Below are 56612 nucleotides of genomic sequence, written 5' to 3' on the forward strand. Positions count from 1 at the left end.
GCGTCGGCCGTGAAACCCACAAGATGATGCTCGATCACTATCAGCAGACCAAAAACCTGCTGGTGAGCTACGACATCAATCCGCTGGGCTTCTTCTGATCCGGCGCGATATCGCGTAACGGCTATCGCGGGCCAGCCTTGCGCCTACGGGATTGCGCACTACCTGTAGAGCAAGGCTTGCCCGCGATGGCGTCTTCAATACCCTCCGACGCCCATGGATGAGTTGCCCGCACATACGGATATCCGTATATTTGACTTCCCGTATATGTCGGTACGACCTCAAAGTGCTGACACTTGCGATTCTGTTGATTACCCTCTCGGCGCGGACACGGCGCTTGAGTCTTCGATATCCGCAAATGCGGAGGGAGCAATCCATGCGAGTTCTGTTCATGTGCACGGCCAACAGCTGTCGCAGCATCCTTTCAGAAGCCATGTTCAATCACCTGGCACCGCAGGGTTTCGAAGCGGTAAGTTCCGGCAGCTTTCCCAAAGGCAAAGTACTGCCGCGTAGCCTGACCACGCTACAACAGTCCGCCATTTCCATCGAAGGATTGAGCAGCAAGGGCAATGATGCCTTTGAGGATAACCCACCGGATATCGTCATTACCGTTTGCGACAAGGCAGCAGGCGAAAGTTGCCCGGTGTATTTCGGCCCGGCGCTGAAGGCCCATTGGGGCCTGGAAGATCCTTCCGACGTAGTGGGTGACGAAGCGGCGGTGGACGCGGCTTTCCGCGCCACGCTTGTGCACATCGAGCAACGCTGCAGGGCGTTCCTCGCCCTGCCCTTCAATGAACTCAGCCGCGATCAACTCAAACGCGAACTGGACCGAATCGGCGCTCTCTGAGCAGGAAGAAACATGTCTGAGCAACTGCCTAACCTTGACCTCTCCCTGTTCGACGACGCAGGCATCACTTTTCGTCCGGGCGAACCCAAGCCACGCATCCTGTTGTTGTACGGGTCGACCCGCGAGCGCTCGTTCAGCCGTCTGCTGGTCGAAGAGGCCGCACGCCTGCTGGAACACTTTGGTGCAGAAACCCGCATCTTCAATCCCTCCGGTTTGCCGCTTCCCGACGATGCACCTGTGGATCATCCCAAGGTGCAGGAGTTGCGCGATCTGGTGTTGTGGTCGCAAGGTCAGGTCTGGTGTTCGCCGGAGCGGCATGGCGCGATGTCGGCTGTATTCAAGGCACAGATTGACTGGATTCCCCTTGCCCTCGGTGCCATTCGCCCGACTCAGGGCAAGACACTGGCGGTGATGCAAGTCTGCGGTGGTTCGCAGTCCTTCAACGCAGTCAACCAGCTGCGTGTGCTGGGACGCTGGATGCGCATGTTCACCATTCCCAATCAATCCTCGGTGCCGAAGGCTTTTATGGAATTCGACGAAGCCGGCCGAATGAAGCCCTCGGCGTTCTACGACCGCGTGGTCGACGTGATGGAAGAACTGGTGAAATTCACCCTGCTGCTACGTGACCATCAGGGGTTTCTGGTGGATCGCTACTCCGAACGCAAGGAAAGCGCCGAACAGCTCATGGCCCGCGTGAACCAGCGTTCAATCTGAGGTCGTCAAGTTTATCGGTATCAGAGGCGCGCGCTTCGAACAGATAGGCGGCAATCGGCCGAAGCCGCCCGTGGATGGAGCGATCGTAAATGACGGCTAAGCTACCTTCTAGCGTCGGGTTTACAACTCGGAGGGGAGCCAATGAAACGCTGTGCAATGCTCATCGCGATCTGTTTGCTGGCCACGGCTTGTCAGAGCACAAATAATGGCGTCACCCGACTCGACAATTGTGTCTGCTACAAATCGTCCGAGGCACAACATCTGAAAGCATCGCAAATAGCCTGGAACGACCCAGAAACGCTGCAGGAACAGTTCTCGCACTGCATTTGTCGAGCGTTGATTGACCTGAAGGAGGTCGATGATCCCGGTAAGCTCTTCGTGCCTGGAACCGAAATAAAATGAATGTCGCTCGCCGGTAAGAGGCACCAGGGGCGTTGAGAGACGGGCAAGGCATCGACAGGCAAACACCAGGCAATTGCTTCCACCGCTCGTCTTCGCCCTCCTCTGTCTGGCAATCGTCGTGCAGCTCTCCCTCTCGCCCGTTGCCTGCCCCTTCACACTCACGCCTGATCCATTGCCTCGACCACGCCCTTGTCCTCACCCAGGAACCCGCCACTCTGATGCTGCCAAAGCCGCGCATAGATGCCGTTCTTCGCGAGTAACTCGGTGTGGGTGCCCTGCTCGATGATGCGTCCGTCATCCATGACGATCAGGCGGTCCATGGCTGCAATGGTGGACAGCCGATGGGCGATGGCGATCACGGTTTTGCCCTGCATCATTTCATCGAGGCTTTCCTGAATGGCCACTTCGACTTCCGAGTCCAGCGCGCTGGTGGCCTCGTCAAGCAGCAGGATCGGGGCGTTCTTGAGCATCACCCGGGCAATCGCGACGCGTTGACGCTGGCCGCCGGACAGCTTGATGCCGCGCTCACCCACCAGGGTGTCGTAGCCGGTATGGCCCTGCCGGTCGCTCAGTTGGCTGATGAACTCATCGGCCTGGGCATTGGCCGCGGCGGCACGGATTTGCGCGTCGGTCGCATCGGGACGACCGTATGCAATGTTGTCGCGAATGGAACGGTGCAGCAGCGAAGTGTCCTGGGTGACCATGCCGATGGAGCTGCGCAGGCTGTCTTGCGTCACGTGTGCAATGTTCTGGCCGTCGATGCGAATCTCCCCGCTGTCGACGTCATAGAAGCGCAGCAGCAAGTTGATAAGCGTGGATTTGCCGGCGCCAGAGCGGCCGACCAGGCCGATTTTTTCACCCGGACGAATGTTCAGGCTCAGGCCATCGAGCACCTGGCGCTCGCCATTGTAGTTGAAGCTCACTTTATCGAAGGTTACCGCGCCGCCTGAGGTCACCAGCACACCCGCATCCGGTGCATCCTTGACCTTGGGACCGCGGGTCAGCGTCGCCATGCCGTCCTGTACCGTGCCGATGCTCTCGAACAGCGAGGTCATTTGCCACATGATCCAGTTCGACATGCCATTGATCCGCAACGCCATTGCAGTGATTGCCGCCACGGCACCTGCGCCGACGTCACCCTGGTGCCACAGCCACAGGGCATAACCGCCGGCGGCCATGATCAGCCCCACCACCAATGCCTGGTTGACGATCTCGAACTGGCTGACCAGGCGCATCTGGCGAAAGCCGGTTTGCTTGAAATCCTCCATTGCCGCTCGCGCGAAGTGCGCTTCACGATTGGAATGGGAGAACAGTTTCACCGTAGTGATGTTCGTGTACGCATCCGAGATACGCCCGGTCATCATTGACCGCGCATTCGCCTGTTCCTGCCCGACTTTCCCCAGGCGAGGCACGAAGTACCACATGGCCAGGCCGAACAGCAGAGCCCAGGCAACGAATGGCAGCATGAGTTTCAGCGCGAAGCCACCGGCCAGTGCGATGATCGCAATGAAATACACCCCGATACCCGGGACGATTTCGATCAGGGTGAAGAGCACGTCTCGTACCGCTAGCGCGGTCTGCATCACCTTGGTGGTGACGCGGCCGGAAAACTCATCGGAAAAAAACGACAGGCTTTGCCGCAACATCAGGCGATGGAAGTCCCAGCGCAGCCGCAACGGCAAGTTAATTGCCAATATCTGGTGCTGCACCATGGTGCGCAACGCCACCAGCCCGACACTGGTTACCATGACAATACCCATGCCCCACAACACCCGACTTTCCTGCGCAGCCGCCTCACCGCCTGCCTGCCAGGTCGAGAGCAGGTCCACGACCTGGCCGAGAAAGGAAAACAGCCATGCTTCGTAAATCGATACACCGGCACCGAGCAGCGCCAGCGCGAGGATGTAACCACGCGCTCCCCGCGTACAGGCCCACAGGAAACGAGCCAGGCCGTCCGGTGGCGGTGGCACCTCGTCAGGCGGAAAGGGATCGAGCCTTCGTTCAAACACACGAAGCATGGTGTTCTCCAAAACAGTCAAGTTAAGGAGATTCTGCCATTGAACGGGCGCCTTGAGGGTTTGCAACGTCAAGGTATGGCGTTGTCGGCAGGTTGCCGCCGATGGCGAAAGGTGGAAATCGCGCGCCGGCACCCCGCCGCTGCCAGCCTCATTCGTCCACGCTGATGCCTGATCCTCCCAATTCACCTGGGACATCCTTAAGCTTCGGCACCCCATCCCTGATACGCAGCGCGGCCTCTTGGTAGTGGACGTGAACACCTGGCGAAAACGCGAGATCCGGGATGACCGCGGCATACACATCGATGAGGCCCATCCCGGGGTGTTCGGTGAAGAGGTGTCCGCCGCAACGCCTGCACCATTTGCGATAACTCTGCGGTGTCTTGTTGAAGGTGCCAATGTCGTCAGCCCCCCGAGTGACTTGCACCGCCTCGGGTTTCCACAGCGTGAAGGCATTGACCGGCGCGGCTGACCACTGTCGACACGACTCGCAATGGCAATAGCCCATTGCCGCCGGCTCACCGCTGACGGTGAATTCGACAGCGCCGCAAAAACAACTGCCTTTGTAAGACCTTTGAATGCTCATGGAATGACTCCTTCATCAGTTAACGCACGTACAGCCGAAGTCGGGACGGATTGCCTGAGGGTTAGCCAGCTTCACTCGTCGACGAAGCGCACCGCCGTCGTCGGCGTGCGTCGCACTTGCAGATCGAAAATGTCGGGGCGCGCATAGTGCCCGCTGACGTCGAGCGCCCGCCGCGCTGGCGCCACGAGTGAGGTGTCGATGTCCGCATACAGAATGCCCGCCTCCCGGTGCAACGGACCGGCTGTGATCCGGCCTTGAGGGTTGACCACCACCGAGTCACCGTCGTTGATCCACTCATCCGGATCGGGAAACAGTTGCAGGCGACCTGGAAAGTCATCGGGAATGTCGTTGCCGCGCAGCAAGCTGCCACTGCCAAGCACCCAGCAACGGCCTTCGAGTGCAATGTGCCGCATCGTGCTGATCCAGCCCTCGCCAGTGTCGTAGGTTGGCGCAACGTAGATTTCCACGCCCTGGGAATACAATGAATAGCGCGCCAGGGGCATGTAGTTTTCCCAGCAGATGAGCGTACCGATGCGACCGACGGGTGTATCGACGGTACGCAACCCTGACGCATCGCCGAAACCATGGACCATGCGCTCGGGGTTCGTTGGCATCAACTTGCGATGACGGTTGAGCACTTCGCCATGGGTTCCGATAACGACTACGCTGTTGTAAAGCGTGCCGCCTCCATTACGGCGTTCGCGTTCATTGATGCCGCATACGATTGTCACGGCGTGAGCAACAGCGGCCTCGCACAGTTCGTTCAGGTCGCCGCTCGCGATATCAATCGCGTTGGCCAACAGGCGAGTATGCAACTGCCCCATTAGAGCCCCGTCTTTTCCCGCCGCCAGCCGCCAGATCCACGACGGGTAACCTGGAATGAATGATTCGGGCAAAACAATCAACGAGGCTCCCGACGCTGCAGCTTCGCGGACCGATTGCACGGCCTGGGCGATCGTCGCGCTACGATCGAGCAGCACCGGCGGCCGCTGAATGATGGCTATCTTGGTCATGACGTACTCCTGAAACCGTGGCTTTGGCAGGTTTCAGCGTGCACGTCGGGAAACCGCCCGGCTAGTTCAGAATCTGAAGCGTTGAAGTAGCGGAGGGACAGGCGATGGATGAAAGCTATGGTCAGTTCTGTACGGTCGCACGCGGTGCCGAGGCACTGTGCGAACGCTGGACGCCTTTGGTCGTGCGCGAGTTGCTATGCGGCAGCAAGCGTTTCAATGAACTGCACCGCGGCGTGCCACGCATGTCCACCAGCTTGCTGGCACAGCGGCTGCGCCACCTGGAAGATATCGGTGTCGTGCATCGCACGGCCGCAGGCAACGTCTGGGAATACAGCCTGACCGAGGCCGGCGAGGATTTGCGCCCCATCATCATGGCACTGGGCCATTGGGGGGCGCGCTGGATAGGCAGTCGCCTTCGCGATAACGAACTCGACGCGGGCTTGCTGATGTGGGACATACGTCGGTTTGCGCGCATCGAAATGTTCCCGCCCCGGTCGGTGGTCATTCACTTCCGGTTCCGCGACGCGCGGTCCGGTGAGCAAGCGTGGTGGCTGGTGGTTGAACAGGGTGTGGCAGATCTGTGTCGCGACGATCCGGGACGCGAACTCACGCTCGTCGTGGACTCCAGCGTACGAGCATTGACTGAGGTGTGGACCGGCGACCGCACGCCAAAAGAGGTTCTGCGGTCACAGGAATTGCGGGTAGACGGCGCCGTGCAAGACGCAGAAAACTTGTGGCGCTGGCTTGGCACGAGTGCGTTCGCAGGCACCCGGCGCGCTGCAATCCAGCCTTTGCAACAGCCGTAGAGAAAGCACGCGTTTGCAGTTCGCTCCTGGCCGTTCTCAGCCGGACACCACCGGCAGAAAACGGCCCAGAAGCTGCTCTCTTTAACGCAAATGCCCGTTCGGTCGATCAACCAGCGGTGACGGTCATGCCGCCATCCGCCATGACCACCGAGCCAACAATGAAGCTTGCGCGGTCCGAGGCGAGAAATGCCACGACTTCGGCAATTTCTTCCGGCTGCGCGGCACGTCCGATGGGAGCGGCTTCACCGTGCTTGGCCAGGAAGCCAGGACCGTCCTCTACCACGTCGTTAAGAATGTTGGTGACAACGTCGCCGACGCCGATGGCATTGACGCGAATGCCATGCTCGATAGCCTCTAGCGCCAGCGTGCGGGTCAATTGGGCCAATGCGCCTTTGGACGCGGTGTAAGCGGCAATGGTCGGGAAGGCGAAATAGGAGGCATAAGAGGCGATATTGACTATCGCTCCCGATTTGTTGGGCATCATCGCCTTGACCGCTTCGCGGCAATGCAAAAAGGCCGCGGTTGCGTTGACTGCCTGGATGCGCTCCCAGTCTTCGCGGGTCATGTCGATGACCAGCTTGTTGATGATGATCCCGGCGTTGTTGACCAGAATGTCCAGTCGCCCGAACGTCTCGACGGCCAATCCGACGGCGCGCTCGGCAACCCCGTCTTTGCTGATGTCGGCTACCAGCGGCACCAATCCGGGACGAGCGAGTGCTTCGACGGCGGGATTGATGTCTTCAGCAATGACCTTGGCGCCACGCGCATGCAGCATCAGTGCGATAGCCTTGCCGATGCCACTGGCGGCGCCGGTGACCAGCGCGACTTTGCCTTCGACTTCGTTGGGAATACGGTGATTGATCTGAGTCATGGTGCTCTCCTGCTTGCAAGCCGGCGAGATATTCGGCGGCCTGGCGCCCGTGAGGCGCTGTAGTTATCGACGGCCTCACTGTCGCGCAATCGGGAGAATCGGGCTTTCGCAGGCTTGCCGTGGCTGTTGGAGTTTTGCGCCAACATCTGAATTTCTGAGGTAGCTTGCGCAATTGCCGATGGGTACCGAGGTTGCGTTACCCTGTTGATGCCAGCCCCTCAGCGCTTTTTTCAATGGAGCCTCGTGTGCGCCAGCCTGAACATGACGACGTGCCACCGATTGATACCCTTCGCATCGCGGCCGAATCGATGCCGCAGCATCTGCCGGGAACGCCGCAGGTGTTGCCGTTGCTCCCGCAGATGCAGGATGTGATGGTGCAGTTGTTCAGCCATCACAGCACCGTAGAGCCAATACTCGTGCCCGCCGTGGTCGAGCCCCTGCTGGTATTGGTCCTGACAGGCTCGGCCAAGGTCGAGGAGCGATCCCTCGGTGGGGCCTGGAAAGCCGTCGAGGTGCAGGCTGGCGACTTTTTTCTTACCAATACAAATGAACCCTATGAGATGCGCTGGCAGACCCTGGGCTGCGACACCTTCGAAGTGATGCATCTTTATCTCGGCCTGCCCATGATTGAACAGGCGGCCCGTGATGTTCTGGGTGAGCACAGCGTTGCAGTGACGTTCCTGGATATCTCCGGTGCCCGGGATGAACGGATAAGTTTCATGCTCAATCAGTTACGCCTCGAGTTGATCGAGCAACGCAAACCCAGCCCGCTGTTCGTACACAGCCTGGCTCAGGCGCTGACCGTTCACCTGATACGGCGTTATCTCAATCCGCACAGTACGACCCGACGCAGCAATGCTCTGCAAGCGTACAAGCTGCGTCGCGTTATCGACGCAATGAACGAGCACCTGGCCGATGACTTCAGTCTTGCGCAATTGGCACGAATCGCTGACTTGAGCGACTACCACTTCAGCCGGATGTTCAAGCGTGCCACGGGGCTGTCGCCGTCGCAGTATTTCATCCGCCTGCGCATGAGTCGCGCGCGACATCTACTGCTCGAGACCGAGCGCAGCATCATTGATGTCGGGCTGGAAGTCGGTTATTCCAGCCCCAGCCATTTTTCCCAGGTTTTTCGTCGCGAAGTCGGCGTCACGCCCAGCGCCTACCGCCAAGCGTGAGGTGCCCTGGTCTTGTGCGATCAGTGGATTTTCAAGTTTGCCGCCAGAAAATCCATGAAGGCTCTGACACGTGTGGGCAACTTCCCTCCTTGCCCGACGTAAACCGCGTGCACTTCCGTCTTTGCGCTGGGCACGAAGTCCTCTAGCACCGAAAGAAGCCGGCCTTCCGCCAGATCTTGCTCGACCTGGCAAAACCCAACGCGCGCGAGGCCGAGCCCAAGAATTGCCAGATCGCGAACTGCATTGCCGTCACTGGCCCGTGCATTGCCGGCGACGGCCACCGGGATGGGTTGGCCGTCTGCGCTGACGAAGCCCCACTCCATCATCGGTGGACTGAAGGTGAACCCCAGACAGGTGTGGTCCGCAAGATCGGCTGGCGTTTTCGGTATGCCGCGAGCTGCAAGATAGGCCGGTGATGCCACGACAAGGGCTCTCGTCTCGCCCAAGCGCCTGGCCACGAGATTGGAGCTTTTCAGCGGGCCGCTGCGGATGGCCACGTCAGCCCGGGCGCTGATCAGGTCGACAACCTCGTCACTGAGAAAAACCTCCACCGAGACTCCAGGGTGGAGCCGCAAAAATGTCTGCAACAGGGGCAGCAGATACAAACGCCCGATATCGACGTTGCAGTTGACCCGCACGGTTCCCTGCGGTTCGGAGCTCGCCGCGGCCTCCTGCTCGGCCTCATCGAGCGCCGCCAGGATAGTCACGCTGCGTTCATAGAACGCGGCCCCTTCAGGCGTGAGCAATTGCCGTCTTGTCGAGCGATTGAGCAAACGCGTGCCCAAGCGGTTTTCCAGCCTCGAGACCAGCTTGCTGACCGCTGACGGGGTCATCGCACAATGCTTGGCGGCCGCCGTATAACCGCCATCTTCAACAACCCTGACGAACACGTTCATTTCGGCGAAGCAGTTTATGTCCAACCGTCTCATATGAATTCACGTCACAAATTGTATGCCCCAGTACCGGCTATATCTGCCGCGCTGCCACTCATACTCTAATCCAGAGCCTGAAAGGCGCAGGAGAAATTCAGCAAAGACGTGCGGATTTACGGTGGGAGGTTGAGATGAACAGCGAGATGAAACTGATCGTGATTCATGGCGCCAAGGATGAGGAAGGTCTGGACGCTGCGCTGCTGAAATGGGTTACTGATGTTTTGGCGCAACGTGCCGAGTTCGAGCCTTGGTTTATGGGACCTGCCGACCTCATGGCCAAACCTGACAAGTTGGCAGTGATACAGCGACAGGAAACTCTTCGCCATTTGGTCGATGCTGATGCATTTCTGTTCATCACATCGCAACTGTCCGATGTTTATCACTCCGGGCTTAAAGCATTCATTGATCAGGTGTCGGTTCGCTGGCACGCAAGGCCAGTGGCATTCATTGGCTACGGCGGGGCATCGGGTGGACTTTGTGCGATCGATCACCTTCGCCAGGTGCTGTCCGCGCAGCACGCGGTACCTATCAGCAATTACGTGTCCTTCACTGATCCCTGGTCGCTGATCGATGAGGCCGGGCATGTACGACAGACTGATCAAGCCCGGCTGCCCATGGCTCGAATGCTGGTTCAGCTGAACTGGTGGGCAAGCACCCTGAAGGCTGCGAGGGAACAGATGCCGTATGTACTGGTGAGCTAAGCCCCTAAAAAACCTGAAGAAACGTCACTCGATGAGTGACGTCGCTGGTGATGTGAGTGCCGTCAATGTCGGTGCCTTGACGAAGCGGGAACCTCTACAGCCTTTGATCGAATGTTTGATCCAGATCAAATACCAGGGCAGGCAGCGGCGTAGAAAGGAATGAAACAGGCTTTTGCCGTGCCCGCCCTATAAGAACAACGCTGGAGGATTAACCCCATGCTTACCGTCAAAGACCACAATGACCGCGCCGCAGCCGCTTACGCCGCGGTGGACAGCCAGTACTGGATCGAAGCGCTCAGGGATGGTCGCCACGTGCTGATCCGGCCACTGACGGAAAAGGACCGCGACCGCGAATATGCCTTCATCAAACGGCTGTCTCCGGAATCCCGGCACATGCGCTTTCTTGCGCAAATCAGTGAGCCCAGCGCCGCGATGCTCGATCAGTTGATGGACACCGACAACAAACAACGCGTGGCCTACATCGCCATGGTCCACGACAACGGTCGGCTGGTCGAGATCGGCATCAGCCGCTACGCCGCCACCAGCGAACAGGTGTGTGAATGCGCCGTCACGGTCGCCGATGAATGGACCCACCTGGGGCTGGGCACTTTACTGATGGAACACTTGATCAAGGCCGCACGCCATAACGGCTTTCAGCAGATGTATTCGGTAGACGCCGCCAGCAATGCGCCAATGCGCGACCTGGCCAAGGCGTTGGGATTCGAGACATCCAACGATCCCGACGACAGTCGTCAGGTGATCCACCGACTTTACCTGTAAGAACCTGGAGTCATTTCGGCACACCACTGTTCGATGACCTACCGGAGTACAGTCATGGCTGATCAATCGCGTTTCATGCTGGTCGTCCCACCTCTGATGCACAACAGTCCCGCCTTTGACCGGGCTGCAGCATTGGCCAAAGCGTCGCAAGCAGCATTGCACATCGTGGCGTTCGATTACCTCGAAGGGCTGGCGACTGCCGGGATGGTTAATGAACAAGCGCTGGATCAGATGCGGCTGGGTTATGTCGAGCGTCATCGCCAGTGGCTTGAAGACCAGGCACGCCCCATGCGCAAGATCGGTGTGCACGTCACCACGGAAGTGGTCTGGGTAGAGCGGCCGTTGCAAGAGATCCTGATTCATCTCAAAGAGCAGCCGATGGCCGCCTTGATCAAAGCCCTGGAGCACGAATCGCTGCTGTCGCGCCTGATGTTTACCCCACTGGATATTCACCTGCTGCGCGAATGCCCGGTCCCCCTGCATTTTGTCAGCCATATGCATCACGCATTGCCGCGCAAAATTGTCGCTGCCGTAGACCCTTTTCACAGTGATGACCAATACAAGGGTTTCAACGACAGGATCTTGTGTGAGGCGTCCAAACTGGCCATCACCTGCAATGCGCAACTCGACGTGGTTTACGCCCATGATCTTTCATCCATCAGTGCAGATGAATTCGGCTTCAGTAATGGCTCGGCGTTTTTTTCTTCGAGCAAAGCCAAGACATTGTTCGACTCACAAGCCGATGCCTTCCGCGAGCTTGCGCAGCGCAACGGTATTGAACCGGAATGTCAGCACATGATCCTGGGCGATCCGGCCAAGGTGCTTTGCAACTATGCGCAGGCCTATGAAACAGACGTGATCGTCATGGGACGCGCCGGTCACCGCGCCATGGAACGCTTGGTGGGCAGCACCATCGAACGCGTGCTGTACAAGATGCCGTGCAGCGTGTGGGTGGTTCAGGAATAAAATCCAGGTTGGATCAGCGGCCAATGCAGACGTCTCAATAACCCGGAAACTCGTCGCGATAGCACACCGGCGAGCTGGCCTCCTGGTATCGATCCAGCTCGTCCTCCAGCCATCGGGCGAGTACGACGGCGTGGTTTTCCAGCAGGTTTTGAGCGGCAAAAACCAGCGTGAGCGTGCCGGTTTGTGCATATCCCAGAAGCGCCCACCAGTGTTCCGGGCGAGCGATCAGTTGCTGGCGATAGGCCGCGCTGAATTGGCCGAAATCCACTTCACCGGCGGCAAATGCCTTGTGCAAATCAATCGAAGGCGCGACGTCGGGCAACCATTGGTCCAGCGGCAACGAATCCCTGGAGCAATGTCGCGGCCACTCTCGATCGACCAATATCCGTCGCCCGTCTTCGCCCCTGGCAGGTTCGCCCGCGCGTTTGCATTGGATCATGGCGTCTCCCCTCTCCATTCCCGGGGGCTGACACCGGTCTTGCGGCGAAACGCCCGGGCCAGTGCCGATGGGCTTTCGTAGCCAACCTCTTCGGCGATCAGGGCAATGGGCTTGCCCTCGCGCAAGCGTTTCTGCGCCAGGCTGATGCGCCAGCTCACCAGATAATCCACCGGAGCCTGGCCGACCACGCGCTTGAAATGTTCGGCGAAGCTGGCTCGCGACATGTTCGCCGCCACCGACAATTCGGCCACGCTCCAGGGCTTGCCCGGAAACTCATGCATAAGGTTCAGGGAGCGTGCCAGGCGTGGATCGGCAAGGCCGGCCATCATGCCCGGCTGTTGATTGCGACTGCTGAGGATGTGGCGCAACAACAGGATTACCACCAGTTCGAACAGTCGATCCATCACCGCTTCCCGACCGCAGGTGCCAGCAAAGGCTTCGTCGAACAACCATTGCAGGGTGCTGGCCAATGTGGGGATTTCATCGAGTTTCAGCACCAGGAAATCCGGCAGCGCGGCGGCCAGGGCATTGCCAGCCCCGCCATCGAAATCCAGGGATGCACACACCAACTGCGTGCCGAAGGAATCGGGGGCGAACAAGCGGTGACGATAAGGTCGCGGGAAAAAGATCAGCGTTGGCTCGCGCAGGTGCAGCTCTCGTTCGTCTGCCAGTTTGAGCGACAACTCGCCCGCCTGAAGCAGATGCACATGGCCGCACGCCTGGCTGCCATCGAACGCCGTCGTGCCGCAAAACGTGCCGCTGTGAAAGGTGCCGGCGTTGACGCCGAAATGGTTGAGCAACGTGGAAAGGCGATCCATGGGAAGCTCCCGAAGCTGTTCTGGACGATCTGTCGCATATCGTCGACGATTTGCAGCCAATTGACCAGCATGAATCACTAGCATGGACTCCGTACCCAGCGCATGTCGCGCTTCAATCCCGGAGAATCACCATGACTCGTATTGCCTCTGTCAGCCTCGAACAAGCTACCGACGCCACCCGCCCATTGCTGGAAGGCGTACAAAAGAAAATCGGCTTCCTGCCCAACGTCTTCAAGGTGCTGGCCCATGCGCCTGCCGTCCTTGCCTCGTACCTGCAAAACTCGGCGGCGCTGAGCAAAACCTCATTGAGCGCCACGGAAAAGGAAGCGATCTACCTCGCCACCTCGCAGGTCAACGGCTGTGATTATTGCCTGGCGGCGCACACCGTTTTTGCCGGCAAGGCCGGGCTCACCCAACAGGAGATCCGCAGTGCGCGAATCGGTCAGTTGGACGCTTACGCCCTGCTTGCCCAGCAGATTACCGAAAGCCGTGGCCAGCTCACCAGCGAACAGATCGCTTCTGCCAGAGCCGCAGGCATCAATGACGCGAAGATCATCGAAGTGGTCGCCCATGTGGCCTCGCAGACGCTGACCAACTACCTGAACAACGTCGCATTGACCGATATCGACTTTCCGGCCATCGACGCCTGATCAACCCATTGCGGAGATAACCAGCATGAACACCGTGACCCTTTACACCACCGACACCTGCCCATACTGCCGCAGCGCCAAATCACTGCTGGCCGGCAAAGGCGCGACGATGCAAGAGATCAATGTCCAGCGCGAACCGGGAAAGTTTGAAGAAATGCTCAGCCGAAGCGGCCGGCGCAGCGTGCCGCAGATTTTTATCGGCGACACGCACATCGGTGGTTTCGATGACCTGGCCAAGCTGGATCGCCAGGGAGGGTTGATGTCGATGCTGGCGTGATTCGTCAGGCGGCTTTGCCGTGCACCAAAACCGCAGACGAACGCACAACCTGTGGGAGCGTGGCTTGCCCGCGATTGCGTCGGCACATTCAGCACGTGTGTGACTGACACACCGCTTTCGCGGGCAAGCCAGCTTCCATATTGGCGGCATTTGACTCACAAATATTGTTGGAACCTTCAATCATCTTCATGCAACTTGATGCCTCGCTTGTGCAGCAGGTACGGCACCATCAGCACCAACAATGTCAGGGCCATGAAAAACGCCGAGATCGGCTGGGTGAAAAATATCGTCCAGTCGCCCTCGCTGATGGACAAGGCGTTGCGCAGTTGCTTTTCGGCCATTGGCCCCAGGAGCATGCCGACAATCACTGGCGCCACCGGGAAATCGAAGCGCCGCATCAGCACACCGGCCCAGCCGATAGCCAACATCAGCAGCAAGTCGAAAGACGAATGGCGCATGCCGTACACGCCGATGGTGGCGAAGACCAGAATCCCGGCGTTCAGGTACGGTCGGGGAATCTGCAGCAATTTGACCCACAGCCCCACCAGCGGCAGGTTCAGCACCAGCAGGATGACGTTGCCGATATACAGCGAAGCCACCAGGGTCCAGACCAGGTCGGCGGAGGTTTCAAACAGCATCGGCCCCGGTTGCAGGTTGTAGTTCTGGAAAGCCGCCAACAGGATTGCCGCCGTCGCCGACGTGGGAATGCCCAGGGTCAGCAACGGCACCAGCGAGCCCGTGGCACTGGCGTTGTTGGCCGCTTCCGGGCCGGCCACACCTTCGATGGCGCCCTGGCCTTTGTTGGCGGAAAACTCTTTCGGGTACTTGCTGAGTTTGCGTTCGGTGGAATAGGACAGGAACGTCGGAATCTCCGCGCCACCGGCCGGAATCGAGCCGAACGGGAAGCCGATAAACGTGCCTCGCAGCCAGGCAGGCACCGAGCGTTTCCAGTCGGCGCGGGTCATCCATAACGACGTCAGGCGATGCCGCCCTTCTGCCTGTTCCGATTGATAAAGCAGGCTGTACAGGGCCTCGCCGACGGCAAACAAACCGACTGCCACCAGCACCACTTCAATGCCGTCGACCAACTCGGGAACGCCCAGGGTGTAGCGGGCGATGCCCGAGGTTGAGTCGAGGCCGATCATGCCGATGGTCAATCCGATCCCTAGCGACGCAAAGCCGCGCAACATCGACGCGCCGAGCACCGCCGACACCGTGGTGAACGACAGCACCAGGATCGCGAAATACTCGGCCGGGCCAAAATTCAGCGCCAGCCTGGCCACCAGCGGTGCGAACAGCGTCAGCAGGATCGTCGCGATCGTACCCGCGACGAATGAGCCGATCGCCGCGGTGGCCAGGGCCGGTCCCGCACGGCCATTGCGCGCCATGAGGTTGCCCTCCAGCGCCGTGACCATGGACGACGACTCACCGGGGGTATTGAGCAGAATCGAGGTGGTTGACCCGCCGAATTGCGCGCCGTAGTAAATCCCGGCAAACATGATCAGCGCACCGGTCGGATCGACCTTGGCGGTGATCGGCAGCAGCAACGCCACGGTCAGTGCCGGCCCGATCCCCGGCAGAACGCCAATGGCAGTGCCGAGCAAACAACCGACAAACCCCCACATCAGATTGATCGGCGTCAGCGCTGCGGAAAATCCCATGGCCAGATTTGCAAGAATGTCCACGCGGTCGATCTCCTTTGGCCTGGATCAGATCCAGGCATTGACCAGCGGCGGCAGGGAAACCCCCAGCCCGGCGTTGAACAGCCAATAAATCGGTAGCGTCAGGGCGATGCCGATAGCCAGGTCGCGCAACGGATGGCGACTGCCAAAACCCCGGGCCGCGCAGGCAAACAGCAGCCCGGCAGCCAGCACGAAGCCGATGAGGTTGATCAGCAGCGCCACACCCAGGAGTCCTCCGGTCACCCAGGCCGCGCCAAGCTTGCCACCCGCTATGCCGGGATTGCTGCCGTCGAGCTCGCGGAAACCACCGCTGAGCGCCTGATAACTGAGCAAAACGCCCACCGCACACAGAAACCCCGCGACCGCGTAGGGATAGACGTACGCCGGCAGAATGACGAAGCCCATCTCGGGCGGAAACCGAAAGGCCCCCACCGCCAACACGGCGCTGAGGACGATCAGGGCGATGCCGATCGCCAATTGCGTCGGCACGACTGCACGGGGCGCGGCCATCTCAGAGCAGCCCGACCTTGACCAGCATCGCACGCAACCGAACGTGCTCTTCGTCGACGAATTTGCCGAAGTCATCACCGGTCAGGACGCTCTCGGTCCAGGCATTGGTGCGAATATTGTCTTGCCAGATTTTGCTTTTGCTGGCGGCCAGCACCGCGTCGGTAACCTCTTTACGCTGTTCGGGCGTGAGGTTCGCCGCGCCGTAGACACCGCGCCAGTTACCGATGACCACGTCGTAGCCACTTTCCTTGAGGGTGGGCGCATCGATCTCCGGAACACGCTCGGGCGCACCGATGGCGAGCACGCGGATCTGGCCATTCTTGATGTACTGACCCAATTCGGCATAGCCCCCGGTCAGCACCTTGATTTGGCCGCCCAGGGTCTGGGCGACGATTTCACCGCCGCCGCCAGTGGCGATGTAATTCACTTTATTGACCGGAACATCCAGTTTGCCGGCCAGTTCGGCAATGCCGATGTGGTCGATGGAGCCTTTTGAGCCGCCACCCCAGGTCACGCTGGAAGGCTTGGCCTTGAAGTCCTTGATCAGGTCATCCAGGGTCTTGTAAGGCGATTCCTTGCGCACGGCGATCACGTTGTATTCGGTAAACAGCCGGGCAATCGGCGTGACGTCCTTCAAGGTGATCTGCGGTTTGTTCTGTTCGATACCCGCGACCATGATCGCCCCGACCACCAGCAACGCATTCGGGTCGCCTTTGGTGCTGTTGGCAAACTGCGCCAACCCCAGCGTACCGCCCGCGCCACCCTTGTTCTCAAAGGTGACGGATTTGGCAGCGTTGGCCTCGATCAGGGCCTTGCCCAGCACTCGGGCCGTCTGGTCATAGCCGCCGCCTACCGAACCAGGGGCCATGAACTTGACGGTATCCAGCGCCAGTGCGGGCGTTGTGAGCGCTGCAGCCACAAGGCCCATAGCCAGGCGGTGACCGACGCGACGAAACAAAGCGGACATGGTGTCTCTCCCTTTAGCATTGTTGTTATGGGTGGTATCTGCGGATAAGCGTAGAACATGGTTCCGTCGAAGGCCTGCCGAGCCTGGCGAGCCCTGCGTCACAGCCTGAAACATTCTATTGGTCGGGGTATTCCAGCCACCGAAACAGGCCATCTATCCTGAAAAGCAGCTTCGCAAAACGATCTTCAACAGGAGAACCCTGTCATGCACATCATGCTCAAGGGCTTTGGCGCGTCTTTGCTGTTGGTGGCCACTGCGGCATTTGCCCATCACGGCTGGAGCGAATACGACTCCAGCAAACCCCTGCAAGTGAGCGGCACCATTGAAGCGTCCGGTTACTCACACCCCCACGGCTTCGTGAACCTGAAAACCGCAGACAAGACCTGGAACGTGGTGCTTGCGCCGCCCTCGCGCATGGAAAACCGCGGCCTGACGAAAGAAATGCTGGCGGAGGGGAATCAGGCAACGGTCGTCGGTTATCAAAACCGCAACAAGCCCGATGAATTGCGCGCAGAACGCATCACGATCGGCGACAAAACCACCGAGTTGCGCTGATGGAAAGCAACCAGGGCTGGATGGACTGGCTGAATGATTCGTCGCTCGGCTCAGCCATGCGCGGTGACCTGTGGCTGTATCCGCTGGTGGAGGTGGTGCACATCCTCGGCTTCGCAATACTGGTCGGTTCGGTGGTGATGTTCGACCTGCGGGTGCTCGGCGTATCGCGCAACATTCAGGTGACCGCTCTCGCCCGCCATCTGCTGCCATGGTCCGTGGCGGCCCTGCTGTTGATCGTACCGGCTGGTTTGATGATGTTTTCCGCCCACCCTCACGACTTCGCCTCCAATGATATTTTCATCCTCAAGCTGTGCCTGATCGCCACGGCGGGGCTCAACGCCGTGCTGTTCCATGTCGGCGTGTACCGTTCCGTCACGGCGTGGAATACCGTCAACCCTGCGCCGGGCGTGGCCAAACTGCAGGCACTGTTTTCCATCGTTCTTTGGGTCAGCGTGATTCTCTGCGGCCGATTGCTGGCCTACACCTGAACCATCCGCTGCGTTCCAGAGGTGTCTTCGAGCAAAAAAGCCTCGATATCGTGGCTCATGACCTAACCTCATAGGCTGAGTAACACAACCAGTCGAGCACGCCGATGCGCCATGCTGTGAGCTTCGTGATTCTCATCGCTTTATTGTTCGGGTCGAACGTCGGGATGCTGTCGGCGGCGCAACCGCTCGCGCCTCCTGTTGCCACTTCAACACCTGCGCTCGCCAGCGTCTCTGAAAGTGATCTGGACGCATTGATGGTCCAACTCGGCAACCTCAAACAGCAGGTATCCCTGGCCAGCAATTACAGTCAGCTGGAAGCTCCTCAGGATCTACTTCAGGCCCTTATCCGCGAGATTGATCGGCTCACGGCGCTGTTAATGCCCGAACAGGCCCAATTGCAGGCGCAACTGGGGGTGTTGGGGCCGACGCCCCTGCCCGGTGCCGGGCTCGAGAAATCCGAAATCGCCAGTCAGAGAGCCGCCCTCACCGAGCAGAAAAATCAGGTCGACGCTCGTCTGAAAACCCTGGAAACCTTAAAAGCCAGCGCCGCCGAACTGTTGACTCAGATCGCCGCCATCCGCCGCAGCTTGCTGGAAACCGAGGTGACCCAGCAGACCCGCAGCGTGCTCAACCCCTGGTTCTGGTCGACATTGCTCAATCCGCCAGCGGAAGATCGGCAAAAGTTCAGCGCGTTCATCCAGCAGATCCGCGCCACGCTTGGCGCCACCTGGCAGCCGGGCGAGCGCCTGTTGACCTGCCTGCTGCTCGCCCTGGCCCTGGTTTTCTGGATCTCCGGTCGTAGGGTCGCCGAACGCGGGCTGACCTGGTTGTGCATTCATCGAATGCCAGAAGGTCGCCTGCGACGAAGCTCGCTGGCGTTGGCCTCGGTAATCGCCACGATCCTCTCTGCCTGGATTGCCCTGCAGTTGCTGTTTTTTACCGTCACCCGAGAGCTGCCCCTGACGCCACAACTCAGCGGGTTTTCCCAGGACTTTGAAAAAATCATCTATACCTGCGTGCTGATCACTGGCCTGAGCCGCGCGCTGCTGTCCACCGAACACCCTTCGTGGCGGCTGCCGGCTTTTGCCGACCCGCTCGCACTGGTGATCAAACCCTTTCCCTTGCGGTTGGCCGGTGCGCTGCTGGTGCTGGTGTCGCTGGCGCAGATCACCAATGCCACCGGCATGAGCTCGCAGGTGGTGATTTCTGTCAGGGGCTTTGTTGCGCTGGTCATTTCGTTATTGATCGGTTCGCTGCTGCTGCGAGTCAGCAAAACGCGCCGGGCCATGGTCATGGCTGGCACCGCCCCCGAAGCCGGTCGCACTCTGGCGGGTTTGATCTATGCCTTTGCCAGCATCGCAATCGTGATTTCCTTACTGGCCTTGCTGATCGGCTACATCTCGCTGGCACGTTTCATCACTTACGAACTGGTCTGGTTTTTTATCATTTTCGCTGGCTTCTACTTGCTGATCCAGTTGGTGAAGGACGGCTGCGAGTACCTGTTTTCCCCCCGATACTCCACGGGAAAAGCGATCAAGCAATTACTGGGCATTGGCGATACGCGCCTGGAACAGATTTCCATCATCCTGTCCGGTGCCGGTCGCGCCACGCTCCTGCTGCTGGCGTTGATCACGCTGGTGGTGGGCGGGGTCGGGTCGACGCTCGGCCAACTGGCCACCAACATTCTGGCGATCCTCGGCGGCGACGGCTTGCGCAAACTGAACATCGTCCCTGCCAACCTCTTGCAAGCCCTGCTTGCGCTGATCATCGGCATTTACCTGATCCGTTCGCTGCGGCGCTGGCTGGACAACGAGTTCCTGCCGAAAACCGAAATGGACCCCGGCATGTGTGCCTCGCTCAGTACCTTGTTCTCCAACATCGGCTACGCATTGGTGATTTTGCTGATGTTGTCGTCGCTGGGGGTCAAATGGACCAATCTGGCCTGGATTGTCAGCGCCTTGTCGGTGGGCATTGGCTTCGGCTTGCAGGAGATCGTCAAGAATTTCGTCTCGGGCATCATCCTGCTGACCGAGCGCCCGGTGAAGGTCGGTGATCTGATCAGCATCAGCGGTGTCGAGGGCGACATCCGCCGCATCAACGTGCGGGCCACCGAAATACAGCTGGCCGACCGCTCGATCGTGATCGTGCCGAACTCGCAGTTGATCTCGCAAAACCTGCGTAACGTCACCCTGGGTGGCAGCGCTCAAGGGGTGGCGACCCTCGAACTGATGTTCCCGCTGGACATTGACCCGGAACAGGTACGCAACCTGCTGTATGACACCTACAACCAGCACGAAGCCATTCTGGAGAAACCGGCGCCGGTGGTGCGCTTCAGTCAGCTCAAGCCTGAGGGCATTACGTTGACCGTCACCGGTTATGTCAGCAGCCCGCGGATGGTTACCGCGATCAAGAGCGAGTTGCTGTTCGAGATTCTCAAGCGGCTGGGCGCCGCCGGGATTGAATTGGCGAAACCGCCGGCGGCGTGATTACCGTCACGCCACAGGCGGTTTTTTGCATCAATGGGCGATGCACACCGATTTAAGCTCGGTGTAGGCCTCGATCACCGCACGACCGAACTCACGGCCCATGCCCGACTGTTTGACCCCACCGAATGGCATCGCCGGGTCGAGCAACACATGGGCGTTGACCCACACCGTACCGGCTTCGATGCGTGGCACCAGGTTCATGGCTTTGCCCAGGTCATTGGTCCACAGGCTGGCGGCCAGGCCGTAACGGTTGTCGTTGGCCAGCGCGATGACGGCGTCTTCATCGTCGAAGGGCATCACGCCCAGCACCGGGCCGAATACTTCTTCGCGAGCCACGGCCATGCTGTGGTTGATGTCGGCCAAAATAGTCGGCTGCACGAAAAAGCCGTCGCCCTCCAGCAGCTCGCCACCGGTCACTACCCGAGCGCCTTCCTGCCGCGCCAGTTCGATGTGCTTGAGCACGCTCTGTTGCTGCTTGCGCGATACCAGCGGGTTGATGGCCGCGTCGCAGTTCATGCCGTCGCCAATCGGCATGGCCGATACTGCCGCCGCCAGCGCTTCCACGAATTTGTCGTGAATCGAGCGATGCACGTAGAAGCGCGAAGCCGCCGCACACACCTGGCCGTTGTTCAGCAGGCCGCCGAGAATCGCGCCCTGCACGGCTTTTTCGATGTCGGCATCGGCAAGCACGATCATCGGGTTTTTACCGCCCAGCTCCAGGGAGAAGCGCGTCATGTTTTCCATGCACGCCACACCGACGCTCTTGCCCACGGCGGTGGAACCGGTGAACGACACTTTGCTCACCAGCGGATGGGAGGTCAGCACGCCACCCACCGAGGCACCACCACCGGTGACGACGTTGAACACGCCCGCGGGAATCCCGGCTTCGAGGGCCAATTCCGCCAGGCGCATGGCGGTCAACGGCGTTTCCATCGCCGGTTTGATAATGACGGTGCAACCGGTGGCCAGCGCCGGCATCAGTTTCCAGGCAGCGATCAACAGCGGGAAATTCCACGGCACGATGCCAACCACAACGCCCACCGGCTCACGCTTGGTGAACGCGGTGAATCTGGCACCCGGTGGCAGCGGAATCGACACGTCGAAGGTCTGGCCTTCGATCTTGGTTGCCCAACCAGACATGTAGCGCATGAACTCCACGGTGGCGTTCAGATCCAGCGCGCGGGCCATGTTGATCGATTTGCCCTGGCTCAGGGTTTCCAGTTGCGCCAGCTCTTCGGCGTGCTCCTCCACCAGGCGGGTGAAGTTCAGCAGGATGCGTTCACGGTCGGCCGGACGCAGACTCGACCACACACCGGACTTGAACACCTGGTGCGACGACTGCACGGCACGCTCGACGATTTCCAGCGGCGCATCGAGGGTTTCGCACAACGTCTGCCCGGTGGCCGGATTGACCACGGCGATGCTGTCGCCTTCGGCAAACACCCATTGCCCGTCGATAAAGCAGCCATGACGGCGGTCGAGAAATGCAGCTACCTGCGGCAGGATTGCAACGTTGCTCATAAATCACCTTTCGTTGAGACGAATTGTTCAGGCGCAGATCCGGCCTGATTAATGTTGTTCTTTGAGGTAGCACACGACCGCTTGACGATCATCCGCCGAGGCCATGCCCATGTAGGGCATATAGGTGCCAGGCACATAAGCCTGGGGTTGGGTGATGAGTTGCTCGATGTTCTCGGCTTGCCAGTCGATGTTCTTGTTGCGCATGGCCTGCGAATAGTTGAAGCCTTCCAGTGAGCCGGATTTGCGCCCCACCACGCCCGCCAGGTTCGGCCCCATCATGCCGGTCGCGCCTTTGCTCACGGCATGGCAAACCCCGCATTCATTGGCAAACACCTCGGCGCCGCGGCTCTGCACCGGTGCGCAATCGGCAGCCAGCGCGGCCTGGACCAGGGTCAATGAGAGCAAACCGATGAGGGGCAAACGCAGGGAGGTGAACATAAGAAAACGCCCTTGAAAATCCACGCGCCCGCCAACAGACGAGCGCCAACACTGAAGGCGCCGGGGCAACGGTGCTCCGGCAGGTTGTGAGGGATTGTCGGCGGTCGCCGGCACAGAGGTTTTGCCCTGCGTGCCAGTCGTGTTGGCGGTTCTGCCAAACCGCTCAATCTGGCACGCACGACCAACTAATTGGCAAACAGGCAAAAGGCTCGAAAAAAGTCGCGACTTAGTATCCGGGCAGACCGCAACCCTGCGCTCAAGAACAAGAACGGATGCCACACCATGCTCAAGTCCCCCTTGCTTCGACTCTCCACGCTCGCGCTGATGATCAGCGCCGGCCAGGCCGGAGCCTACGAACTCTACGCCGATGACGACAGTCACCTGAACGCCACGCTGGAAGCGGTATTCGGCGTTTTCCACAGTCAGGAAAACTACGCCCTGTCAGGTCGTCTCGACGAAGGTTCTTCGTCGTGGCGCGAGGGTTACATCAAGTACGGCCTGAGTTTCGACCAGGGCCTGGCCGGTGTCGGTACCGCTTATGGTGCGGCGAACATGCTCAGCTCCGGCACCTGGGGCGACGGCGATGCTGCCGGTTTCAGTGACGGCTCGGAACGCACCACCAGGTTCGAAGATGCCTATCTCGGCTGGCGTTCGGCTGAGCTGTTTGCGGTGCTGGGCGCCGACGGCATCGACTTGTCGTTCGGTCGTCAGAACATCGTCGTCGGTGACGGTTTCCTGATCAACGGCGACGCCCTGAACCTCGGCAAAGGCCTGGCCGATGGTGAATTCAACCGTGGCGGCGCCTATTGGCTGGCTGCGCGCAAGGCCTTCGACGAAACCGCGGTGTTGCGCATCGGTGGCAAGGACGGCTGGCGCGGTGACCTGATGTGGCTGAAATCCAACAACCGTGCCCAGGCCATGACTGAAATGTACGTCGGCACCCTGGAGCACGTGTCTGAAGCTGGCACGGTTGGCTTGACCTACATCGACACCATCGACATCGACGAACAGTACGCTTCCCCGGTGCAACTCGAACGCGATGGCATGAAGACCTACAGCCTGCGCGCAACCGGCAACGCGGGGGTCAAGGATCTGTTCCTGTCCGGCGAATACGCCAAGCAGGACAAACCGCACACCGCCACCGAGGACGCCTGGTACCTGGAGGCCGGCTGGACCTTTTCCGAAGCGCCATGGACGCCCTATGCCGGCTACCGTTACAGCCGTTTCTCGGAAGGCTACGACACGCTGTTCTACGGTTTCAGCCGCGGCTTCGGCACCTGGTTCCAGGGTGAAGTGGCGGGCAACTATGCCGGTCCGTTCAACACCAACTCACGCATCCAGCAACTCAAGTTCACCGTCTCGCCGCTGGAGAACCTGACGGTGGGCGCGATGTACTTCAACTTCGACACGATCGACCGCGATCTGGGTAACACCGATGGCCACGAAATCGACCTGTACGCCGAATGGCACCTTAACGACCACCTTACGGTAATGCCGCTGGTAGGTCTGTTCCAGCCGGACAAGAGCGCCGACCAGGGTGGCACGCAGTTGGGCAACAACGACAAAAACCTCTACAGCCAGCTGATCTTTGCCACAACGTTTTAATTCCAGCTAACCCCTGTAGGAGCGAGCCTGCTCGCGAAAAACGTCAGGACAACGCGGTCATTCAGGCAGCCAGCGTCATCGTTTACGTCCATCGCGACGGTGCGACGATTCGACAGGCTCGCTCCTACAGGGGATCGGGTTCGCTTCACGGAAAAAGGTATTTCCCATGCACAAAAGATTTCTCACGATCCAGAGCAAGATCGCCCTGCTCGCTGGCCTCTGCCTGTTGTTGGTGGTGGGTTTGCTGATGGGGTTATCGCTCTACCAGACACACAAAAGCAGCCAGCAAGTGGCCGAGGCCAGCGGTGAAATGCTCGCCGACGCGGCCAAGGAGCACATGCAGGCGCTGGGCAAAGTCCAGGCCATGCAAGTGCAACGCACCTTCATGCAAACCCACGAATTTGGCCAGGGCTTGTCGCGGTATTTGCTGTACCTCAGGCAACTCCAGCATCAGGGGCAACTGAACGCCAGACAACTACGCCAGGAGCTGAGCACTCAGCTTCATCAGGCCCTGATCGACAAGCCCGACCTGCTCGGGCTTTACGTCATTTTTGAAGCCGACGCGCTGGACGGCGCCGACGCCGGCTTCGCCAACCAGGCAGCGTTGGGCAGCAACGAAACCGGACGTTTTTCGTTGTACTGGGTACAAAGCAAACCCGGCGAACTGCAGGCGGTGATCGGCGACGAAGGCCTGCTGGCCAACACCGAGCCGGGGCCGAGCGGCGCGCCCTACAACGCCTTCTACACCTGCGCCCGTGACACGCGTCAGGCATGCGTACTGGAACCGTACTTCGACGAAGCCTCCGGCAGTCGCAAACTGGTGACCAGCGTCGCTTTCCCGCTGCTGGAAAACGGCAAAGTGATCGCGGTGGTCGGCCTCGACATCAACCTCGCCGCGCTGCAAAACAACAGTGAAGCCAGCGCCCAGGCACTGTTCGACGGCCATGGTCAGATCAGCATCGTCAGCCCCCGCGGCGTGATCTCCGCCAACAGCCAGGATGTCAGCCGCCTCGGCCATCCGATGGACAATGCCGAGGTAATGGACGCCTTGCGTCAGGGCCAGCCAAACGTGTTTGTCGACGCGCAACAGATCAAGGTGCTCGAACCGTTGCCACCCATTGCCGGCGCCGCGCCATGGGGTGTTTTGGTGGGCGTGCCGCAAGACGTATTGCTGGCTCCCGTGGCCACCCTGCAAAAGCAACTCGCAGCCCAGGGTGTGCAAAGCACTGCGCTGGAACTGCTGCTCGGCGGCGGTTCTGCACTGCTCGGCCTGCTGCTGATCTGGTACACCGCCCAGCGCATCACCCGGCCGTTGCAATTGTTGACACGGGTCATGGAAGACATTTCCCTCGGCGAAGGTGACCTGACGCGACGTCTGCAAGTGCAATCGCGGGATGAAATCGGCCAGTTGGCAGCGGCGTTCAACCGCTTCGTGGAGCGTATTCATCAGTCGATGCGTGAGGTGTCGGCCGCAGCCCTGGGTGTCAATCAAGGGGCGCAGCGAGTGCTGGAAGCTTCCCATTCATCGCTGAGCAATTTCGATGACCAATCCAGCCGCACCAGCAGTGTGGCCGCGGCGATCAATCAATTGGGCGCCGCTGCACAAGAGATCGCGCACAACGCCTCCGATGCCTCGCATCAATCTTGCGCCGCACGGCAACAAGCAGAGGATGGGCGCCAGGTGGTGCAACGCACGATCGAGGTGATGAATGAATTGTCGGGCAAGATCAGGGCCTCGTGCGCCAACATCGAGGTGCTCAACGACAAGACCGTGAACATCGGGCAGATCCTTGAAGTGATCAAGGGCATTTCCCAGCAGACCAACCTGCTGGCACTCAACGCCGCGATTGAAGCGGCACGGGCTGGTGAAGCGGGCCGTGGTTTTGCGGTGGTCGCCGATGAAGTGCGCAGCCTCGCCGGACGCACCCAGGCCTCGGCGCTGGAGATCCAGCAAATGATTGAAGAACTGCAAGTGGGCGCCCGCGACTCGGTCACCACCATGACCGAAAGCCAGCAACACAGCGAAGAAAGCGTCACCATCGCCAACCTCGCCGGCACGCGTCTGGGCAGCGTGACCCAACGGATCGGCGAGATCGACAACGTCAACCAGTCCGTCGCCGCCGCCACCGAAGAACAGACGGCGGTGGTCGAAGCGCTGAATGTCGATATCACACGGATCAACACATTGAATCAGCAAGGGGTGGAGAACCTGCAGGCGACGTTGCGTGCCTGTACCGAACTGGAGCAGCAGGCTGGGCGACTCAATCAATTGGTGGGAAGTTTCAGGATCTGACATTGACGACGTCCGTTACATCGCCATCGCGGGCAAGCCTGCTCCAGGATGAAGGAGCGACTTGCCCGCAATGAACGTTAACGCGGTCTTGTTCACGCCGCGCTGGCATGCTCAACGCGATGAAACAAGCGGTTGAAATACACCAGGCTATCGCGCGGCTCGCGCACGCCGACCTTCGTCAGCTCCACGAACATCACCGAATGCGAGCCCACTTCCTTGCACTCGCTGATGCGCCCTTGCAGCTGCACCAGGGCATCGCGCAGTACCGGCACATCGGCGGCGCCGTCATCCCACAGGTCCCAGGCAAAGCGTTCTTCCATCGGCACCTTGGTCATGCCGGCGAAATGGCGGGCCAGCTCTTCCTGCTCGCCGCACAGCACGTTGACGCACAGATGGCCGTTGGTGCGGAACACGTCGTGGGTAGCGCTGTTGCGGTTGACGCAAACCAGCACGGTCGGTGGTGAATCGGTCACCGAACATACGGCACTGGCAGTGATGCCGCAGCGTCCGCCGGGGCCGTTGGTGGTGATGATGTTCACCGCAGCAGGCAGCTGCGCCATGGCGTTGCGAAAGTCGATTTGCTGCTGGCTCAGGTCGGCCATGTCGATGCCCCTTCCTTCAGGAGGACCGCCATTTGCGGCCCGTAGGTGATGGAACAAGACTAAGGCGGTAGCCGCGAGGCAACCATTCTGACGATCCCCATGGTGAGGTTGGGTTTCCGCTAGTCGACTAGGTGGTTTCTTTATCGCAAGGGCCGGCGACAGTGGGTATCCTGCTGACAGGCTCCAAAAAGATGAGCCGATGCGTGCCGCGCGTTCGCGTGCGAAAACAACAATTAGAATTTTCGTGGCAGCCCCTGATGGAAACCCGCAAACCGATTGTTTACATCGTTGACGACGACAAGGACCTGCGTACTTCACTGGCGTGGCTGCTGGAGTCCGTCAGCGTGCAGGCCCAGTGCTTTGCCGGCGCCGAAGAGTTCCTCAGCCAGTACGACCCACGGCAGCCCGCCTGCCTGGTGCTGGACGTGCGCATGCCGGAGACCAGTGGTTTCCAGCTGCAGGAGATCCTCAACCAGCGCGGCAGCACCCTGCCGACCATCTTCGTTTCGGCCCATGGCGACATTCCGATGTCGGTTACGGCGATGAAGAACGGTGCCCTGGACTTCGTCGAGAAGCCCTACAACCCGCAGCAGATGATCGACCGCATCCAGGCCGCGCTCAAGACTGCGGTGCACGCCCAGGCCGATCAGCAACAGCGGCAGAACCTGCAAGGCAAACTGGCGTTATTGACCAGCCGTGAACGGGAAGTGCTGATGCTGGTGATCGATGGCAAGGCCAGCAAGGTCATCGCCCGGGAGCTGAACATCAGCGTGAAAACCGTCGACGTGCATCGCACCAAGATCAAGGAAAAGATGGGCGTGACCAGCATCGCCATGCTGGTGCGCGAAGTGCTGCATCTGCCGGTTGACGAGCCGGTGCGGCATTGAGGGATTTGTGGCGGTCACGAGGCCGCCATCGCCAGCAGGCTGGCTCCCACAGGGGATCTGCAGTGAACACAAATTCTGGGTACAACCGAGATCAACCTGTGGGAGCCAGCCTGCTGGCGATGAACGATAACGCGGTGTCAATGCTGGCTATACCGCTTGCGATAAGCCCCCGGCGATACGCCAAAGCGCGATTTGAAGGCTGACGAGAAGTAGCTCGAATCCGAAAACCCCCACGCATAACACAACGCCGAGAGCTTCAGCTCGACGTCGGCGCGGCGCAGGTTCTCCGCGCAGAAGTCCAGGCGACGGTGCTTGATGTATTGCGCCACCACCAGACCGCGCTTGGAGAACATCCGGTACAGGCCTCGCACCGAAACGCCGACCTCACGGGCGATCAGTTCGGGGCAGAGTTCTTCGTCGCGGATGTGCTGGTCGATGAAGGCGATGATCTTGCGAAATTGCCGCTCATGGGCGTCGCCGCCGCTGTCCTGGACGCTGATGCCCGGCAGCAACAGGCTGGCCAGCGCATCGAGCACGGCTTCGCTTTCCTGCATGTCCAGGCCTTCCTGCTGCCGGGTTTCCAGAACGAGTTTGTTGGCCATCGACGCCAGAGGGCTGCTGGCGGCGATGCGGGTGGCGCAGTTGACTGCGTTGAAATGCGACCCACGCTCGAACACCTGGCGCGGCAGAATCAATGACAGCTGTCGGCAATCATCGTTGTAGATCATGTCACTCGGGCGACTGGCGTCGATCAGGGCGATGTCGCCACAGCCCAGTTGGGCGCGGTTGTCGCCCTGTTCCAGCCGTGAACTGCCGCGCATCTGGAACACTGCGTAATAGTGGCCGTCGCTGCTGGAGCTGACATCCTTGCTGGTGCGGTACAAATGCACGTGCGCCATGTCGACCACACTGAGGTTGATTGCACCGCTGCGAAATTCCGCCAGTTCGCCGTAGAAGTCGGTGTCCAGCGCCCGGGCATCGAAACGCCCACAGGCCTGGTTCACCTGGCTCAACCAACTTTCGAACGCCTCGTTGCGCACCGTCGATGCTGTAGTCATGTCCGCAAAGCCTCACGTGTTTTTGTTGTTATTGCCGACCGCTTCGTCGAGCGGTTCGGTAAACCTGTTGCGTCTTGCACCATCGCCTCCCTCGATGGCCGCCAGGCGCCATTCAACAGGCTCCGGCGCACGCTTTCCAGTGAAGAAAGCGCTTAGATGTCCAATACCAGACGAGCGGAGAGCGCTCGGGAAACACAAGCGCAAATCTGCTTGTTGGAGGCCTTTTCCTTGTTCGACAGGCAGTTGTCGCGGTGCTCCGGCACGCCGTCCAGCACCTCGACGATGCAGGTGCCGCAAATGCCTTCACGGCACTCGGTGTCGATGTCGCAACCGTGGGCTTGCAGCACGTCGACCAGGCTGGTGTCGGCCGGGACTTGCAGCACCACGCCGGAGCTGGCCAGTTCCACTTCGAACGTGCCGGCCGGGGCGCTGTTGGCTGCCGGGTCCGCGGCGAAGTGTTCCAGGTGGATGGCATCGTCGGCGCGGCTGCGCGCAGCGACTTCAACCACTTTGTTCATGAACGGTGCAGGGCCGCAGGTGTAGACGTGGGCTGCCGGGCTGGCACGCTCCAGGCACGCGCTCAAGGCGTCATCCAGCTGCGCAGGCTCGATGCCGTAGTGAAATTCCACGTGATCGGCGAATTGCGTGGCCAACAGTTCGGTAAACGCTGCGTACTGCGCCGAACGCGCGAAGTAATGCAAGCGATACGGCTGACCGCTCTCCGCGAGTTTATAGGCCATGCTCAGCAGCGGCGTCACGCCGATACCGGCGGCGAACAACACATGTTCGCTGGCACTTGCATCGAGTCGGAACAGGTTGCGCGGCGCGCCCATTTCCAGCTCCATGCCCTCTTCCACTTGCTCGTGCAAGGCCAGCGAGCCACCGCGCGATTGCGCTTCTTTTTTTACCGCCACCAGATAGGCACGACGGTCCTGTGGCGGACTGCACAGCGAATACTGGCGGGTCACACCGGTCGGCCCGGTCAAATCGACATGGGCACCCGGCTCATAGGTGTCGAGCGGCTGGCCGTCACTGCGCACGAGGCGAAAGGAACGGATATCCAGCGCTTCGTCGACGATCCTTTCGATCTTCACCTTCATCATTGCATCACCTGAATTTACGTTGTTTGGTTATGTCTTGGGTCGTGCACGGATCTGTAGCCAGAAACTGACCTGTGGGAGCGAGCTTGCTCGCGCTCGACTGCGCAGCAGTCGCAAAATGCTTGGGGCCGCTTCGCAGCCCAGCGCGAGCAAGCTCGCTCGCCACAATGGATCGAGTCATGGCAACAATCAGCGCATGAACAGTCCGCCATTGACGTCCAGGCATGCGCCCGTCACGGAAGTGGCGTTGTCGGCGATCAGCAGCAACACGCTGTCGGCGATGAACGTCGGATCACCGAGGGTGCCGGCCGGGATGATCTTGAGGATCTGTTCCAGACGCTCTGGAGCCACGGTTTCGCGGACCACCGGCAAGTCCAGCGGACCCGGCGAGATGCTATTGACCGTCACGCCTTGCGGCGCCAGTTCACGGGCGAAGACCTTGGTCAGGGTCGCCACGCCGCCCTTGGCCGCCGCATAGTGGGCGCCGGTGGCGGTGCCGCCGTTCTGCCCGGCCAGGGACGCGATGTTGACGATGCGCCCGAAGCCACGCTCGGCGAAGTGCGCGCCGAACACCTGGCAGGCCACGAAGGTGCCCCGCAGGTTGATCGCCATCGACTCGTCGAACTCTTGCGGCGTGATGTCCATCAGGGCCGCGACTTTCGACACCCCGGCGTTGTTCACCAGAATGTCAGTGCCGCCCCAGCGCTCGGTGAGCGTGTCGCGGGCACGCTGAAAATCTGCCTTGTTGCGCACGTCCAGTTCGATAGCCATGGCAGTCGCACCACTGCTATCGAGTTCCAAAGCCAAGCGTTGCACGCCGTCCATTTGCAAATCAGCCAGTCCGACGCGATAACCCGCCGCATGCAGACGACGGGCGATGCACTCGCCCAGTCCGCGCGAGGCACCCGTTACGAGGGCTACTCGACTCATGATGGTGCCCTCACAAAAGGAAGCCGAGCGCGCTCAGGCTGTCGGTGGAGTTGATCAGGCGCACCACTTTGCGCTCCAGGCTCGGCACACCATCGGTGAAACGAATGCGGTGGTTCAGGTCGGCCACGAACGGTGTGTGCACGCCGCGCTTGTAGGCGTACAGCAATTGCGCGGAATTCACTTCGACGATGTCACCGGCCGCTTCCACCAGGCGGAAACGCGACACCGTGCGAATGGTTTTCGCCGCGTCCACCGCCGACGGCGAGTAGCCGGCGGTCAGGCGTTCGATACGCAAGTCACGCATGCGCGCATCGTCGTAGGCATAGTTGAGGGTCGCTTCAAAGTCTTCGGTGTCCGGATCGATCGGCACGATGTACTTGCCGCTTTCGCTCCACAAGGTCGCCCATTCGGCGTAGTGCTTGTGGTCGAGCAGTTCGGCTTCGCGCCAGATGAATTCGATGGCCTGGGCCAACGGGCCGGAAAAACCGTTCAGGGTGTCGTGATTGCTCATTGGCTCATCATCCTTTTCCACATGTCGTAGGCACCGCGCATGCCGCCCTCGTCGGTGGCGTGGCTGACCTTGTCGCCGTTTTCGGCAGTGATTTCGCGGTTCAGGCCGCGGTTGACCAGGATCGGCGCGTCGACACCCGCGTACGAACCGCGCTGCACGCGGTCCCAGGCTTCGGCGTCGTCAGGGCTGCCGAAACCGAACGGGCCCTGGAAGTGTTCGTGAATGCGCATGCGTTCGCGGTTGGCGATTTCCGGGCCGCCGTCCATGCCCAGGGCCACGTGGCGGATCTCGGTTTCAGTGACCGACACCGGGCGCAGCACCCGGAAGAACGACATCGACATCGCCACGTTGGGGAACAGGTTCAGGTTGAAGCCGGCGCCGTGCAGCGAGCGCACGATGCGCCGCACCTGATCGGCCGGCAGGGTTTTCGACAGTTCTTCGGTGACGTGGGCGAAGCGTTCCTGCAACTGTTCGGTGCCGTCGTCGTGATCGAGATCGACGTGCTCCGGCACCATCACCATGACGCTGTGGCCGTTGCCCAGCGAGTGAGTCACGGCTTGTTCGTCGGTCATGAACGAAAGCATTTCCGAGGTTTCTTCATCCACCGACGACATGAACGACTTGTGCACGATCGGGAAGTGATAGCCGTCGGTGGTGTTTTCCAGCTGGATCTTCCAGTTGCCCTTGAAACTGAACTTGTGTTCGCCCTGGGTCTTGATCGGGTAGCCGGCGCCCTGCTTCATGAACAGGTCCATCCAGTGTTTGGCGCCGCCGAGGAAGTCTTCCAGCGGTTCGATCTCGTCGTTGTAGCTGGCGAACACCATGCCGGCGTAGCTTTCGACGCGCAGGCTGGTCAGCGGCAATTCGGATTTTTCCAGGATGCCTTCGTAGCCATCCGGATACGGTAGCGCTCGCAGCTTGCCGTCCAGGCCATAGGACCAACTGTGGTAGGGGCAAGTGAAACCGGTGGCGTTGCCCTTGTGCTTCTCGCACACCGTGGCGCCACGGTGCCGGCAACGGTTTTCCAGGACATTGATGTTGTTCTTCTTGTCGCGCACCACGATCACCGGGCGACGGCCGATGGTAGCGGTCTTGAAGTCGCCGCTGTTGCGCACTTCGCTTTCGTGGGCAACCCACACCCAGGTGCGGTAGAAAATCTTTTCCAGCTCGGCTTCGAACAGCGCCGGATCGTTGTACAGCGAGACGTCGACACGGTCGTGCTGGACCAGCTCTTCGGGGCTTTTCGACGTCGCGATCAGCTGATATTCATGAGTGCTCATGCGGTTCTCCTCATGGCTTCTTTTTATGATTGATGGGTAGAGGCTTGGAGCTGCGCACCAAAGGCGCAGACCAGCTCGTCCTGGCCTTTACGGCCGATAATCTGCAGGCCGACTTTCAGCCCGCCGCCATCGAGTTCCACCGGCACTGTCAGCGCCGGATGGCCGCTGAGATTGAAGGGGCGGACCAGCGGGGTCATGCCGGCCACGGCTTTACTGCCGGCGCGGGCTTCGCTGAGGGTTGGCGGCAGGGTCGGCAGTGTCGGCAGCAGTAACACGGCAAAGTCTTCCAGCGCCGCATCCACCTGTTGCGTGAAACGCGTGCGCACGGCTTCGGCCTGGGCCAGTGCTTCGCGGGTGGTGCGGCTCGCGGCCAACAGACGGGTTTCGACATCGGCGCCGATCAGACCCTTGCCGGTCAGGTGACCGAAAGCCGCCCAGTTCTCGACATTGATCACCGTCAGGCCGGCGGCGAACGCCGCTTCAAACTCGCTTAAATGCACGTTGCTGCGGTGCCAGCCAGCGCGGTCGGCGGCGGCACCGAGGGTCGCTTGCAGGTGCGCGTCGCAAGCCACTTCAAGGAAGCCGACCTTGGCGCCATCACCCGGCAAGCCTTGAATGGCAAAGCCCGGGCAGATCACCTGCATCGCTGCGATCAAGTCGTCCATGGTTCTGGCAAACGGCCCGACACAATCGAGGCTGGATTCCAGCGGATGGGCGCCGACACGGCTGACCCGGCCGTAAGTCGGCTTCAATCCGGCCACCCCGCAGCACGCCGCCGGGACCCGCACCGAACCCCCGGTGTCGGTGCCGATGGCGATGTCTGCCAGGCCAGCGGCGACGGCAGATGCCGAACCGCTGGACGAGCCGCCCGGCACGCGATCCGCTGCTTGCGGGTTGATCGGTGTGCCGGTCCAGTCGTTGATCCCGGTGACGCCAAACGCCAGTTCATGCAGGTTGGTCTTGCCGACGATCTGCCAGCCGGCGCTGAGGATCGCGTCAACCACTTCGGCGTTTTTGCTAGCCGCCGGTGCATCGGCAAACGCGCGGCTGCCCGAGCGGGTCGGGTGGCCGGCGATGTCGATGGAGTCCTTGATGGCCACGCGTTTGCCGCTGCCGCCGAGGAGGAATTCGCTGATGAAAGTACTCATGCATTCAGCTCCTTGTTGAACAGCCGTTGCGTGCGGAAATGCGCGATCAGCCAGACGCCGTCGACACAACTGAAATCGATGTTCAGTCGGGTGCCGAACAATTCGTTGCGGCCATCGGCGTAGGTGGAAATCTGCTGCATGATCCATTGCCCTTGCGCCCCCTCACCGTCGACCACGATCGATTCGCTGGTGAGGTAGTGCAGATTCAGCCGGAAATGATCCGAAGGCGGCAGGTAACCACCGACAAATGCGGCCACCGTTTCACGCCCCCGATGCTGGCCAAAGGTCTGCGCGGTCACACTGCCAACGCCTTCCCAGATCGCATCGACCGTGAACAACCGGGCCAGCTCGCTGACAGAGGTCGGCGCCCGCGGCACATCGCACAGGTCCATGTAGCGCGCCATCAGGCGGCGCACTGCGCTTTCCCCTTCGAGCGTCGCCAGACGCTGCAGCACGGCCTCGTTCATGGCTTACACCTTGGCTGCATCGGGAATGGTCAACGGGCGACCGATGCGCGCTTCGATCTTGGCGTAGCGCCACAGGCTGTACTGGCCGACTGGCGTGGTGCGGAACAGGTTGCAGGCGTCGATCACCGATTGGTGGCAGTCGACGTCGGCCATGATGTACACGGTCCACGGCGATGTGGTGGACGGGCCGACCATCAAGCGGTCGTCATCCATGGCGCCGAGTACGGTGATGCCGGGCATCGCACCGAGATCGCCCATCATCTGGCTGAAGCCTTTCCACACGCTCAGGCCTTCGCCGGTGGGCAAGTCGAAAAAGTTCTGGGTGATGCCGATGCAGAAGACGACGCGCAACGGTTCCTGGGTAGCTTGGGACATGCTCTTGATCCTTTGAAAAAGTAATGAAATTCAGACGTAGCCCGGGAACGGCGGCACGCCGAGGAACACCGAGCCGGCGCCGTCGTACAGCCCTTCGCTGAGGAAGGCGTGCTGGGTCACCACCATCGAATCGCGCAGGTAGCGTTGCAACGGGTGGCGCAGGTAAATGGCGGTGGTCCCGGCCAGGCTGTAGGCGCTTTGCACCACTTCGGCACCGGCCTGGGACACGTGAATCGCGGACAATCGCAACAGGCTGGTCTGCTCCGGCGTGACCGGGTTGCCAGCGAGAATCGAGTTCCATACCTGTTCGGTGGCGCTGTAGAAGAAACCGCGCGCAGCACTGAGCTTGGCCTCGGCCTTGGCGATCTCGATGCGCACGTAAGCGCGGTCTGACAGTTTCGGTGCGCCGGTGATACCACTGCCGCCCGCCATGCGGCTGATCTCATCGAGGGCAGCGCGGGCCAGGCCAAGGTTGACCACCGCCAGCACTTGCGCGGCGTAGGCAATCGACGGGTAGCGGAACAACGGTTCGTCGATGGTCGCAGCACCGCCACGGATGAAGGTCCAGCGCTCGTCGACGCGCTTGTCGCTCACACGCAGGTCATGGCTGCCGGTGCCTTTGAGGCCGACCACGTCCCAGTTTTCAACGATCTCTACTTGTTCCGGGCGGAACACCGCGGTGCGTGGCTTGCCGCCCGCCGCGCCGATGCCGACACCGAGCAGATCCGCGCCTTTGCAGCCGCTGGCGAACTTCCAGGTGCCATTGACCTGGTAACCACCCTCTACTGCTTCGGCCGGTTGCAATGGAAACAGGCCGCCGGCGAACACCAGGTCAGGGCTGTCGGCGTAGAGTTCAGCCAGGGTTTGCTTCGGCAACGCCGCCAAATACACGCCGGCGCTGCCAAAACTGGCCACCCAGCCAGCGGAGCCGTCGGCTTCGGAGATACGCTCGATCATTTGCAGGAACAGGGCTGGTGCCAGGGCATCGCCGCCGAAGCATTTCGGCGTGGCGGCACGGTAGATGCCCACTTGCTTGAAACGCTCGATCATGTCCCGTGGCACATGAGAGACCGCATCGAATTCTTCGCGACGCTGGCGCACTTCATCCAGCACCCGCGCAAAGGCCTGGCTGTCGACGACATTCTCGTCAACGCCGATTGATGCGTCTTGTTGCGCAACCGCTGAACGCAGCATGGGCATTCTCCGTTTTGATTATTGTTAGTAGGGCTGCACCGCACCGCTTTCTGTAGGAGCAAGGCTTGCCCGCGATGGCACACTTGAGAACGCTATCGCGGGCAAGCCTTGCTCCTACAGAGGTCGGCGTGGAGCCCCTTGCATTGCGGTCCAGTGTAAAAACCGCACTGCGGCGCAACTATTGGTGCGTGCAGCCCCCGGACTAAAGAAAACCCCTAGGCCGACACCCCTTACCTCTGAGCGCATCCCCATGCGCGAGCGGGTATAAAACGCCATACTTCCGGCTCCACCGTCGGAACCTTTGCCGCCAAGGGCTTTGCGATGTATTTGCCAAAACCGAACGACTTCCATGCGCTGATCGAAGCCATGCCGCTGTGCATCATTCTTCACGATGCGCACACCAAGGAAATCCTCTGGGCCAACGCCGCTGCCCTGGCGGCGCTGGGCTTTACCCTGGAGGAGCTGACGCCCCTCAAAGCCCCGGACATGACCCGCGACGCGCCGAAATACCGGCGCTCGGTAGGTTTGCGTTGGCTCGAAGGCGCTGCGCGCACCGGTCAACGCGCCATCGAGTGGTGCTATCGCTCCAAGCAAGGGGTGGAGATTCTGTCCGAGGCCGTCGCGACGCTGGTGCACCTGGATGGCCGCGATGTATTGATGGTTCAGTTCCGCGATATCTCCAAAGAAGACAAGGTCAAACGCGACCTCAAGCGCTTTGAAAGTCGACTCAAGGCGTTCATGCAGGACTTGGCCGAAGGTGTGGCGGTGCTCGGCCCGCAGGGCGATATCCGTTTCATCAGCGACTCCGGCGCACACTTGCTCGCCAGCGAAGTGCGCCAACTGATGAGCAAGAACTTTCTGGCCTGGTGCGACGACGCTTCACGTCAGCGACTGTTGCAACAACTCGCCAACGAAACGCCGGAACACGCGCCGTTCAGCGTGCATTACAAAGTTCAGCGGCGTGACGGCGAGTGGCGCTGGCATGACGCAACCTGCCGCTACATCGAGATCGAGGACGACCTGGTCGGCCATCTGCTGCTGTTCCGCGATGTCACCGAGCAGGTGCAAGCCGAAGAGGCGCGGCGGGTCAGCGAACAGAAACTCGAATACCTGGCGCGTTACAACGCCATGGGTGAAATGGCCGTGGCCATCGCCCACGAATTGAGCCAACCGCTGGCGGCGACCCGCAATTTCATTGAAGGCACAGTGATTCGCCTGGGCAATACGGGCGACACCGACGAGGGCGTTGCCTGGGGTTTGCAGAATGCCGTGCGGCAGATCGAGCACGCCTCTGTGATCATCAAGAGCGTGCGCGATTACGTGGTCAAGCTTGAGCAGTCCGAAGAGCTGGTCGACCTCAATGAGCTGCTGCGCGAAACCCGCTACTTCATCAGTTTGCGCGCCGATCCGAGTCTGGTCCGGGTCGACGTCGTGACCTCCCCCGAGCCGCTGCGGGTGAGCTGCGAAAAAGTGCTGATCGGCCAGGTGATCCTCAACCTGGCCTTCAACGCCATTGAAGAAATGGCCGATCTACCCATCGAACGGCGGTTGTTGCGCATCCATGCCAGTAGCGACAACGGCGTGGCGCTGGTGCGTATCGAGGACTGTGGACGCGGCATCCAGGCCCAGGCGCAGGAGAAGCTGTTCGATGGCTTTTTCTCGTCCAAGGTCAGCGGCAACGGCATCGGCCTGGCGCTGTGCAAGAACATCATCGGTCGTCATCGTGGCGATATCTGGGCGCAGAACCTGGAACCCTGCGGCGCCGTGTTTACCTTCTCCCTCCCCCTCGCCACATGATCGTTCCCACGCTCCGCCTGGGAACGATCATAAATCCTGTGGCGAGGGAGCTCGCTCCCGTTCGATTGCGCAGCAATCGTAAAACTTTCCATCGCCTGCACCCATTCGGGGGCTGCTTCGCAGCCCAGCGGGAGCAAGCTCCCTCGCCACAGTGACACAGACACAGATTCACAAACACTTGGCAGGCAGGGCAATTCCCGGGGTTTGTTGATCGTTCCCACGCTCCGCGTGGGAACGATCATAAATCCTGTGGCGAGGGAGCTCGCTCCCGTTCGATTGCGCAGCAATCGTAAAACCTTCCATCGTNTTGATCGTTCCCACGCTCCGCGTGGGAACGATCATAAATCCTGTGGCGAGGGAGCTCGCTCCCGTTCGATTGCGCAGCAATCGTAAAACCTTCCATCGCCTGCACCAGTTTGGCGGCTGCTTCGCAGCCCAGAGGGAGCAAGCGCCCTCGCCACTGTGACACAGGCACAGATACACAAACACTTGGCAGGCAGGGCAATTCCCGGGGTTTGTTGATCGTTCCCACGCTCCGCGTGGGAACGATCATAAATCCTGTGGCGAGGGAGCTCGCTCNTTGATCGTTCCCACGCTCCGCGTGGGAACGATCATAAATCCTGTGGCGAGGGAGCTCGCTCCCGTTCGATTGCGCAGCAATCGTAAAACCTTCCATCGTCTGCACCCTTTCGGGGGCTGCTTCGCAGCCCAGCGGGAGCAAGCTCCCTCGCCACAGTGACACAGGCACAGATACACAAACACTTGGCAGGCAGGGCAATTCCCGGGGTTTGTTGATCGTTCCCACGCAGAGCATGGGAACGATCATAAATCCTGTGGCGAGGGAGCTCGCTCCCGTTCGATTGCGCAGCAATCGTAAAACCTTCCATCACCTGCACCAGTTTGGCGGCTGCTTCACAGCCCAGAGGGAGCAAGCGCCCTCGCCACTGTGACACTGGCACAGATACACAAACACTTGGCAGGCAGGGCAATTCCCGGGGGTTTGTTGATCGTTCCCACGCTCCGCGTGGGAACGCAGCCAGGGACGCTCCGCGTCCCAAAGAGCGAACGCAGAGCGTCCTTTGAGGCGTTCCCACGCAGAGCGTGGGAACGATCCGCCTCCAGCCCCTGCGGTTTCAGGCTGTGGCAGTGATTTCCCGACACTGGCACAGATACACAAACACTTGGCAGGCAGGGCAATTCCCGGGGTTGGCGGGCGAGGCACTATTGAGTTGTCAGAATCTGCCCACTCACCCGCGATCCGCGTTACCAACAATTCAGGAAGTTCCCCTTATGCGAACAAACAGGATCTCCGTACAGTCAGCGCTAGGCCTGAGCCTGCTTGTACTCGGTTTGAACAGTGCCCGTGCGGACCTGCCCGCCGACACCGGCATCGGCCAGACCACCTTGGCGTTCCCCGCTGAACCGCACCGCGCGTTTGTCGTCGATGTCGAGTTCGAAAGCTTTGTCGCCGGCCGTGTCACCGTGGTCGACCCGGATCAGAAACGCGTGCTGGGCATGGTGCCAACCGGATTCGCCGCGCCTTCGACCCTGAGCCATGACGGCAAGCTGATCTACAGCGCCGACATCTGGTACTCCCGTGGCACCCGTGGCACCCGCACCGACGTGTTGACCGCTTGGGACAGCTCGACCCTGTCGCCGGCCTGGGAAGTGCTGATTCCGAACAAGCGCGCCGAGTCGCTGACCCAGCGCTACGGCCTGAAGACCAGCGGCGATGACCGTTTTGTCTACGTCTACAACTTCACCCCGTCGACCTCGGTGACGGTGGTCGACACCCAGACCAAGGCCGTCGCGACCGAAATCGCAATCCCTGGCTGCGTGCTCAACTACCCGGTCGGCAAGCGCCGCTTCGCCTCACTGTGCGGCGACGGCAGCCTGCAAGTGGTGACGATCAACGACCAGGGCCAGGAAACAGCGCGCAACCGCACGCCATTCTTCGATCCGAATGCCGAGAAACTGGTGGAGCGTGCGGTCAACGTCGGTGACACCTACTACTTCACCACCACGACTGGCACCGTGCGCGCCGTGGACTTCTCCGGTGACACGCCAAAAATACTGCCGAGCTGGTCGCTGACCACCGACGAGGAAAAGAAAGCCGGCTGGGCACCGGGTGGCTGGCAGCTGATGGCCGTCGCGCCGAAACTGAACCGCTTGTACGTGCTGATGCACGACGCTCACGAACCGATGAAGTGGGAAGACCCGAGCACTTTCATCTGGGCCTATGACCTCAAGACCCTGAAGAAAATCGCCACCCTGGAAGCCCCGGCACCGGTGTGGAGCATGCAGGCAACCGGTGACGACAAGCCGCTATTGCTGGGCACCGACGTTGAAGGTGGCTTGCAGATTTTCGATCTCAAGACCAACAAGCACACCGGCAGCATGGCAAAAGTCGCGAAGACCGCGACTCAGATCATGAGCTACTGAACGAGGTTCGGCCATGCAATCAGATCCGATCTTCATCATTGCCAGCGCACTCGCCATTTCGGCGCTGCTGGCCAGTGCAGCGACCCACAAGCTGCGGGCACCGGCGCGCTTCGCCAAGCAGCTGGCGGACTATCAATTGCTGCCAGCGGCGCTGGTACGCCCGAGCGCACGGTTGATTCCGCTGCTGGAACTGGCCATCGCTTTCGCGCTGCTGGTCCCGTTCAGCCGGGGCTGGGCGGCGTTCAGTGCGGCCAGCCTGCTGGCGCTGTACGCCGCCGCTATCGGCATCAACCTGTGGCGCGGCCGCCGCGACATCGACTGCGGTTGTGCCGGGCCAGACCAGGCGCAACCGTTGCGTCCGGTCCTGCTGCTGCGCAACAGCGTGCTGGTGGCGCTGGCGCTGCTGGCCAGCGTGGCGCCGGTGGTGCGCGACATGACTGTGTTCGATGGCTTCGTGACCGTGGCCGCCGCCGCTGTCGCGCTGCTCATCTACGCCGCGGCCGATGGCCTGCTGGCGAACTCCCCTCTTCTGCTCAAATTGATTGGTAGGTAATCAAAATGGAAGGCTTGATAGTTTCCAACGTTCTGCTCTGGGTGTTGCTGGTGGCCGTGGCGTTTGTCGTCATGGGCCTGGTCCGTCAGATCGGTGTGCTGCATGGTCGTCTCGCCCCGGCCGGCGCGCTGATGGTCGACAAAGGCGTGGCCGTCAACGAAGCCGCACCGCAAATCACCGCCGCCGACCGTAAGGGTCGCCCGGTGAACTTCGGCTACGCCGGGGAAAAATCACAACTGCTGTTCTTCCTCTCGCCGACCTGCCCGATCTGCAAATCCTTGCTGCCGGCGATCAAATCCATCGCCAGGGAAAAGGCCGGCACCCTCGACGTGGTGTTCGTCAGCGACGGCGACATGGACGCCCAGCAAGCACTGATCCGCGAGCACAAACTGGAAGACGCCACCTACGTGGTCGGTCCGGAAGTGGGCATGACCTATCAGATCGGCAAGCTGCCATACGCCGCGCTGATCGACCAGTCCGGCACCCTGCGCGCCAAGGGCCTGGTCAATTCCCGCGAGCACCTGGACAGCCTGTTCGAGGTTGAACACTTGAAACACGCGACGCTGCAGCAGTACCTCAATGCTCAGCCCCACGACCACGCGCATGACCACAGCCACGGCCATAGCCACTGATTAAGGCAGGGAGACCTTCATGAAACTGCTGGATCTGTTGTTCGAGCGCTCGACGCGCCGTGTTGCCGACACCACCTCACGCCGCAAATTGCTGGCGCGCATGGGCTCGCTGATGGTGGCCGGTGCCGCCCTGCCCCTGCTGTTGCCACTGGATCGCACCAGCAAGGCGCTGGCCGCCACTGACCCGAAAGCCGGCGACCCTGGTGACCCGAACAGCTGCGATTACTGGCGTTACTGCTCCATCGACGGCTTCCTGTGCAGCTGCTGCGGTGGTTCGGTGACGTCCTGCCCACCGGGCACCGAAGCCTCGCAAGTAACCTGGATCGGCACCTGCCGCAACCCGGCCGATGGCAAGGACTACATCATTTCGTACAACGACTGCTGCGGTAAGCAAAGCTGCGCCCAGTGCGCCTGCACCCGTAACGACAGTGAGGAACCGGCCTACCGCCCGTTCAACAACAACGACGTGAACTGGTGCCTGGCCGCCAAATCGCACATCTATCACTGCACCGTTTCGATCATTCGCGGCGTCGCCGTTTAAGCACGCAATTTCCGCCGATTGCCCGTGCAATCGGCATTCTTTGCGTGTGTTTTTTCGTAGGCGCCAGGCTTGCCGGCGAAGGCGTTCTCATGGACGCCTTCGCCGGCAAGCCTGGCGCCTACAGGTTCGGTTTTCTCCTGTAGGGAAGATGTCATGCGTAAGTTGCTCATCCTTAGCCTGGCCTGCCTCATGACCACCCCGCTCGTCCATGCCCGGGCCATTCCCAATCCCAACCAGCGCCACGCCCCGGGCAACGAAGAACTGCAAAAGCCCATCGCCGAAGCCAACTACAGCGTCGGCGTAAATTATCAATTGCAATGCGCCGGCTGCCATCTGGGCGACGGCAGCGGTTCCGCCGCCAACGACACACCACGGATGAAGGGCTTTGTCGGCAACTTCCTGAAAGTCCCCGGTGGCCGCGAATTCCTGGTACGTGTGCCAGGCATGTCGCAATCGGCGTTGAACAACGCGCAATTGGCCGACTTGCTCAACTGGCTGATGCGCGAAGACGGTATGGCCGGTAACAGCGTGCCGAAGGATTACCAGCCGTACAGCGCCGAAGAAGTCGCGACTTTGCGGGCCAAGACCATGCTCAACCTGCCCGGCACCCGCGGCGAACTGATCAAGGCCATGCGAGCGCAGGGCATCGCGATTGATGACGGGATGAATTACTGAGTCGGCTCGAACGCAACCTGCCTCAGTTGTCGGTAAGCCTCGACCAATTGCCCGAGGCTGAACGCCAGATTTCGCCCGCCGGGATTGGGCAAGACCCACAAAATCCTTGCGCATGAATCGCGCTTTTCGACAGGAGACAAAAACCGAAACCGTCAGCCTGAGCAGACGGTTTCGGTTCTTTCGGCAGCTGCGACCCAGCAGGTTTATGCGGCAGTCAACGGTACACTCGACGGTGCGTCGCGACGCTCAGCCTGATCAACCGCCTGGCCTGGAACGCGATCCACCGCTGGCGTCCACGCCGGCACGCTCGGCATTTCCTTACGCAGGCTGTGAATCAGCGTGTACGACATCACCAGCAGCAACATCGCAATCGGTAAACCGGCGGCAATACTCGCCATCTGAATCGCTTTCAGCCCACCCGCCAGCAGCAGGCCCGCAGCAATCGCCCCTTCCAGAATGCACCAGAGCAACCTGATCCAGTTCGGCGGGTTGGTGCTTCCCAAGGCACACAAGGTGCACAACACTTGGGTTCCGGCATCGGCCGTGGTGACGAAGTGCACACCCAGCAACACGCACACCAGTATCGACAGGACGGCGCCAACAGTAGGGCCATCCAGTGACTGGACCAGCGTGAACATCGCCGCCGTGGTTTCTTTCTTGGTCGCGAGCAGCACTGTGCCGCCTTCGAACTTCGGTTGTTCCTGACCCACCACCTGGCTGGCAACGGATGCCTGATAAGCCTGGCGATCCTGTTGTTCGTTTTTCAGCGCTGCGCCACCGAACACCGACATCCACAAAATGGTCACCATGGTCGGCACCACCAGGGCGCCGATCACCAGTTCACGAATGGTCCGGCCTTTGGAAATTCGCGCAATGAACAGACCGACAAACGGGCCCCAGGTCATCCACCACGGCCAGTAGAACGCCGTCCACCAGTTTTGCCATTCGCTGTCTTTCTGCGTGTCCATCCAGAAACTCAGGCCAACAATGTTCTGTACATAGTCGCCGGTGGATTCAAACATCAAGTTGAGAATGTAACGGGTCGGACCAATGGCAAGTACTGCCAGCATCAAAATGAATGACAAGTACATATTAAGTGTCGAGATTCGCTTCATGCCTTTGGACAAACCGGCCAGTAGCGAAATGCACGCAACAATACTCACAAACAGAATAATGGATAACTGCAAACCAACACTTACCGGAATACCGAATACCTGATGCAGACCGGTATTGATCTGTACAACGCCCAGGCCGAGTGATTGAGAAACACCGAAGGCCGTAATAACGACGCCCATGATATCGACCACATGACCGATCCATCCGTAGATGCGGTCGCCAATCAGCGGATACAGCAGCGAACGAAGCGCCAGCGGCAAACCTTTACGGTAGGCGAAATACGCCAGGCTCAAACCGATCATGGAGAAGATCGCCCATGGGTGCAGGCCCCAGTGGAACAGCGTGATGCGCATCGCCAGGGTGGCCGACTCGTCCGTCAAACCCTTGGAAAACGGGTTGTCGGCGTAATGCAGCATGGGTTCGGCGACGGACCAGAAGATCAAACCGATGCCCATTCCCGCACTGAACAGCATGGCGATCCATGACGCGAAACTGAACTCGGGCCGGTCGTGTTCAGCGCCCAGTTTGAGATTGCCGAAACGGCTGACGGAGATGTACAGCAGCAAACCGAGTACGCCACTGATCAAGGCGAGGTAATACCACTTGAAGTTATGCAGGATAAATATCGAAGCCATTTCGAAGGCTTTGGCAGCCTGCTCATCCTTGAATGCACAAAATAGAACAAACGAAATCACCGCCAATATCGAAGCGACGGTCACATTCGGGTTCAAGCCTTTTAACATGCCTGATTGCGCACGCATTGTTTTCCCCTTTTGTTTTTGTTTAAGGGTTTTAGAGAGTATTCCGCAACATAGCTATCGCCTGATATCTGACGTCAGCACGCTGTTTATCTGCAGATTTAATCCGGTCTAACTCGGTTTTGGCAGCATCGCCAAGATGATTGAAACCTGACCTTCGTTCAAACCATTTTTAGTCACCGACTCATGAGAAAAACGCATCAATAAAACCGCTCCTCCTTCCTCCATTCAGCGCCGATCCGTGCACTCACTTACGGGGTCAGCCAAAGACACCAGGTTAGAGCTGGCAACGCCGTTGGGTGTCGATGGGTGTTGAAGCGGCGCGTCCTGTTGCAGGTGCTTGCCCGTGACTTTCGCCTGGCCCACGCACAGTGCGAGCAGCGCGGCACTGCCGGCATAGAAAAAGTAAAAACTTGAAGTGCCGAAGCATTCCATCAACACACCTGCAATCAGCGGCCCGAAACAGGCGCCGACGCCAAAGGTGATCAACAGCATGCCCGACAGTGAAACGCGCAACTGCGGTTCCATGTTGTCGTTGGCCAACGCTACACCGAGCGGATACAGGCAGAATTGCAAAAAGCCGATCGCCGAACCGAACCACAGCAGTGTCACGAACGAAGGCGCTTGATTGAAACCCAGCGGCAGGCAGACGAGCACCAGCAAAACTGCCACCGCGCGAATCAGACTCGCACGGGACAATCGATCCGAGAGCCAGCCCAAAGGCAACTGAGCCAGCAAGCCCGCGCCGATGGTCAACGCCATGAACTGGCCGACCTGCGCCGTTTCCAGTCCCTGTTTGCTCGCATAGATCGCGGCCAGCCCGTAGAAGCTGCCGTTGATCATGCCGGACACCAGAATCGTCATCAGAGACTGCGGAATACGCCGCACGAACACCCGCAGGTCGATCGAGGCAGCGGGCACCGCCGTGGGATGTGCACTGCGAGTAAGTGCCACCGGCACCGAGCACAGCGCAAATACCATCGCCACACCCAGCAGAGCGCGGATGCCCAGCCCCTCGTCGAGACTCAAGGCCAGTTGGCCGAGCATCATCCCGACGTAACTGGCGACCATGTACAGCGCCAGCACACTGCCGCGCTGCTCGGTGCGCGCCTGATCGTTGAGCCAGCTTTCCAGCACCATCAATTGGCACATCATGGCCAGCCCGACCAACCCGCGCAGCACCAGCCAGAACGCCAGGGACGTGCTGAACTCATGGGCCAATACCGCCGCTGCAATCAGCCCGGCGCACGCCGCATAGGTTCGAATATGCCCGACCTGTGCGATCAAGCTGCGTCCGACCCAGCCGCCCAACACCATGCCCAAGGCATTGGCGGCCATCAACGCACCACCTGCGGTTTCGCTCGCCCCCAAGGCATTCAGGCGCAGCGCCAGATAGGTCATCAGCAAGGTCGATCCCAACTGCATCAGCAAGCTGGCCAGATACAGCGCACCGAAAGTTTTTGTCAGTCTTATCACCGTGCCGCTCCCCGGATAATTTACAACTCAAGCCAAGCCGTGAAGTTGCTTCCAGTTGCCGGGATGCACCACATACCCGAACAAGGCATGCCCGCCGTACACCAGTTCGGTGCCTTCGGGTATCCATAGCAATTGCCCGGGCGTGACTTGAAACAGCTCGTCGCCGACGCGCAATTCGAAGCAACCCTCGATGACGAAAATCACTTCGTCGTAGAGCACCGTCCAGGCGACCTGCGCGCCTTCCCAGCGGGCGAAGCCCACGCCGATGTTCGGCGAGACTTCGTTGCTGATGGCCCGCGCCACATAAGCGGCGCCGGGCGGACCACCACGGAAGGTGAAGTCCAGGTCGTAATGGTCGATGCGCAGCACCGGACCTTTGCCTTTGGCCAATTGGCTCATAGCTCGCTCCGGCTGTTCCAGGCCGCCAGATGAATGCGCGAGCGAACGCCCAGGCCAAGGAATGGTTCTGGCGGGTTGAGCGACGGCATGCCGGTCACCGCCCGAATATCGTTCAACTGTGCCGAGTCGGCACCCACCGCGAGATCGGCGAGCATCGTTCCGGAGATGGTGCCCCACGCGGCACCGACACCGTTGTCGCAGGCTGACGCATGAACACCCGGCTCCAGCTCACCGAAGAAGTTGGTGAAGTTGCGCGAGATCGCATAGACGCCACCCCAGGTATGGCTGAACGGCACGTCGGCCAGCTGCGGGAAGCGCGCCAGGAATGCCTTGCGGTGCGCATCCCGCACTTTCGAACGCATGCCATCACTGGTGCTGCGACCGTACTTGGGCACGTGCTTGTAGGTGTTGCGGATGATCAACCGACGATCCTGGGTCATGCGCACCGTCGTGCCGGCGTGATCGGCCGGGGTCAGCCCCCAGTCCAGCTGGCCGCCATAAATGGCCAGCTCTGCATCGCTCAGCGGTCGGGTCCAGCTGGCGAAGGTCATCACCGGCAGCAGACGATTGCGCAGATAACCGAACTCCTGGGTGAAGATGCTGGTGCCCAGGAGCAATTGCGGCGTGCGAATCAGCCCCGCCGTGCCGTGCAGAATCCAGCCGCCACGGCCGTCACGTTCCAGACGCTGGATGGGCGACTCTTCGAGCAGCTCGACGTTGCCCGGCAACGAGCGAGCCAGCCCCGTCACCAGCGCCGCCGGTTGCATCAGATAGCAGCCAGGCGTGTAGATCGCGCCACTGTAATGGCCAGTGCCCAGGACCTTCGCCAATTCGGCGGAATCGGCTCTGCGGAACGGCTCGCCGAGGTCACTCATCAGGCGTTCGAAGTGATCGAGATAAGCCAGGCCACGTGCACCGACGGCGCCCTGATACTTGCCGGCATGGGACCATTGGCAATCGATGCCATGGTTTTGCACCAGGCCTTGCAACTGTGAAATAGCGGCGCGGTTGAGCGACAGCAAACGCTGTTTGTGCGCAGGGTCCGGATGCTCCAGGGCAAACTTGTGCGGCAAGTCGATGACAAAACCGGAGTTGCGCCCCGAGGCACCCTGGGCGACCCGTTGCGCATCCACCAGCAGAATACGCGCCTGGGGATGATGCTCGGCCAAGCGACGGGCGGCGGCAAGGCCGGCGAAGCCCGCGCCAATCACCGCGTAATCCGCACGCTGTTCGCCCGATAGACGCTTGCACGCCGGTTGCTCGGGCAATGCTGAATACCAGCCGCAGCTCGTGTCATCGAATGGCAGGTTGATGATGTTTTTCATGATTCGGGCCTCAGGCTACAGCCTGCTGAGAATGCTGACAGGACTGCAGCAATGCGCTGCGTTGCGTTTGCGCTTGGCGACCGAGCAGGACAAAGCCATTGAGCTTGCCCGCCGCGTCGTAGAACCCGGCACTCAAGCCATCTTCGGTCGGCGTGCAGCGCCACTCACCTTCGCTGGCGATGGCAGGCGCCAACAGGCACAGCGGTGCGGCCGGCGTTTTCACCGTCACCGGCATCAACGGGTAGTCGACAGCCGTGGATTGCCCGAGCAATGTCTTGCTCAACGCCTGAATGCCCTGATTGATCGGTGCCAGGTACGGCAGCAGTTGTCCATCGATCTCGATGCAGTCGCCCAAGGCGTAGATGCCCGGTGCAGAAGTTTGCAACTGAGCATTCACCTGAATACCTCGTCCAACCGCCAGACCGGCACTCTCTGCCAGGCTCAGGTCAGGACGCAGGCCAACCGCCGACAACACCAGATCCGCCTCGAGGGTTTGGCCATTGGCGAGTTGCAGGCGATAACCTTGAGGCGTGGATTCAATGGCTTCCAAGGTGTTTTGCAGATGCCATTTCACCCCCAGATCACTCAAAGCGTTTTGCAGCACCTGCCCGGCCTCGGCCGGCAACAGACGCTCCATCGGCCAACGCCCCAGACCGATGACATCAACGCTGAAACCGTTGTGGGCCAAGTCATTGGCAAACTCGCAACCAATCAACCCATCCCCCAGGATCGCGACACGGCGCACACCGGTCAGGCGCTCACGAAAGCCGTGGTAATCCTGCAAATTATTGACGCTGATCAGCGCTGAGCTATCGCCCTGGATCGGCAAGCGAATCGGTTGCGCACCGCTGGCAAGCACCAACTGGCCGTAAGCCATTTCACCGAAGCTGGTGCGCAAGCGTCGTGTCGAACTGTCGATGCCCAGCACCTTGCAGTGCGGGTACACGCGGATGTTCAAACGCTGTTCGATGGCCAGCGGCGATTCACCGGACAACGCCTCGGCGCTTTTGCCCTGGGACAAACCGATCGACAGTGCCGGTTTCGAGTACAGGTGCCCGGACTCTTGCGTCAGCACGCGGATCTCGACCTTGGGATCTGCCTTGCGCAGCGCCTGGGCCAGGCCGTAACCGGCATAGCCGCTGCCGATGATGACGATCGGCTGGCGCGTTACCGCAGCCACCACAGGCGTCGCCACCGCTGGTGGCGGTGCGCTGACAGCGGTGACCGCCTGCGTGTGTTCACTGATATCGAGCATCTCGAAGTCTGCCTTGCCGACGTGGCATTCGGGGCAGACCCAATCCTGGGGAACATCCTCCCAGCGCGTGCCGGCAAGGATGCCATCTTCCGGCCAGCCCAGCGCCTCGTCGTAGATCAGACCGCAAACGATGCAAAGCCAAGTCTTGAACATGCCGTTCACTCCCCAACAATCCGGATCGCTACGTTCTTGGTGCGCACGTAGCTGTACAAGGCTTCCTGACCCTTCTCGCGACCGAAGCCCGACAAGCCGACGCCGCCGAACGGCGTTTCGATGCCGCCGGCGTACCATTCGTTGACGAACACCTGGCCGGATTTCAGTTGACGCGTGCAGCGCATGGCACGGCTGATGTCCTGGGTGAACACCCCGGCCACCAGGCCGAACTCGGTGCCGTTGGCAATCGCGATGGCTTCTTCTTCGGTGTCGAAAGGCATGATCGCCAGCACTGGCCCGAACACTTCCTCCTGGGCGATGCACATGTCGGCAGTGACGTCGCGGAACACCGTCGGGCGCATGAAATGTCCGGCTCGGTCGGCAAACGCTTCGCCACCGGTAACCGCCACGGCGCCGTCTTCCATCGCTCGCCGGCACAACGCCTCGATGCCCGCCAGTTGCCCGGCGCTGACGACCGGCGTGAGGTCGGCGTTATCCTGACCTACGCCAACGCTGAGGCCTTCGGCCATGGCAACGACTGCCTCGACCACTTCTTCATAAATCTCGCGCTGCACCAGCAACCGCGACATCGCCGAACACACCTGGCCGGCATTGAAGAAAATCCCTGACTGAACGCTCGCCAGCAATTGCTCGCGATCGGCATCGGCGAAGGCAATGGCGGCCGACTTGCCACCCAACTCCATGACGCTCGGAATCGCATGCTGTGCGGCGTCGCGCAGAATCGACTGGCCGGTTGGCACGGAGCCAGTGAACACGATCTGGTCGACACTACGATGGCTGACCAGATACGAACCGACCTCGCGACCACGGCCGCAAATCAGGTTGACCGCCCCATCGGGCAAACCGGCCTTGGCGATGGCGCGGATCAGCACGCACATGCCCAGTGGCGAAAGTTCGGGGGACTTGATCACCACCGCGTTGCCCGCCGCCAGTGCCGGCGCCAGCGAGCGGGCACAGATCGACACCGGGAAATTCCACGGCACGATCTGCGCCGAGACACCCATCGGATCGTACAGGGTGAAGTCCATGTAACCATTGCCCAACGGGATCGAGGTGCCCTCGATCTTGTCCGCCATGCCAGCGTAATACTCGAAGTAGCGCGCGGCTTCGATGAACTCGTCTTTGGCGTCGCTCAGGCGCTTGCCGTTTTCCTGGCACAGCACCCAGGCGCCCTCGTCCGCCACGGCGCGGATTTCCTCGGCTATGCGCAGTAGCCAGGTCACGCGTTGCGCCGGACGAGCGCGAGTCAGTACGCCGCTGTCGGCGCAGCGGCGAGCGGCCAGCAACGCACGCTCGGCATCGGCCACGGTGGCCTGGGCGATAGTCGCGACCGGCTCAGCGGTGCCGGGGTTGTTGACCGTCAGGCGCTGGACGCTGTCGCTCCATTGCCCGTCGATATAGTTGAGCCAGTGAGAGGCGATCGGATACATGGACCTCTCCTCAGGCGGACGGCGTGGTGGCGAGCAACTGACGTGCAGCCCACTGGTGGAAGAAATGCGTCGGGATGTCCATTTCCGGTGAGAACGCGCCGCCCTTGTAGCCAGGGGAATGCCGGCCTTTCTGCATGCCTTCGACCGAGCTGATGTCTTCGGCGAACACCACTTTCCAGGACTCCAGAATCGCCTCGCGGCAGGCACTGAACTCGTCGCTGCTGGCGGCTTCGTCGCCAACATAGAACAGGCGCAAGTGCTCGATGGTGCGTCCCGGTGCAACCGGCTCAAGCTGCATGGCGAAGGCATGGTCAGCCTGGATGCCGAGCAATACGTTAGGGAAGAACGCGACGTACTCGGCATTCTTCAGACGGTCCAGCGGCCAGCCCGGGAATGTCGGCAAGTGCGTACCGGCGACGTCCGAAAGGTTGTAGGCGTAGCTGCCCTGGCCGGCGAAGTGTTGGTCAAAAATGATGTTGTAGTGGTCTTCCAGGCGTGAGTAGGAGTTCAGGCTCGGGTGAACCCACGGCAAGTGATAAGCCTCGCAGTAGTTCTCGACCGCCAGTTTCCAGTTGCAATTGATGTCCAGAGTGGTGGCATCGTGGCCCGGGCGACGGCGCATCAAGCTCATGCCGTCTTCACCGAGAAACTGGGTCCAGCGTTGGGTCAACGGCGCCAGCATGTCTTCCAGCGGCTGCGCATCGCCGGACAGGTTGATGAACACCATGTCCATCCAGATCGCGCTGCGGATGGCTTTCAAGCCATGTTTTTCACAGGCGAAGCGCTCGTCTTTGTGCTGGTCGATGCCGCCGACGTGCGGCGTTCCGCGCAGCCCGCCGTTAAGGTCGTAAGTCCAAGAGTGGTAAGGGCAGCGAATCACGCCCTGCACTTCACCGGCCTCTTCCACCAACTTCATGCCGCGGTGACTGCACACGTTGTGGAACACCTGCACCAGGCCTTCGCGGTTACGCATTAGCAACAATGGCAAGCCCATGAAGTCGATGGGCTTGACCGAACCGGCCTTGCCCAGGTCGCTGGCGAAACCAACGCAGGCCCAGGTCTTGCCCAGGACCTGATCGCGCTCGAGTTCGAAGTAACGTTGCTCGGTGTAGAACTCGTTGCTCAGGCCGGTCGCTTCGTGGATCGGATTGAGGACGGTTTCCAGGTGATGCACAGGAATTTGTTGGATGGTGCTCATTATTGTTCTCCCCTGCTGGGCACGGTATTGAATGATCGGCAGGCTCGTTGGCCAGGGTCCGCTGGCGGCAAGTTTGGGAAAACAGGGTGGGTCTCGACAAACGATATTTCCGGCGCGATTCATGACTTATTGTCATAAATATCGAGCGTATGTTTTTACGCTTGCGAGCATTTTCCCGGGGCAAAAAAAATCGCCCGGCATCGAAATGCCGGGCGATTCAGATTGAAATTCGACCCCGTTGACGGCGTTACAGGACGTCCTCCGCTGGCGGAAGCTGGTTCAACAACCAGCTGCGGAAACGTTTAACGCTCTGGCGCATCCCGCCACGGGCCAAGGGCTCCAGCAAACAGAATTGCGCATCGGTTCTCAATACCGTATCGAGCGGTCGGATGAGTGCGCCACTGTGCAGGTGATCATCGACAAGGTTGGACCAGGCCAGCGCTATGCCCTGCCCGCTGATCGCCGACTGGATCAGCATCGAGTAACTGTTGATATTGATCCGGCGTTTCGGTTCGACCTTTTTCAGGCCCTGGCTGTGGAACCATTCCGGCCAGCCGATCCAGTCCCGTTGCGGGTCGTCGAGAAACAGCCAGGTGCAGGCTGCCAGGTCTTCAGGGGTATTCAAGGCGGGATGCTTGGCAAGATAGGCCGGGCTGCAAACCGGGTAAACCTCTTCGGAAAACAACGGCGTGACCTGCATGTCCCTGGGCGGTGTCTTGCAGTAATACAGCGCCAGGTCGCAATCGAGCCGGGAGAAATCCTTGACCTGATCATGGGCGATGATCCGCAGATCGATCTCTTCGTTCTCCCGCTGAAACTCGGTCACTTTAGGCAAAAGCCACAACGAGGCCATTGCGGTACTGGTGGCGACCGTCACCTGTTCGGCGCCCTGCCAATGGCGAATCTCACCGGTGGCCTGCGCCACCTGCATCAACGCCGCACGCACCGTTTCATAGTACTGACTGGCTGCCGGGCTCAGTTGAATCGTACGAGTGGTCCGCTCGAACAGAACCTTGCCCAGATAGTCTTCCAGCAAACGAACCTGTCGACTGATTGCACCTTGCGTCACGTTCAACTCATGGGCAGCCAAGGTGAAACTCAAATGACGCGCCGCCGCTTCAAACGCGACCAGACTGTTGAGTGGCGGTAATGGGTGGATTTTCATACAAGGCAGGTCACGTCGTTATTTTGGTTATCGCCGCAGTTTAGCCCTTGGCGCTGGACGTGGACAGCGCAGGTTCCAGACCATACCCCTAATCCTGTAGGGGCATGGCTTGCCCGCGATGGCGTCACGACATTCAGCATCGCTGGTGCCTGACACCCCGCTTGACCCGGCCTACACCCGAGACGCTTCCTTCAATTTCGGCAACATCGGTTCAGTCGTCATTGCAGATGGCGCAAACACAGCCTCAGGCTTTTCCACCTCAACCTCACCATTCAAGGCCTTGTGCATTTTCACCGTGTCCAGCGCTCCGACCCATTTGGCAATCGCCATGGTGCCAACGCCATTACCTATGGTGTTGGTGATCGCCCGCGCTTCCGACATGAAACGGTCGACACCCAGCAGCAACACCATCCCCGCCACCGGAATGGTCCCGAGGGACGACAACGTGGCCGCCAGAATGATGAAGCCGGAACCGGTGACCCCCGCCGAGCCCTTGGAAGTGAACATCAGCACCGCCAGGACGATCAATTGGTCGGTCAGGGTCAGTGGCGTGTTGGTCGCCTGGGCGATGAAGATCGCGGCGATGGTGTAATAGATCGCCTGCCCGTCCGGGTTGAAGGTCAGACCGGAGGGGATGATCATCCCGGCCACGGGTTTTGATACACCAGCCTTTTCCATCTTGGAAATCATCTGCGGCAGTACCGATTCCGAAGAGCTGGTACCCAGCACGGTGAACAGTTCTTCCTTGATGAACTTGAGGAACTTCCACAGGCTGAACCCGCTGTAGCGGCAGATCGGGCCGAGAACAAAGATCACGAACACGGCACAGGTCAGGTACACGCAGGCCATCAGTTTGCCCAAGGAGAACAGCGAGCCGAAACCGTACTTGCCGATGGTAAACGCGATTGCACCAAATGCGCCGATCGGTGCCAGGCGCATGACCATGTTGACGATGCGAAACATGCCCTGCATCAGGCTGTCCAGCGTATCGACAAAGACTTTGCCGCGCGGCCCGACATGCGCCAGGGCGATGCCGAGCAGGATCGAAAAGAGCAAGATCTGCAGTACGTTGCCCTTGGCGAAGGCGTCGACAATGGTGTCGGGGATGATGTTCATGACGAAGTCCATGAACGAAGCGTGTTTCACCGCCGAGGTGTAGGTGGCCAGACTGGAGGTGTCGAGCGTCGCGACATCGATGTTCATGCCCGCGCCGGGCTTGAACACATCGACCACCACCAGGCCGACCACCAGTGCCAGCGTCGACACCACCTCGAAATACAGCAACGCGCGAAAGCCGACGCGCCCCAGTTCCTTCATGTTTTCCATGCGGGCGATGCCCGTGACCACGGTCAGGAAGATCACCGGTGCAAGGAGCATTTTGATCAGTTTGATGAACGCATCGCCCAGGGGTTTGAGCGCCGTTCCGGTTTCGGGAACGAACACCCCGACGATGGCGCCGAGGATCACCGCGATGAGCACTTGTACGTAGAGTTTGCCAAGTATTCTTTTCATGACAGGGCCCTGATTTTTTATTGTTGTCAGGAAATGCCCAGGGGTCGGATCCACCGATCCGCCCCTTGGCGTTGTGCCGCAGTACTACTTTGAATCGCCGGGAAAGATCAGCGGTTGATCAGCGCGAGTACCGCGTCGGTGATCTGGCGGGTGGTGGCGTTGCCGCCGAGGTCCGGGGTGTGCAGACCGCTTTCGGTCACCGCTTCGATGGCTGACATCAAGTGTTTGGCCGCGGCGGCCTCACCCAGGTGTTCCAGCATCATGGCGGCGGTCCAGAACGTCGCGATCGGGTTGGCGACGCCTTTACCGGTGATGTCGAAGGCTGAGCCGTGGATCGGTTCGAACATCGAAGGAAACTTGCGTGACGGGTTGAGATTGGCGGTCGGTGCGATACCCAGGCTGCCGGACAGCGCGGCAGCCAGGTCGGAGAGGATGTCGGCGTGCAGGTTGGTGGCGACGATCACGTCCAGGGTCGATGGCTTGAGCACCATGCGCGTGGTCACGGCGTCGACCAGTTCCTTGTCGATCTTCACATCCGGAAAATCCTTGGCCACTTCATAGAAGATTTCGTCCCACAGCACCATGCCGTGGCGCTGGGCGTTGGACTTGGTGACCATGGTCAGGTGCTTGCGTGGGCGGCTTTGCGCCAGTTCGAAAGCGAAGCGGTGAATGCGCTCGACCCCGGCCCGGGTGAACACCGACACTTCGGTGGCGACTTCTTCCGGCAAGCCGCGATGCACACGACCGCCGTTGCCGGAGTACTCGCCTTCGGAGTTCTCGCGCACCACGACCCAGTCAATCTGGTCACCGTTATGCAGCGGACTTTTCACCCCCGGCAGGACACGGGCCGGGCGTACGTTGGCGTACTGGTCGAACCCTTGGCAGATCGGCAGGCGCAAGCCCCACAGGGAAATGTGATCCGGCACGTTGAGCGCACCGACCGCGCCGAAGAAGATCGCGTCGAAGGTTTTCAGTTCTTCCAGGCCACCTTCGGGAATGTAGTAGCCGTTCTTCAGGTAGTTGTCGGAGTTCCAGTCGAAATGTTTGAAATCCAGTTCGAAGCCGGTTTTTTTCGACAGGGCCTGCAGTACCTCGACGCCTGCGGCGATCACTTCCACTCCAATGCCGTCACCGGGTACTGCAGCAATTTTGTATGCGCTCATTGTTGACTCCACTCTCATCGATTTCTTGTTGTTCCCGCTGTTCAGGCGGGGTGTGAGCGGAGTATATGTAGTGAACAAATAGCTGTGAGTTCCTCAAAATCACTACATAAATAACTTTGAGTTACGAATGAACCAGACCCTGGATTTATCGTTTTTTTACCTGTTGGCCAACAAAGGCAGCCTTGCCGCCACCGCCCGGGAGCTGGGTATTACCCCACCAGCAGTGAGCAAACGCCTGACGGCGCTGGAAGCCCGGTTGGGTATTCGCCTGGTCAACCGCACCACCCGCTCGATGAGCCTGACGTCCGAGGGCGAGCTGTATTTCTCCCAGGCCGCGCGCATCCTCACCCAGATCAACGAGCTCGAACAGTTGGTGAGCAGCAGCCGGGCCACGCCCAAGGGGCTGATTCGGGTCAATGCTTCTCTGGGCTTCGGCCGACGGCATATCGGCCCTGCCCTCGCCGCGTTCTACGCCCGCTATCCCGAAGTGGAAATCCAACTGGAGATCAGCGACCACCCGCTGGACCTGACCACCCACGGCTTCGATCTGGGGATTCGCTTCGGCACCTTGCCGGATGCCGCTTTCCACGCGCGCAAGATCGCCTCCAACCGGCGCTTGCTATGTGCCTCGCCGCTGTACCTGGACAAGTACGGCACCCCGCAAAAACTCGCGGAGCTGCAGCACCACAACTGCATTTTCATCCGCCAGAACGAATCACCCTATGGCGTCTGGAGCTTCACCAACGGCGGGCACACGGAAAACATCAAAGTGCATGGCGCCCTTGGCTGCAACGATGGAGAGGTAGCGCTGAATTGGGCGCTGGATGGGCATGGCATCCTGCTTCGGGCGGAGTGGGACATCGCCCGTTATGTGCGCAGTGGCCGCTTGCGCCTGGTGCTGGAAGACCAGAC

Annotated in this window: 55 protein-coding genes and 3 pseudogenes (1 of these 58 running past the window's edge); 25 read left to right on the forward strand and 33 right to left on the reverse strand. The window is 60.4% G+C overall.

The genetic code is table 11. From position 1 onward, the window contains the following. From ASD60_RS29365 to ASD60_RS09360, 4 genes are all read left to right on the forward strand, one after another. Positions 1 to 98, forward strand: a 98-nt coding sequence (locus ASD60_RS29365) for a hypothetical protein (protein WP_231492973.1), incomplete at its 5' end; no start/stop codon positions are given. Positions 99 to 373: 275 nt separating this feature from the next. Then, positions 374 to 844 carry an arsenate reductase ArsC gene (locus ASD60_RS09350; protein ID WP_056853727.1) on the forward strand — a complete coding sequence of 157 codons (471 nt, stop codon included), beginning with the start codon at positions 374 to 376 and terminating at the stop codon, positions 842 to 844. A 12-nt stretch (positions 845 to 856) separates the two neighbouring features. Next, entirely contained in the window at positions 857 to 1558 is a 702-nt protein-coding gene (arsH, locus tag ASD60_RS09355; RefSeq protein WP_056853728.1) for an arsenical resistance protein ArsH, read from the forward strand. Between the two features lie 141 nt (positions 1559 to 1699). Further along, entirely contained in the window at positions 1700 to 1960 is a 261-nt protein-coding gene (locus tag ASD60_RS09360) for a hypothetical protein (protein WP_056853729.1), read from the forward strand. 158 nt (positions 1961 to 2118) lie between these two features. Here ASD60_RS09360 and ASD60_RS09365 read toward each other — a convergent pair whose 3' ends face one another. The 3 genes from ASD60_RS09365 to ASD60_RS09375 form a co-directional block, all read right to left on the reverse strand. Further along, the gene (locus ASD60_RS09365; RefSeq protein ID WP_056853730.1) at positions 2119 to 3978 is read right to left on the reverse strand and encodes an ABC transporter ATP-binding protein; all 1860 of its coding nucleotides are present in this window, start codon (positions 3976 to 3978) and stop codon (positions 2119 to 2121) included. 148 nt (positions 3979 to 4126) lie between these two features. Beyond that, positions 4127 to 4561, reverse strand: coding sequence for a GFA family protein (locus ASD60_RS09370; RefSeq protein ID WP_056853731.1), 435 nt, complete (start codon positions 4559 to 4561; stop codon positions 4127 to 4129). 71 nt (positions 4562 to 4632) lie between these two features. Beyond that, positions 4633 to 5574 carry a carbon-nitrogen hydrolase family protein gene (locus tag ASD60_RS09375; protein ID WP_056853732.1) on the reverse strand — a complete coding sequence of 314 codons (942 nt, stop codon included), beginning with the start codon at positions 5572 to 5574 and terminating at the stop codon, positions 4633 to 4635. A 104-nt stretch (positions 5575 to 5678) separates the two neighbouring features. Here ASD60_RS09375 and ASD60_RS09380 point away from each other — a divergent pair, with 104 nt between their 5' ends. Further along, a complete protein-coding gene (locus ASD60_RS09380; protein WP_056853733.1) occupies positions 5679 to 6380 on the forward strand; it encodes a winged helix-turn-helix transcriptional regulator in 702 nt (233 codons plus the stop codon). Positions 6381 to 6486: 106 nt separating this feature from the next. On the opposite strand, the gene ASD60_RS09385 is transcribed toward ASD60_RS09380, so the two are convergent. After that, positions 6487 to 7251, reverse strand: coding sequence for an SDR family NAD(P)-dependent oxidoreductase (locus ASD60_RS09385; protein ID WP_056853734.1), 765 nt, complete (start codon positions 7249 to 7251; stop codon positions 6487 to 6489). 233 nt (positions 7252 to 7484) lie between these two features. Here ASD60_RS09385 and ASD60_RS09390 point away from each other — a divergent pair, with 233 nt between their 5' ends. Continuing rightward, a complete protein-coding gene (locus tag ASD60_RS09390; RefSeq protein WP_056853735.1) occupies positions 7485 to 8429 on the forward strand; it encodes a helix-turn-helix domain-containing protein in 945 nt (314 codons plus the stop codon). Between the two features lie 20 nt (positions 8430 to 8449). Here the strand turns inward: ASD60_RS09390 and ASD60_RS09395 are convergent, their stop codons facing one another. Then, on the reverse strand, positions 8450 to 9358 hold the full coding sequence (locus tag ASD60_RS09395) for a LysR family transcriptional regulator (protein ID WP_056853736.1): 909 nt from the start codon (positions 9356 to 9358) through the stop codon (positions 8450 to 8452). A 134-nt stretch (positions 9359 to 9492) separates the two neighbouring features. On the opposite strand from ASD60_RS09395, the gene ASD60_RS09400 reads away from it, so the two are divergent. The 3 genes from ASD60_RS09400 to ASD60_RS09410 all read left to right on the forward strand — a co-directional run bounded on the left by ASD60_RS09400 (position 9493) and on the right by ASD60_RS09410 (position 11808). Then, entirely contained in the window at positions 9493 to 10062 is a 570-nt protein-coding gene (locus tag ASD60_RS09400; RefSeq protein ID WP_056853737.1) for an NADPH-dependent FMN reductase, read from the forward strand. Positions 10063 to 10278: 216 nt separating this feature from the next. Next, the gene (locus tag ASD60_RS09405; RefSeq protein ID WP_056853738.1) at positions 10279 to 10842 is read left to right on the forward strand and encodes a GNAT family N-acetyltransferase; all 564 of its coding nucleotides are present in this window, start codon (positions 10279 to 10281) and stop codon (positions 10840 to 10842) included. Positions 10843 to 10896: 54 nt separating this feature from the next. Beyond that, a complete protein-coding gene (locus ASD60_RS09410; protein ID WP_056853739.1) occupies positions 10897 to 11808 on the forward strand; it encodes a universal stress protein in 912 nt (303 codons plus the stop codon). Between the two features lie 34 nt (positions 11809 to 11842). Here the strand turns inward: ASD60_RS09410 and ASD60_RS09415 are convergent, their stop codons facing one another. Next, the gene (locus ASD60_RS09415) at positions 11843 to 12247 is read right to left on the reverse strand and encodes a DUF488 domain-containing protein (protein WP_056853740.1); all 405 of its coding nucleotides are present in this window, start codon (positions 12245 to 12247) and stop codon (positions 11843 to 11845) included. Next, a complete protein-coding gene (locus tag ASD60_RS09420; RefSeq protein ID WP_056853741.1) occupies positions 12244 to 13065 on the reverse strand; it encodes an AraC family transcriptional regulator in 822 nt (273 codons plus the stop codon). The genes ASD60_RS09415 and ASD60_RS09420 overlap by 4 nt, the downstream gene beginning before the upstream one ends. A 131-nt stretch (positions 13066 to 13196) precedes the next feature. Between ASD60_RS09420 and ASD60_RS09425 the strand changes: the two genes are divergently transcribed. Continuing rightward, on the forward strand, positions 13197 to 13715 hold the full coding sequence (locus tag ASD60_RS09425; RefSeq protein WP_056853742.1) for a carboxymuconolactone decarboxylase family protein: 519 nt from the start codon (positions 13197 to 13199) through the stop codon (positions 13713 to 13715). A 25-nt stretch (positions 13716 to 13740) separates the two neighbouring features. Further along, complete coding sequence (grxC, locus tag ASD60_RS09430; RefSeq protein WP_056853743.1) at positions 13741 to 13992, forward strand: glutaredoxin 3; 252 nt, start codon at positions 13741 to 13743, stop codon at positions 13990 to 13992. 176 nt (positions 13993 to 14168) lie between these two features. Here grxC and ASD60_RS09435 read toward each other — a convergent pair whose 3' ends face one another. From ASD60_RS09435 to ASD60_RS09445, 3 genes are read right to left on the reverse strand one after another with little or no spacing between them, the layout of a single operon-like run. Further along, a complete protein-coding gene (locus ASD60_RS09435) occupies positions 14169 to 15677 on the reverse strand; it encodes a tripartite tricarboxylate transporter permease (RefSeq protein ID WP_056853744.1) in 1509 nt (502 codons plus the stop codon). A 24-nt stretch (positions 15678 to 15701) separates the two neighbouring features. Beyond that, complete coding sequence (locus tag ASD60_RS09440; protein WP_056853745.1) at positions 15702 to 16184, reverse strand: tripartite tricarboxylate transporter TctB family protein; 483 nt, start codon at positions 16182 to 16184, stop codon at positions 15702 to 15704. Between the two features lies 1 nt (position 16185). Further along, the gene (locus tag ASD60_RS09445; RefSeq protein ID WP_056853746.1) at positions 16186 to 17151 is read right to left on the reverse strand and encodes a tripartite tricarboxylate transporter substrate binding protein; all 966 of its coding nucleotides are present in this window, start codon (positions 17149 to 17151) and stop codon (positions 16186 to 16188) included. Positions 17152 to 17355: 204 nt separating this feature from the next. Here ASD60_RS09445 and ASD60_RS09450 point away from each other — a divergent pair, with 204 nt between their 5' ends. From ASD60_RS09450 to ASD60_RS09460, 3 genes are all read left to right on the forward strand, one after another. After that, positions 17356 to 17706 (forward strand): DUF6152 family protein, encoded by a 351-nt coding sequence (locus tag ASD60_RS09450; protein ID WP_056853747.1) that lies wholly within the window; start codon positions 17356 to 17358, stop codon positions 17704 to 17706. Then, positions 17706 to 18194 carry a DUF6644 family protein gene (locus tag ASD60_RS09455; protein WP_056853748.1) on the forward strand — a complete coding sequence of 163 codons (489 nt, stop codon included), beginning with the start codon at positions 17706 to 17708 and terminating at the stop codon, positions 18192 to 18194. Before ASD60_RS09450 ends, ASD60_RS09455 begins: the two co-directional genes overlap by 1 nt. Before the next feature lie 104 nt (positions 18195 to 18298). Continuing rightward, the gene (locus ASD60_RS09460; protein WP_056853749.1) at positions 18299 to 20680 is read left to right on the forward strand and encodes a DUF3772 domain-containing protein; all 2382 of its coding nucleotides are present in this window, start codon (positions 18299 to 18301) and stop codon (positions 20678 to 20680) included. Between the two features lie 30 nt (positions 20681 to 20710). On the opposite strand, the gene ASD60_RS09465 is transcribed toward ASD60_RS09460, so the two are convergent. After that, entirely contained in the window at positions 20711 to 22201 is a 1491-nt protein-coding gene (locus tag ASD60_RS09465) for an aldehyde dehydrogenase family protein (RefSeq protein WP_056853750.1), read from the reverse strand. Positions 22202 to 22249: 48 nt separating this feature from the next. Continuing rightward, the gene (locus ASD60_RS09470; protein WP_056853751.1) at positions 22250 to 22639 is read right to left on the reverse strand and encodes a c-type cytochrome; all 390 of its coding nucleotides are present in this window, start codon (positions 22637 to 22639) and stop codon (positions 22250 to 22252) included. Between the two features lie 282 nt (positions 22640 to 22921). Here ASD60_RS09470 and ASD60_RS09475 point away from each other — a divergent pair, with 282 nt between their 5' ends. From ASD60_RS09475 to ASD60_RS29840, 3 genes and pseudogenes are all read left to right on the forward strand, one after another. After that, positions 22922 to 24244, forward strand: coding sequence for a hypothetical protein (locus ASD60_RS09475; RefSeq protein WP_056853752.1), 1323 nt, complete (start codon positions 22922 to 22924; stop codon positions 24242 to 24244). Between the two features lie 385 nt (positions 24245 to 24629). Continuing rightward, positions 24630 to 25682: pseudogene (locus ASD60_RS29835) on the forward strand (HAMP domain-containing protein); the annotation flags it as partial. A 261-nt stretch (positions 25683 to 25943) separates the two neighbouring features. After that, positions 25944 to 26537 (forward strand): annotated as a pseudogene (locus tag ASD60_RS29840) (methyl-accepting chemotaxis protein); the annotation flags it as partial. Between the two features lie 92 nt (positions 26538 to 26629). On the opposite strand, the gene hpaC reads toward ASD60_RS29840, so the two are convergent. Continuing rightward, positions 26630 to 27139: a 4-hydroxyphenylacetate 3-monooxygenase, reductase component gene (hpaC, locus tag ASD60_RS09485; protein WP_056853754.1), complete on the reverse strand. Its 510-nt coding sequence runs from the start codon at positions 27137 to 27139 to the stop codon at positions 26630 to 26632. Positions 27140 to 27396: 257 nt separating this feature from the next. Here hpaC and ASD60_RS09490 point away from each other — a divergent pair, with 257 nt between their 5' ends. After that, complete coding sequence (locus tag ASD60_RS09490) at positions 27397 to 28026, forward strand: response regulator transcription factor (protein ID WP_007978139.1); 630 nt, start codon at positions 27397 to 27399, stop codon at positions 28024 to 28026. 137 nt (positions 28027 to 28163) lie between these two features. On the opposite strand, the gene feaR is transcribed toward ASD60_RS09490, so the two are convergent. The 9 genes from feaR to ASD60_RS09535 form a co-directional block, all read right to left on the reverse strand. Further along, on the reverse strand, positions 28164 to 29084 hold the full coding sequence (gene feaR, locus ASD60_RS09495; RefSeq protein ID WP_056853755.1) for a transcriptional regulator FeaR: 921 nt from the start codon (positions 29082 to 29084) through the stop codon (positions 28164 to 28166). A 152-nt stretch (positions 29085 to 29236) separates the two neighbouring features. Continuing rightward, positions 29237 to 30187 (reverse strand): PDR/VanB family oxidoreductase, encoded by a 951-nt coding sequence (locus ASD60_RS09500; protein WP_056853756.1) that lies wholly within the window; start codon positions 30185 to 30187, stop codon positions 29237 to 29239. Positions 30188 to 30373: 186 nt separating this feature from the next. Further along, positions 30374 to 31114, reverse strand: a complete 741-nt coding sequence (locus ASD60_RS09505; RefSeq protein WP_056853757.1) for an SDR family NAD(P)-dependent oxidoreductase — start codon at positions 31112 to 31114, stop codon at positions 30374 to 30376. A gap of 10 nt (positions 31115 to 31124) precedes the next feature. Further along, a complete protein-coding gene (locus tag ASD60_RS09510; protein WP_056853758.1) occupies positions 31125 to 31625 on the reverse strand; it encodes an aromatic-ring-hydroxylating dioxygenase subunit beta in 501 nt (166 codons plus the stop codon). Then, entirely contained in the window at positions 31622 to 32905 is a 1284-nt protein-coding gene (locus ASD60_RS09515; protein ID WP_056853759.1) for an aromatic ring-hydroxylating oxygenase subunit alpha, read from the reverse strand. The genes ASD60_RS09510 and ASD60_RS09515 overlap by 4 nt, the downstream gene beginning before the upstream one ends. A gap of 23 nt (positions 32906 to 32928) precedes the next feature. Beyond that, entirely contained in the window at positions 32929 to 34053 is a 1125-nt protein-coding gene (locus tag ASD60_RS09520; protein ID WP_056853760.1) for an amidase, read from the reverse strand. Further along, positions 34050 to 34520, reverse strand: a complete 471-nt coding sequence (locus ASD60_RS09525) for a nuclear transport factor 2 family protein (RefSeq protein ID WP_056853761.1) — start codon at positions 34518 to 34520, stop codon at positions 34050 to 34052. Before ASD60_RS09525 ends, ASD60_RS09520 begins: the two co-directional genes overlap by 4 nt. A gap of 3 nt (positions 34521 to 34523) precedes the next feature. Next, on the reverse strand, positions 34524 to 34895 hold the full coding sequence (locus ASD60_RS09530) for a hypothetical protein (RefSeq protein WP_046040355.1): 372 nt from the start codon (positions 34893 to 34895) through the stop codon (positions 34524 to 34526). A 30-nt stretch (positions 34896 to 34925) separates the two neighbouring features. Next, complete coding sequence (locus ASD60_RS09535; RefSeq protein WP_056853762.1) at positions 34926 to 36089, reverse strand: acyl-CoA dehydrogenase family protein; 1164 nt, start codon at positions 36087 to 36089, stop codon at positions 34926 to 34928. A gap of 321 nt (positions 36090 to 36410) precedes the next feature. On the opposite strand from ASD60_RS09535, the gene ASD60_RS09540 reads away from it, so the two are divergent. The 6 genes from ASD60_RS09540 (at position 36411) to ASD60_RS09565 (ending at position 42729) form a co-directional block, all read left to right on the forward strand. Further along, a complete protein-coding gene (locus tag ASD60_RS09540; protein ID WP_056853763.1) occupies positions 36411 to 37886 on the forward strand; it encodes a sensor histidine kinase in 1476 nt (491 codons plus the stop codon). A gap of 1290 nt (positions 37887 to 39176) precedes the next feature. After that, entirely contained in the window at positions 39177 to 40328 is a 1152-nt protein-coding gene (locus ASD60_RS09545; protein ID WP_056853764.1) for an amine dehydrogenase large subunit, read from the forward strand. A gap of 13 nt (positions 40329 to 40341) precedes the next feature. Beyond that, positions 40342 to 40881: a MauE/DoxX family redox-associated membrane protein gene (locus tag ASD60_RS09550; protein ID WP_056853765.1), complete on the forward strand. Its 540-nt coding sequence runs from the start codon at positions 40342 to 40344 to the stop codon at positions 40879 to 40881. A gap of 5 nt (positions 40882 to 40886) precedes the next feature. Then, positions 40887 to 41513 (forward strand): methylamine dehydrogenase accessory protein MauD, encoded by a 627-nt coding sequence (gene mauD, locus ASD60_RS09555; RefSeq protein ID WP_056853766.1) that lies wholly within the window; start codon positions 40887 to 40889, stop codon positions 41511 to 41513. A 19-nt stretch (positions 41514 to 41532) separates the two neighbouring features. After that, positions 41533 to 42054 carry a methylamine dehydrogenase light chain gene (locus tag ASD60_RS09560; protein WP_056853767.1) on the forward strand — a complete coding sequence of 174 codons (522 nt, stop codon included), beginning with the start codon at positions 41533 to 41535 and terminating at the stop codon, positions 42052 to 42054. 153 nt (positions 42055 to 42207) lie between these two features. Then, positions 42208 to 42729: a hypothetical protein gene (locus ASD60_RS09565; protein WP_056853768.1), complete on the forward strand. Its 522-nt coding sequence runs from the start codon at positions 42208 to 42210 to the stop codon at positions 42727 to 42729. Between the two features lie 203 nt (positions 42730 to 42932). Here the strand turns inward: ASD60_RS09565 and ASD60_RS09570 are convergent, their stop codons facing one another. From ASD60_RS09570 to ASD60_RS09615, 11 genes and pseudogenes are all read right to left on the reverse strand, one after another. Next, positions 42933 to 44606: a BCCT family transporter gene (locus ASD60_RS09570; protein WP_056853769.1), complete on the reverse strand. Its 1674-nt coding sequence runs from the start codon at positions 44604 to 44606 to the stop codon at positions 42933 to 42935. 225 nt (positions 44607 to 44831) lie between these two features. Beyond that, a complete protein-coding gene (locus tag ASD60_RS09575; RefSeq protein ID WP_177336563.1) occupies positions 44832 to 46079 on the reverse strand; it encodes an MFS transporter in 1248 nt (415 codons plus the stop codon). A 27-nt stretch (positions 46080 to 46106) separates the two neighbouring features. Next, on the reverse strand, positions 46107 to 46478 hold the full coding sequence (locus ASD60_RS09580) for an ethanolamine utilization protein EutQ (RefSeq protein ID WP_056853770.1): 372 nt from the start codon (positions 46476 to 46478) through the stop codon (positions 46107 to 46109). Beyond that, on the reverse strand, positions 46475 to 47803 hold the full coding sequence (locus ASD60_RS09585; protein ID WP_056853771.1) for an NAD(P)/FAD-dependent oxidoreductase: 1329 nt from the start codon (positions 47801 to 47803) through the stop codon (positions 46475 to 46477). The genes ASD60_RS09580 and ASD60_RS09585 overlap by 4 nt, the downstream gene beginning before the upstream one ends. Positions 47804 to 47813: 10 nt before the next feature. Continuing rightward, positions 47814 to 49058: an FAD-dependent oxidoreductase gene (locus ASD60_RS09590; protein WP_236708435.1), complete on the reverse strand. Its 1245-nt coding sequence runs from the start codon at positions 49056 to 49058 to the stop codon at positions 47814 to 47816. Continuing rightward, positions 49047 to 49211 (reverse strand): annotated as a pseudogene (locus ASD60_RS29375) (rubredoxin); the annotation flags it as partial. The gene ASD60_RS09590 and the pseudogene ASD60_RS29375, both read right to left, overlap by 12 nt. A gap of 5 nt (positions 49212 to 49216) precedes the next feature. Further along, entirely contained in the window at positions 49217 to 50662 is a 1446-nt protein-coding gene (locus ASD60_RS09595; RefSeq protein ID WP_056853772.1) for an aldehyde dehydrogenase family protein, read from the reverse strand. A 10-nt stretch (positions 50663 to 50672) separates the two neighbouring features. Further along, positions 50673 to 51860, reverse strand: coding sequence for an aromatic ring-hydroxylating oxygenase subunit alpha (locus ASD60_RS09600; protein ID WP_177336564.1), 1188 nt, complete (start codon positions 51858 to 51860; stop codon positions 50673 to 50675). 247 nt (positions 51861 to 52107) lie between these two features. Further along, positions 52108 to 53025 carry a LysR substrate-binding domain-containing protein gene (locus ASD60_RS09605; RefSeq protein ID WP_056853773.1) on the reverse strand — a complete coding sequence of 306 codons (918 nt, stop codon included), beginning with the start codon at positions 53023 to 53025 and terminating at the stop codon, positions 52108 to 52110. A gap of 171 nt (positions 53026 to 53196) precedes the next feature. Continuing rightward, complete coding sequence (locus ASD60_RS09610; RefSeq protein WP_056853774.1) at positions 53197 to 54537, reverse strand: dicarboxylate/amino acid:cation symporter; 1341 nt, start codon at positions 54535 to 54537, stop codon at positions 53197 to 53199. A 107-nt stretch (positions 54538 to 54644) separates the two neighbouring features. Then, entirely contained in the window at positions 54645 to 55700 is a 1056-nt protein-coding gene (locus ASD60_RS09615; RefSeq protein WP_056853775.1) for a tartrate dehydrogenase, read from the reverse strand. Positions 55701 to 55827: 127 nt separating this feature from the next. Here ASD60_RS09615 and ASD60_RS09620 point away from each other — a divergent pair, with 127 nt between their 5' ends. Next, positions 55828 to 56612 carry the 5' portion of a LysR family transcriptional regulator gene (locus ASD60_RS09620; protein WP_056853776.1) on the forward strand. Its footprint extends 124 nt past the window's final position, so the window shows 785 of its 909 coding nt (coding positions 1-785); the start codon lies at positions 55828 to 55830; its stop codon lies off the right edge, out of view.

Source organism: Pseudomonas sp. Root562 (genome assembly GCF_001427125.1).
Lineage (GTDB): Bacteria > Pseudomonadota > Gammaproteobacteria > Pseudomonadales > Pseudomonadaceae > Aquipseudomonas.

Coding starts and splice junctions, on each gene's coding strand:
- ASD60_RS09350 (WP_056853727.1), top strand. CDS start 374: ATGCGAGTTCTGTTCATGTGCACGGCCAACAGCTGTCGCAGCATCCTT.
- arsH (WP_056853728.1), top strand. CDS start 857: ATGTCTGAGCAACTGCCTAACCTTGACCTCTCCCTGTTCGACGACGCA.
- ASD60_RS09360 (WP_056853729.1), top strand. CDS start 1,700: ATGAAACGCTGTGCAATGCTCATCGCGATCTGTTTGCTGGCCACGGCT.
- ASD60_RS09365 (WP_056853730.1), bottom strand. CDS start 3,978: ATGCTTCGTGTGTTTGAACGAAGGCTCGATCCCTTTCCGCCTGACGAG.
- ASD60_RS09370 (WP_056853731.1), bottom strand. CDS start 4,561: ATGAGCATTCAAAGGTCTTACAAAGGCAGTTGTTTTTGCGGCGCTGTC.
- ASD60_RS09375 (WP_056853732.1), bottom strand. CDS start 5,574: ATGACCAAGATAGCCATCATTCAGCGGCCGCCGGTGCTGCTCGATCGT.
- ASD60_RS09380 (WP_056853733.1), top strand. CDS start 5,679: ATGGATGAAAGCTATGGTCAGTTCTGTACGGTCGCACGCGGTGCCGAG.
- ASD60_RS09385 (WP_056853734.1), bottom strand. CDS start 7,251: ATGACTCAGATCAATCACCGTATTCCCAACGAAGTCGAAGGCAAAGTC.
- ASD60_RS09390 (WP_056853735.1), top strand. CDS start 7,485: ATGGAGCCTCGTGTGCGCCAGCCTGAACATGACGACGTGCCACCGATT.
- ASD60_RS09395 (WP_056853736.1), bottom strand. CDS start 9,358: ATGAGACGGTTGGACATAAACTGCTTCGCCGAAATGAACGTGTTCGTC.
- ASD60_RS09400 (WP_056853737.1), top strand. CDS start 9,493: ATGAACAGCGAGATGAAACTGATCGTGATTCATGGCGCCAAGGATGAG.
- ASD60_RS09405 (WP_056853738.1), top strand. CDS start 10,279: ATGCTTACCGTCAAAGACCACAATGACCGCGCCGCAGCCGCTTACGCC.
- ASD60_RS09410 (WP_056853739.1), top strand. CDS start 10,897: ATGGCTGATCAATCGCGTTTCATGCTGGTCGTCCCACCTCTGATGCAC.
- ASD60_RS09415 (WP_056853740.1), bottom strand. CDS start 12,247: ATGATCCAATGCAAACGCGCGGGCGAACCTGCCAGGGGCGAAGACGGG.
- ASD60_RS09420 (WP_056853741.1), bottom strand. CDS start 13,065: ATGGATCGCCTTTCCACGTTGCTCAACCATTTCGGCGTCAACGCCGGC.
- ASD60_RS09425 (WP_056853742.1), top strand. CDS start 13,197: ATGACTCGTATTGCCTCTGTCAGCCTCGAACAAGCTACCGACGCCACC.
- grxC (WP_056853743.1), top strand. CDS start 13,741: ATGAACACCGTGACCCTTTACACCACCGACACCTGCCCATACTGCCGC.
- ASD60_RS09440 (WP_056853745.1), bottom strand. CDS start 16,184: ATGGCCGCGCCCCGTGCAGTCGTGCCGACGCAATTGGCGATCGGCATC.
- ASD60_RS09445 (WP_056853746.1), bottom strand. CDS start 17,151: ATGTCCGCTTTGTTTCGTCGCGTCGGTCACCGCCTGGCTATGGGCCTT.
- ASD60_RS09450 (WP_056853747.1), top strand. CDS start 17,356: ATGCACATCATGCTCAAGGGCTTTGGCGCGTCTTTGCTGTTGGTGGCC.
- ASD60_RS09455 (WP_056853748.1), top strand. CDS start 17,706: ATGGAAAGCAACCAGGGCTGGATGGACTGGCTGAATGATTCGTCGCTC.
- ASD60_RS09460 (WP_056853749.1), top strand. CDS start 18,299: ATGCGCCATGCTGTGAGCTTCGTGATTCTCATCGCTTTATTGTTCGGG.
- ASD60_RS09465 (WP_056853750.1), bottom strand. CDS start 22,201: ATGAGCAACGTTGCAATCCTGCCGCAGGTAGCTGCATTTCTCGACCGC.
- ASD60_RS09470 (WP_056853751.1), bottom strand. CDS start 22,639: ATGTTCACCTCCCTGCGTTTGCCCCTCATCGGTTTGCTCTCATTGACC.
- ASD60_RS09475 (WP_056853752.1), top strand. CDS start 22,922: ATGCTCAAGTCCCCCTTGCTTCGACTCTCCACGCTCGCGCTGATGATC.
- hpaC (WP_056853754.1), bottom strand. CDS start 27,139: ATGGCCGACCTGAGCCAGCAGCAAATCGACTTTCGCAACGCCATGGCG.
- ASD60_RS09490 (WP_007978139.1), top strand. CDS start 27,397: ATGGAAACCCGCAAACCGATTGTTTACATCGTTGACGACGACAAGGAC.
- feaR (WP_056853755.1), bottom strand. CDS start 29,084: ATGACTACAGCATCGACGGTGCGCAACGAGGCGTTCGAAAGTTGGTTG.
- ASD60_RS09500 (WP_056853756.1), bottom strand. CDS start 30,187: ATGATGAAGGTGAAGATCGAAAGGATCGTCGACGAAGCGCTGGATATC.
- ASD60_RS09505 (WP_056853757.1), bottom strand. CDS start 31,114: ATGAGTCGAGTAGCCCTCGTAACGGGTGCCTCGCGCGGACTGGGCGAG.
- ASD60_RS09510 (WP_056853758.1), bottom strand. CDS start 31,625: ATGAGCAATCACGACACCCTGAACGGTTTTTCCGGCCCGTTGGCCCAG.
- ASD60_RS09515 (WP_056853759.1), bottom strand. CDS start 32,905: ATGAGCACTCATGAATATCAGCTGATCGCGACGTCGAAAAGCCCCGAA.
- ASD60_RS09520 (WP_056853760.1), bottom strand. CDS start 34,053: ATGAGTACTTTCATCAGCGAATTCCTCCTCGGCGGCAGCGGCAAACGC.
- ASD60_RS09525 (WP_056853761.1), bottom strand. CDS start 34,520: ATGAACGAGGCCGTGCTGCAGCGTCTGGCGACGCTCGAAGGGGAAAGC.
- ASD60_RS09530 (WP_046040355.1), bottom strand. CDS start 34,895: ATGTCCCAAGCTACCCAGGAACCGTTGCGCGTCGTCTTCTGCATCGGC.
- ASD60_RS09535 (WP_056853762.1), bottom strand. CDS start 36,089: ATGCTGCGTTCAGCGGTTGCGCAACAAGACGCATCAATCGGCGTTGAC.
- ASD60_RS09540 (WP_056853763.1), top strand. CDS start 36,411: ATGTATTTGCCAAAACCGAACGACTTCCATGCGCTGATCGAAGCCATG.
- ASD60_RS09545 (WP_056853764.1), top strand. CDS start 39,177: ATGCGAACAAACAGGATCTCCGTACAGTCAGCGCTAGGCCTGAGCCTG.
- ASD60_RS09550 (WP_056853765.1), top strand. CDS start 40,342: ATGCAATCAGATCCGATCTTCATCATTGCCAGCGCACTCGCCATTTCG.
- mauD (WP_056853766.1), top strand. CDS start 40,887: ATGGAAGGCTTGATAGTTTCCAACGTTCTGCTCTGGGTGTTGCTGGTG.
- ASD60_RS09560 (WP_056853767.1), top strand. CDS start 41,533: ATGAAACTGCTGGATCTGTTGTTCGAGCGCTCGACGCGCCGTGTTGCC.
- ASD60_RS09565 (WP_056853768.1), top strand. CDS start 42,208: ATGCGTAAGTTGCTCATCCTTAGCCTGGCCTGCCTCATGACCACCCCG.
- ASD60_RS09570 (WP_056853769.1), bottom strand. CDS start 44,606: ATGCGTGCGCAATCAGGCATGTTAAAAGGCTTGAACCCGAATGTGACC.
- ASD60_RS09580 (WP_056853770.1), bottom strand. CDS start 46,478: ATGAGCCAATTGGCCAAAGGCAAAGGTCCGGTGCTGCGCATCGACCAT.
- ASD60_RS09585 (WP_056853771.1), bottom strand. CDS start 47,803: ATGAAAAACATCATCAACCTGCCATTCGATGACACGAGCTGCGGCTGG.
- ASD60_RS09590 (WP_236708435.1), bottom strand. CDS start 49,058: ATGCTCGATATCAGTGAACACACGCAGGCGGTCACCGCTGTCAGCGCA.
- ASD60_RS09595 (WP_056853772.1), bottom strand. CDS start 50,662: ATGTATCCGATCGCCTCTCACTGGCTCAACTATATCGACGGGCAATGG.
- ASD60_RS09600 (WP_177336564.1), bottom strand. CDS start 51,860: ATGAGCACCATCCAACAAATTCCTGTGCATCACCTGGAAACCGTCCTC.
- ASD60_RS09605 (WP_056853773.1), bottom strand. CDS start 53,025: ATGAAAATCCACCCATTACCGCCACTCAACAGTCTGGTCGCGTTTGAA.
- ASD60_RS09610 (WP_056853774.1), bottom strand. CDS start 54,537: ATGAAAAGAATACTTGGCAAACTCTACGTACAAGTGCTCATCGCGGTG.
- ASD60_RS09615 (WP_056853775.1), bottom strand. CDS start 55,700: ATGAGCGCATACAAAATTGCTGCAGTACCCGGTGACGGCATTGGAGTG.